The sequence below is a fragment of the Tsukamurella sputi genome, assembly GCF_007858445.1.
In the GTDB taxonomy this organism is placed as follows: domain Bacteria; phylum Actinomycetota; class Actinomycetes; order Mycobacteriales; family Mycobacteriaceae; genus Tsukamurella; species Tsukamurella sputi.
This window is the reverse complement of record NZ_VIGV01000004.1, coordinates 556,524-613,212: the sequence shown is the minus strand read 5'-3', so window position 1 is coordinate 613,212 and position 56,689 is coordinate 556,524. Positions and strand designations below refer to the sequence as shown.

The 56,689-nt window shown below is 71.0% G+C and carries 57 protein-coding genes (2 of these 57 only partly in view); 19 read left to right on the top strand and 38 right to left on the bottom strand.

The window, feature by feature from the left end; genetic code table 11:
* A protein-coding gene (locus tag FK268_RS15945) for an HAD-IC family P-type ATPase (protein WP_146435736.1) crosses the window boundary here: on the bottom strand, positions 1-949 show its 5' portion. The gene continues 1,511 nt to the left of window position 1, outside the view; the window shows 949 of its 2,460 coding nt (coding positions 1-949); its start codon is at positions 947-949; its stop codon lies off the left edge, out of view.
* A 128-nt stretch (positions 950-1,077) separates the two neighbouring features.
* Here FK268_RS15945 and FK268_RS15940 point away from each other — a divergent pair, with 128 nt between their 5' ends.
* Positions 1,078-1,554: an SRPBCC family protein gene (locus tag FK268_RS15940; RefSeq protein ID WP_146435734.1), complete on the top strand. Its 477-nt coding sequence runs from the start codon at positions 1,078-1,080 to the stop codon at positions 1,552-1,554.
* Between the two features lie 142 nt (positions 1,555-1,696).
* Entirely contained in the window at positions 1,697-3,220 is a 1,524-nt protein-coding gene (locus tag FK268_RS15935; protein ID WP_146435732.1) for an acyl-CoA synthetase, read from the top strand.
* Here FK268_RS15935 and FK268_RS15930 read toward each other — a convergent pair.
* From FK268_RS15930 to FK268_RS15905, 6 genes are all read right to left on the bottom strand, one after another.
* A complete protein-coding gene (locus tag FK268_RS15930) occupies positions 3,217-5,850 on the bottom strand; it encodes an AAA family ATPase (RefSeq protein WP_146435730.1) in 2,634 nt (877 codons plus the stop codon). The two genes, FK268_RS15935 and FK268_RS15930, sit on opposite strands and share 4 nt — an antisense overlap.
* Complete coding sequence (locus tag FK268_RS15925) at positions 5,847-6,983, bottom strand: metallophosphoesterase family protein (RefSeq protein ID WP_146435728.1); 1,137 nt, start codon at positions 6,981-6,983, stop codon at positions 5,847-5,849. The genes FK268_RS15930 and FK268_RS15925 overlap by 4 nt, the downstream gene beginning before the upstream one ends.
* A 112-nt stretch (positions 6,984-7,095) precedes the next feature.
* Entirely contained in the window at positions 7,096-7,878 is a 783-nt protein-coding gene (locus FK268_RS15920; RefSeq protein ID WP_146435727.1) for a hypothetical protein, read from the bottom strand.
* The gene (locus tag FK268_RS15915; RefSeq protein ID WP_146435725.1) at positions 7,879-10,761 is read right to left on the bottom strand and encodes a DEAD/DEAH box helicase; all 2,883 of its coding nucleotides are present in this window, start codon (positions 10,759-10,761) and stop codon (positions 7,879-7,881) included.
* Positions 10,762-10,773: 12 nt separating this feature from the next.
* Entirely contained in the window at positions 10,774-11,397 is a 624-nt protein-coding gene (locus tag FK268_RS15910) for a GNAT family N-acetyltransferase (protein WP_146435723.1), read from the bottom strand.
* 10 nt (positions 11,398-11,407) lie between these two features.
* Positions 11,408-11,857 (bottom strand): acyl-CoA thioesterase, encoded by a 450-nt coding sequence (locus tag FK268_RS15905; RefSeq protein ID WP_146435722.1) that lies wholly within the window; start codon positions 11,855-11,857, stop codon positions 11,408-11,410.
* A gap of 118 nt (positions 11,858-11,975) precedes the next feature.
* On the opposite strand from FK268_RS15905, the gene FK268_RS15900 reads away from it, so the two are divergent.
* Together FK268_RS15900 and FK268_RS15895 are read left to right on the top strand one after the other, a co-directional pair.
* Complete coding sequence (locus tag FK268_RS15900; RefSeq protein ID WP_146435720.1) at positions 11,976-12,755, top strand: hypothetical protein; 780 nt, start codon at positions 11,976-11,978, stop codon at positions 12,753-12,755.
* A gap of 137 nt (positions 12,756-12,892) precedes the next feature.
* Positions 12,893-16,642: a multifunctional oxoglutarate decarboxylase/oxoglutarate dehydrogenase thiamine pyrophosphate-binding subunit/dihydrolipoyllysine-residue succinyltransferase subunit gene (locus tag FK268_RS15895; RefSeq protein WP_146435718.1), complete on the top strand. Its 3,750-nt coding sequence runs from the start codon at positions 12,893-12,895 to the stop codon at positions 16,640-16,642.
* A 248-nt stretch (positions 16,643-16,890) separates the two neighbouring features.
* On the opposite strand, the gene FK268_RS15890 is transcribed toward FK268_RS15895, so the two are convergent.
* Entirely contained in the window at positions 16,891-17,544 is a 654-nt protein-coding gene (locus FK268_RS15890) for a TetR/AcrR family transcriptional regulator (RefSeq protein WP_146435716.1), read from the bottom strand.
* Positions 17,545-17,670: 126 nt separating this feature from the next.
* Between FK268_RS15890 and FK268_RS15885 the strand changes: the two genes are divergently transcribed.
* Positions 17,671-18,501, top strand: coding sequence for an SDR family NAD(P)-dependent oxidoreductase (locus FK268_RS15885; protein WP_146435714.1), 831 nt, complete (start codon positions 17,671-17,673; stop codon positions 18,499-18,501).
* Between the two features lie 71 nt (positions 18,502-18,572).
* Here the strand turns inward: FK268_RS15885 and FK268_RS15880 are convergent, their stop codons facing one another.
* Entirely contained in the window at positions 18,573-19,478 is a 906-nt protein-coding gene (locus FK268_RS15880; RefSeq protein ID WP_146435712.1) for a glycine betaine ABC transporter substrate-binding protein, read from the bottom strand.
* Positions 19,479-19,531: 53 nt separating this feature from the next.
* On the opposite strand from FK268_RS15880, the gene corA reads away from it, so the two are divergent.
* Positions 19,532-20,626 (top strand): magnesium/cobalt transporter CorA, encoded by a 1,095-nt coding sequence (corA, locus tag FK268_RS15875; protein WP_438695997.1) that lies wholly within the window; start codon positions 19,532-19,534, stop codon positions 20,624-20,626.
* Between the two features lie 10 nt (positions 20,627-20,636).
* On the opposite strand, the gene FK268_RS15870 is transcribed toward corA, so the two are convergent.
* The 12 genes from FK268_RS15870 to FK268_RS15815 all read right to left on the bottom strand — a co-directional run bounded on the left by FK268_RS15870 (position 20,637) and on the right by FK268_RS15815 (position 30,518).
* The gene (locus FK268_RS15870; protein WP_146435708.1) at positions 20,637-21,233 is read right to left on the bottom strand and encodes a suppressor of fused domain protein; all 597 of its coding nucleotides are present in this window, start codon (positions 21,231-21,233) and stop codon (positions 20,637-20,639) included.
* 25 nt (positions 21,234-21,258) lie between these two features.
* Positions 21,259-22,125, bottom strand: a complete 867-nt coding sequence (locus tag FK268_RS15865) for a chromosome partitioning protein ParB (RefSeq protein WP_146435707.1) — start codon at positions 22,123-22,125, stop codon at positions 21,259-21,261.
* Positions 22,115-22,789, bottom strand: coding sequence for a metallophosphoesterase family protein (locus FK268_RS15860; RefSeq protein ID WP_146435704.1), 675 nt, complete (start codon positions 22,787-22,789; stop codon positions 22,115-22,117). The genes FK268_RS15865 and FK268_RS15860 overlap by 11 nt, the downstream gene beginning before the upstream one ends.
* A 19-nt stretch (positions 22,790-22,808) precedes the next feature.
* Complete coding sequence (locus tag FK268_RS15855; RefSeq protein ID WP_146435702.1) at positions 22,809-23,990, bottom strand: ABC transporter ATP-binding protein; 1,182 nt, start codon at positions 23,988-23,990, stop codon at positions 22,809-22,811.
* 22 nt (positions 23,991-24,012) lie between these two features.
* On the bottom strand, positions 24,013-24,846 hold the full coding sequence (locus FK268_RS15850) for a carbohydrate ABC transporter permease (protein ID WP_146435700.1): 834 nt from the start codon (positions 24,844-24,846) through the stop codon (positions 24,013-24,015).
* 9 nt (positions 24,847-24,855) lie between these two features.
* Positions 24,856-25,791: a carbohydrate ABC transporter permease gene (locus tag FK268_RS15845; protein ID WP_146435697.1), complete on the bottom strand. Its 936-nt coding sequence runs from the start codon at positions 25,789-25,791 to the stop codon at positions 24,856-24,858.
* Positions 25,788-27,239 carry an extracellular solute-binding protein gene (locus tag FK268_RS15840; protein WP_231707103.1) on the bottom strand — a complete coding sequence of 484 codons (1,452 nt, stop codon included), beginning with the start codon at positions 27,237-27,239 and terminating at the stop codon, positions 25,788-25,790. Before FK268_RS15840 ends, FK268_RS15845 begins: the two co-directional genes overlap by 4 nt.
* 83 nt (positions 27,240-27,322) lie before the next feature.
* Positions 27,323-28,063, bottom strand: a complete 741-nt coding sequence (locus FK268_RS15835; RefSeq protein WP_146435695.1) for a TetR/AcrR family transcriptional regulator — start codon at positions 28,061-28,063, stop codon at positions 27,323-27,325.
* A gap of 46 nt (positions 28,064-28,109) precedes the next feature.
* Entirely contained in the window at positions 28,110-29,111 is a 1,002-nt protein-coding gene (locus FK268_RS15830) for an AurF N-oxygenase family protein (protein WP_146435693.1), read from the bottom strand.
* Between the two features lie 99 nt (positions 29,112-29,210).
* Complete coding sequence (locus FK268_RS15825; RefSeq protein ID WP_231707102.1) at positions 29,211-29,507, bottom strand: transcriptional regulator; 297 nt, start codon at positions 29,505-29,507, stop codon at positions 29,211-29,213.
* Positions 29,504-29,941 (bottom strand): hypothetical protein, encoded by a 438-nt coding sequence (locus FK268_RS15820; RefSeq protein WP_146435692.1) that lies wholly within the window; start codon positions 29,939-29,941, stop codon positions 29,504-29,506. The genes FK268_RS15825 and FK268_RS15820 overlap by 4 nt, the downstream gene beginning before the upstream one ends.
* Before the next feature lie 46 nt (positions 29,942-29,987).
* Positions 29,988-30,518: a YflT domain-containing protein gene (locus FK268_RS15815; RefSeq protein ID WP_193560292.1), complete on the bottom strand. Its 531-nt coding sequence runs from the start codon at positions 30,516-30,518 to the stop codon at positions 29,988-29,990.
* A gap of 52 nt (positions 30,519-30,570) precedes the next feature.
* Between FK268_RS15815 and FK268_RS15810 the strand changes: the two genes are divergently transcribed.
* From FK268_RS15810 to FK268_RS15800, 3 genes are read left to right on the top strand one after another with little or no spacing between them, the layout of a single operon-like run.
* On the top strand, positions 30,571-31,854 hold the full coding sequence (locus tag FK268_RS15810) for a magnesium transporter MgtE N-terminal domain-containing protein (protein WP_146435689.1): 1,284 nt from the start codon (positions 30,571-30,573) through the stop codon (positions 31,852-31,854).
* Entirely contained in the window at positions 31,851-32,387 is a 537-nt protein-coding gene (locus FK268_RS15805) for a DUF1003 domain-containing protein (protein ID WP_146435687.1), read from the top strand. Before FK268_RS15810 ends, FK268_RS15805 begins: the two co-directional genes overlap by 4 nt.
* Positions 32,374-33,117 carry an Rv0361 family membrane protein gene (locus tag FK268_RS15800; protein ID WP_146435685.1) on the top strand — a complete coding sequence of 248 codons (744 nt, stop codon included), beginning with the start codon at positions 32,374-32,376 and terminating at the stop codon, positions 33,115-33,117. Before FK268_RS15805 ends, FK268_RS15800 begins: the two co-directional genes overlap by 14 nt.
* Position 33,118: 1 nt before the next feature.
* On the opposite strand, the gene ahcY is transcribed toward FK268_RS15800, so the two are convergent.
* The 3 genes from ahcY to FK268_RS15785 form a co-directional block, all read right to left on the bottom strand.
* Positions 33,119-34,594, bottom strand: coding sequence for an adenosylhomocysteinase (gene ahcY, locus FK268_RS15795; RefSeq protein ID WP_166443494.1), 1,476 nt, complete (start codon positions 34,592-34,594; stop codon positions 33,119-33,121).
* Between the two features lie 129 nt (positions 34,595-34,723).
* Complete coding sequence (locus tag FK268_RS24820; RefSeq protein WP_231707101.1) at positions 34,724-35,875, bottom strand: SMI1/KNR4 family protein; 1,152 nt, start codon at positions 35,873-35,875, stop codon at positions 34,724-34,726.
* Positions 35,876-36,018: 143 nt separating this feature from the next.
* Positions 36,019-37,515, bottom strand: a complete 1,497-nt coding sequence (locus FK268_RS15785; RefSeq protein WP_146435683.1) for an amino acid permease — start codon at positions 37,513-37,515, stop codon at positions 36,019-36,021.
* 186 nt (positions 37,516-37,701) lie between these two features.
* Here FK268_RS15785 and FK268_RS15780 point away from each other — a divergent pair, with 186 nt between their 5' ends.
* Positions 37,702-37,905, top strand: coding sequence for a hypothetical protein (locus tag FK268_RS15780; RefSeq protein ID WP_068575145.1), 204 nt, complete (start codon positions 37,702-37,704; stop codon positions 37,903-37,905).
* Between the two features lie 15 nt (positions 37,906-37,920).
* Here the strand turns inward: FK268_RS15780 and manA are convergent, their stop codons facing one another.
* From manA to FK268_RS15760, 4 genes are all read right to left on the bottom strand, one after another.
* On the bottom strand, positions 37,921-39,159 hold the full coding sequence (gene manA / locus FK268_RS15775) for a mannose-6-phosphate isomerase, class I (RefSeq protein ID WP_146435905.1): 1,239 nt from the start codon (positions 39,157-39,159) through the stop codon (positions 37,921-37,923).
* On the bottom strand, positions 39,159-40,307 hold the full coding sequence (locus tag FK268_RS15770; protein WP_146435681.1) for a tobH protein: 1,149 nt from the start codon (positions 40,305-40,307) through the stop codon (positions 39,159-39,161). Before FK268_RS15770 ends, manA begins: the two co-directional genes overlap by 1 nt.
* A gap of 104 nt (positions 40,308-40,411) precedes the next feature.
* Complete coding sequence (locus tag FK268_RS15765; RefSeq protein ID WP_146435679.1) at positions 40,412-41,782, bottom strand: phosphomannomutase/phosphoglucomutase; 1,371 nt, start codon at positions 41,780-41,782, stop codon at positions 40,412-40,414.
* A gap of 130 nt (positions 41,783-41,912) precedes the next feature.
* Positions 41,913-42,398: a DUF3499 domain-containing protein gene (locus tag FK268_RS15760; protein ID WP_146435677.1), complete on the bottom strand. Its 486-nt coding sequence runs from the start codon at positions 42,396-42,398 to the stop codon at positions 41,913-41,915.
* Positions 42,399-42,499: 101 nt separating this feature from the next.
* Between FK268_RS15760 and FK268_RS15755 the strand changes: the two genes are divergently transcribed.
* Complete coding sequence (locus FK268_RS15755; RefSeq protein WP_146435676.1) at positions 42,500-43,000, top strand: metallopeptidase family protein; 501 nt, start codon at positions 42,500-42,502, stop codon at positions 42,998-43,000.
* Positions 43,001-43,067: 67 nt separating this feature from the next.
* Here the strand turns inward: FK268_RS15755 and FK268_RS15750 are convergent, their stop codons facing one another.
* On the bottom strand, positions 43,068-43,394 hold the full coding sequence (locus tag FK268_RS15750) for a WhiB family transcriptional regulator (protein WP_068524587.1): 327 nt from the start codon (positions 43,392-43,394) through the stop codon (positions 43,068-43,070).
* On the opposite strand from FK268_RS15750, the gene FK268_RS24685 reads away from it, so the two are divergent.
* From FK268_RS24685 to FK268_RS15735, 4 genes are all read left to right on the top strand, one after another.
* Positions 43,377-43,544 carry a hypothetical protein gene (locus FK268_RS24685; protein WP_166443485.1) on the top strand — a complete coding sequence of 56 codons (168 nt, stop codon included), beginning with the start codon at positions 43,377-43,379 and terminating at the stop codon, positions 43,542-43,544. The two genes, FK268_RS15750 and FK268_RS24685, sit on opposite strands and share 18 nt — an antisense overlap.
* A 220-nt stretch (positions 43,545-43,764) precedes the next feature.
* Positions 43,765-44,799, top strand: a complete 1,035-nt coding sequence (gene cofD, locus FK268_RS15745; RefSeq protein ID WP_146435674.1) for a 2-phospho-L-lactate transferase — start codon at positions 43,765-43,767, stop codon at positions 44,797-44,799.
* Positions 44,796-46,208 carry a coenzyme F420-0:L-glutamate ligase gene (locus FK268_RS15740; RefSeq protein ID WP_146435672.1) on the top strand — a complete coding sequence of 471 codons (1,413 nt, stop codon included), beginning with the start codon at positions 44,796-44,798 and terminating at the stop codon, positions 46,206-46,208. The genes cofD and FK268_RS15740 overlap by 4 nt, the downstream gene beginning before the upstream one ends.
* A gap of 7 nt (positions 46,209-46,215) precedes the next feature.
* Positions 46,216-46,773 (top strand): NUDIX hydrolase, encoded by a 558-nt coding sequence (locus tag FK268_RS15735; RefSeq protein ID WP_146435670.1) that lies wholly within the window; start codon positions 46,216-46,218, stop codon positions 46,771-46,773.
* A 12-nt stretch (positions 46,774-46,785) separates the two neighbouring features.
* Here the strand turns inward: FK268_RS15735 and FK268_RS15730 are convergent, their stop codons facing one another.
* Positions 46,786-47,658, bottom strand: a complete 873-nt coding sequence (locus FK268_RS15730) for an SDR family NAD(P)-dependent oxidoreductase (RefSeq protein ID WP_146435668.1) — start codon at positions 47,656-47,658, stop codon at positions 46,786-46,788.
* Positions 47,659-47,851: 193 nt separating this feature from the next.
* Between FK268_RS15730 and FK268_RS15725 the strand changes: the two genes are divergently transcribed.
* Positions 47,852-48,661 (top strand): alpha/beta fold hydrolase, encoded by an 810-nt coding sequence (locus FK268_RS15725; protein ID WP_146435666.1) that lies wholly within the window; start codon positions 47,852-47,854, stop codon positions 48,659-48,661.
* Positions 48,662-48,749: 88 nt separating this feature from the next.
* Positions 48,750-49,187 carry a hypothetical protein gene (locus tag FK268_RS15720; protein WP_146435664.1) on the top strand — a complete coding sequence of 146 codons (438 nt, stop codon included), beginning with the start codon at positions 48,750-48,752 and terminating at the stop codon, positions 49,185-49,187.
* 39 nt (positions 49,188-49,226) lie between these two features.
* Here the strand turns inward: FK268_RS15720 and FK268_RS15715 are convergent, their stop codons facing one another.
* The gene (locus tag FK268_RS15715; protein ID WP_146435662.1) at positions 49,227-49,988 is read right to left on the bottom strand and encodes a CPBP family intramembrane glutamic endopeptidase; all 762 of its coding nucleotides are present in this window, start codon (positions 49,986-49,988) and stop codon (positions 49,227-49,229) included.
* A 1-nt stretch (position 49,989) separates the two neighbouring features.
* Positions 49,990-51,207, bottom strand: a complete 1,218-nt coding sequence (glgC, locus tag FK268_RS15710; protein ID WP_146435660.1) for a glucose-1-phosphate adenylyltransferase — start codon at positions 51,205-51,207, stop codon at positions 49,990-49,992.
* A 168-nt stretch (positions 51,208-51,375) separates the two neighbouring features.
* Between glgC and glgA the strand changes: the two genes are divergently transcribed.
* A complete protein-coding gene (glgA, locus tag FK268_RS15705) occupies positions 51,376-52,557 on the top strand; it encodes a glycogen synthase (protein WP_146435658.1) in 1,182 nt (393 codons plus the stop codon).
* 14 nt (positions 52,558-52,571) lie between these two features.
* Here the strand turns inward: glgA and FK268_RS15700 are convergent, their stop codons facing one another.
* The 4 genes from FK268_RS15700 to FK268_RS15685 form a co-directional block, all read right to left on the bottom strand.
* Positions 52,572-53,435 carry a putative RNA methyltransferase gene (locus FK268_RS15700; RefSeq protein WP_146435656.1) on the bottom strand — a complete coding sequence of 288 codons (864 nt, stop codon included), beginning with the start codon at positions 53,433-53,435 and terminating at the stop codon, positions 52,572-52,574.
* Between the two features lie 74 nt (positions 53,436-53,509).
* Positions 53,510-53,677 (bottom strand): DUF3117 domain-containing protein, encoded by a 168-nt coding sequence (locus tag FK268_RS15695; protein ID WP_068532479.1) that lies wholly within the window; start codon positions 53,675-53,677, stop codon positions 53,510-53,512.
* A gap of 110 nt (positions 53,678-53,787) precedes the next feature.
* Entirely contained in the window at positions 53,788-54,108 is a 321-nt protein-coding gene (locus tag FK268_RS15690; protein WP_146435654.1) for a DivIVA domain-containing protein, read from the bottom strand.
* 7 nt (positions 54,109-54,115) lie between these two features.
* A complete protein-coding gene (locus tag FK268_RS15685) occupies positions 54,116-55,294 on the bottom strand; it encodes an erythromycin esterase family protein (RefSeq protein ID WP_158636130.1) in 1,179 nt (392 codons plus the stop codon).
* A gap of 57 nt (positions 55,295-55,351) precedes the next feature.
* Between FK268_RS15685 and FK268_RS15680 the strand changes: the two genes are divergently transcribed.
* Positions 55,352-56,089 carry a MerR family transcriptional regulator gene (locus tag FK268_RS15680; protein WP_146435650.1) on the top strand — a complete coding sequence of 246 codons (738 nt, stop codon included), beginning with the start codon at positions 55,352-55,354 and terminating at the stop codon, positions 56,087-56,089.
* 38 nt (positions 56,090-56,127) lie between these two features.
* Here the strand turns inward: FK268_RS15680 and FK268_RS15675 are convergent, their stop codons facing one another.
* Entirely contained in the window at positions 56,128-56,439 is a 312-nt protein-coding gene (locus FK268_RS15675) for a winged helix-turn-helix domain-containing protein (protein WP_146435648.1), read from the bottom strand.
* On the bottom strand, positions 56,436-56,689 hold the 3' portion of the coding sequence (locus FK268_RS15670) for a hypothetical protein (protein WP_146435646.1). Its footprint extends 220 nt past the window's final position; 254 of the gene's 474 nt are visible here — the last part of the coding sequence; its start codon lies beyond the right edge, outside the window — the gene reads right to left on this strand; it ends in the stop codon at positions 56,436-56,438. The genes FK268_RS15675 and FK268_RS15670 overlap by 4 nt, the downstream gene beginning before the upstream one ends.

The window sequence follows — 56,689 nt, the reverse complement described above, 5'->3', positions numbered from 1 at the left end:
GCATGCCGTTCTCGGTGAGCGTGCCGGTCTTGTCCGCGCACACCACGTTCACTCGGGCCAGGCCTTCGATGGCGGGCAGCTCCTGCACGAGGCACTTGCGCCGTCCCAGCCGCACGACGCCGACCGCGAAGGCGATGGAGGTCATGAGCACGAGCCCCTCGGGCACCATCGGTACGAGCGCCGCGACCATACCGAGAATGGCCTGGTTGAGCTCCTGCTTCGAGATCACCAGCTGGTTGAACACCGTGAGGATGCCGGCGGGGACCAGCAGCCAGGTGATCACTTTGAGGATCTTGTCGATGCCGGAGCGGAGCTCGGAGTCGACGAGGGTGAACTTGCTGGCCTCATCGGCGAGCTGCGCGGCGTAGGCGTCGGCGCCGACCTTGGTGGCGCGGTAGGCACCCGAGCCGGAGACGACGAAGCTGCCGGAGAAGATCTCGTCGCCCAGCTGCTTGTCGACGGGGTCCGCCTCACCGGTGAGCAGCGACTCGTCGACTTCGAGGGCCTCGAACTCGATCGTCTCGCCGTCGACCACGATCTGGTCGCCGGGACCGATCTCGATCACGTCGTCGAGAACCACGTCGGACTGCGAGACCTCCGTGGCGACGCCGTCGCGCCGCACCACGGGATGGGCCTGCCCGACGATCGCCAGCGAGTCCAGGGTCTTCTTGGCGCGCAGCTCCTGGATGATGCCGATGCCGGAGTTGAACACGATGAGCAGCCCGAACAAGCCGTTGATCAGCGAGCCCGTGAACAGCACCAGCAGGAAGAGCACGCCCAGCATCGCGTTGATGCGGGTGAAGACGTTGGCGCGGATGATGTCCCACGTGCTCCGGCCCGACCGGTTGGGCAGCGCGTTCACCCGGCCGTCCCGCACCCGCTCCGCGACCTGCGCGGCGGTGAGGCCCGACGCGGGGAGGCCGGATGTCGTGTCGGGTGCAGCAGTCATGCACGCGAGTGTAATGAGGCGAACCGGGCACGGGCGGCGCAGTGAGCCGGACGACACGCTCGCGATCGTCGCTCAGTCCGGCACTGCTCGCCGCGCTGCGCCTGCGATAGCGCCGTACTCTTGCCCGCATGACCGCCTTCACCGTCACCCGGTCCACCGAGATCGCGGCGCCCGCAGACACCGTCTTCGGGCTCATCGCCGACTTCCACGAATGGCGGCACTGGTCGCCCTGGGAGGGCCTCGACCCGCAGCTGCACCGCGAGTACTCCGGCCCGTCCAGCGGGCCGGGCGCCGGCTACGCCTGGCGCGGCAACCGCAAGGCGGGCGCAGGCCGGATGACGATCTCCGCGGTCGAGCCGGACCGCTCCGTCGACGTGGACCTCGAATTCCTCAAGCCGATGTCGTCGCACCACCACGTGCGTTTCGACATCGTGCCCGCGGGCGACTCCGTGACGGTCACCTGGACGATGACCGGCGAGACCAGTGGCCTGTTCTCCCTGATCGGCCGGATCCTGCCGATGGACAAGTTCGTGGGCAAGGATTTCGAGAAGGGGCTCGCCGCCCTCAAGGCACGCAGCGAGAACACCGGCACCGACCGGTCCTGAGAGCGCCGGGGGCGCGACGTCCGCGCCCACTACGGCGGGCAGGCACCGTCGGACCTGAGAATCCGGCGAATCACCTCCGGACGCGGCCCCGCGACGGCGAGGATGCACGCAATCGCTCGCACCGCGCCCGCAAGGAGTCACCATGCCCGCACGCCCCGCCGTCGACCTCGGATCCTGGATAGCCCGCCGCGCCGCCGTCAGCGGCGACCGCCCCGCCATCACCTACGGCGAGACGACGTGGAGCTACCGGGAGTTCGCCGACCGGGTCGACCGCCTCGCGGCGGAGCTGGCGGCCGGCGGCGTCGGCACGGGCGACCGGGTGGGTTACGTGGGCTTCAACCACCCCGACTTCCTCACCACGATGTTCGCCGCCTCCCGCGCGGGCGCGGTCTTCGTGCCGCTGAACTTCCGCCTGACCTCGGCGGAGCTCGAGTACATCCTCACCGACGCCGGGGTGCACACCCTCGTCGCCGACGCCGATCGCGCTGCCGTGGTCGAGCCGGTGCGCGCCGCGTCGGGACTCACCCGGGCCATCTCCCTCGAGCCGGTGAACGGCTGGGAGCATCTGGACGGGCTCCTCGCCGGCCGTGCCCCGATCGCGGAGCCGCAGTCGCCGGCGGAGGACGACCTCGCGCTGATCATGTACACCTCGGGCACCACGGGCCGTCCCAAGGGCGCGATGCTCACGCACGGGAACATGTTCTGGAACAACATGAACGCGCTGCTCAGCCTCGACACCGTGTCCACGGACATCAGCCTCGTGGCGGCGCCGCTCTTCCACATCGGCGGCCTCAACGTGACCACCCTCATCACGTTGCAGAAGGGCGGGCAGCTGGTGATCCTGCCCGCCTTCGACCCCACCGCGGCGCTCGCCCTCATCGAGAAGCACCGCGTCACCAGTATGTTCGGCGTTCCCGCGATGTTCCTGTTCATGAGCCAGGTGCCGAGCTTCGAGACGACCGACCTCAGCTCCGTCCGCCAGTTCATCTGCGGCGGCGCGCCCGTCCCCGAGCCGCTCATCGCGCTCTACAACGGCCGGAGCATCCCGTTCTGCCAGGGCTACGGGCTCACCGAGACCGCGCCGCTCGCCCTCGTCATGGACGTCTACGACACCGCCCGCAAGATCGGCGCCGCAGGCCACCACATCCTGCCGCTCTCCGAGGTCGCGCTCCTCGGGCCCGACGGTGCGCCCGTCCCCGCCGGGGAGCGCGGCGAGGTCTGCGTGCGCGGCCCCCAGGTGACGCCCGGTTACTGGCAGAACCCGGACGCCACCGGTGCCGCGATCGACGCCGACGGGTGGTTCCACACCGGCGACGTGGGCGAGCAGGACGTCGACGGCTACGTCACGGTCGTGGATCGCGTGAAGGACATGGTGATCTCCGGCGGCGAGAACGTCTACCCCGCCGAGGTCGAGTCGGTCCTGTACCGGCACCCGTCGATCGCGGAGGTCGCGATCATCGGTACGCCGCACGAGAAGTGGGGCGAGGCCGTGACGGCGATCGTCGCGCTCAAGCCCGAGGCCTCGCTCACGCTGGAGGAGGTCCGCGAGTTCGCGAAGGGCTCACTGGCGCCGTACAAGCTGCCGCTGGCCCTGCACGTCGTGGACGCACTGCCCCGCAACCCCGCGGGCAAGGTGCTCAAGTTCAAGCTGCGCGAGCAGGTCTAACCGAGCGCGACCTCGGTCACGCCGTCGCGGCCGCGGAGGGCGTCGAAACGGCCCGGGACGCAGCTGAAGACGATCACCTGCGCGCTGCGGCCGGCCTCAACGAGGGCATCGGCCATCGCGCCGAGGCGCGCGGGGTCACTGTGGCCGAGGGCGTCGTCGAAGATGACGGGGGCGCCGTCGGCACCGTCGACCAGGCGGGCGCACGCGAGCCGGCTGAGGACGCCCAGCTGCTCCTGCGCGCCACCGGACAGCGACTCGAAGGGCACCGTCACCCCGTCGACGGTGCGAGAGGCGATCGTCAGATCGTCGCCGACGGTGATGGTGAGCGGATCTCCGAAGACGGTGCGTCCCAGCTCCTCCAGCGCCCGCTGGTAGGGCGCCTGCACCCGGGCGCGGCGAGCGTCCCGGTGCGCGGTGAGCGTCTCGTGCAGCAGCGCCGCCGCGCGGGCACGCTCCTCCACGGACGTGAGAGCGCGCTCCGCATGGACGTGCTCGGCTTCCGCGGCATCGAGCCGGTCCCGGCGCCCGTCCGCCTGGAACAGCTGCAGCTGCCCCGCCAGGCCGGCCAAGTCCTCGCGGGCCGCGGCCTCCGCCGCGCGTGCCCGCTCCGCCGTCCTGCGCGCGGCGGCGTACCGTGCCGCGAAGCCCGCGACGTCGGCCTCGCGGGCGGCCCGCTCGTGTTCCGCCAGTTCGACGGCGGCGGCCTCCCGTGCTGCCGCGGCCTCGTCTGCGGCGATGGCGAGAGCGTCGTCGGAGGCTTCGGCACGGGCTCGCTCGAGCTCCGCCGAGAGCTCCGTGGCGCGGTTGTCGAAGTGTTGCAGCCGATCCGCGGCGACTTGGGCATCGGTGCTCGCGCGATGAAGTTCCTGGTGCTTCTGCCCGAGCTGCTCGCGGGTCTGCTTCTCCTCCGCGCGGGAGGCCACCTCGGCCTGCGTGGCCTCCATGAGGTTCGCCTTCGCCCGCTCGGGGTCCACCGCCAGCAACTCGGCGTCCACCGCCGCCTCGAGCGCGACGATCCGCTCGGCCGATTCGTCCGCCGACGCGCGCAACTCGGCAAGAGTGTGCTCGCCGAGCGCGTGAGCGAGCGCGATCCGCGCCTCCTGCAGCTCGATCTCGACGGCCTCGCGCTGCTCGTGCAGTTCGCGGGCCTCCGCCACATCCGCTGCGCCCGCATCGCGGCACGCGGCGAGCAGCGCCGTGTGCGAGGCCTTCACCTCGGCCGCCGCATCGGCGCTCTCCCCGCGCTGCATGACCTCGATCCGGACGGCGCCCGGCACCTCGATCACCATGCCGTTGCCCGCGACCACCTCGACCGGCTCCTCGCCGATGTTGCTGCCGTCCACGAGCACGTCCGAGAAGCCGAGACGTTCCAGCTTGAGCGTGGCGGCCAGAGCGGAGAACCGGGCCTGCGCCTTTTCGTACCGTTGCTCCGCGACAGCGATCGTCTGCAGGGCCCGGCGATCGATGGGGTTCCCGGCCAGCCGGTTCCGCGCGTCCTCCACGTCCTTGCCGAGCAGTTGCGCCTGCTCGATCCGCTTCACCAGCCGCTGGTACCCGACCGACTCCCGGGCGTAGTCGACGGCATACTGCGCCTGCGACTTCCGCTCCCGCCGGTCCGCGGAGACCGCGGACAGCTCGTGCACGGTGGTCTCCAGCCACGACGCCTCGGCGGCCAGCACCTCGCGATCCGCCAGCGCCCGGTCCCGCAGCACGCGGACCTGTGCGGTGCGCTCCACCGCGAGAGCCTGCTGTTCGACGAGGCGACGGCGCCGGTTCGCCGCCTCGCCCGCGTGCTGCTCACGCAGCGTCGCGGATTCGAGCGCCGCGCGCGACTGCGCGAGCCGCGCCTGCAGCGCGGAGACGCGTTCCTGGTCAGCGCCGAGCGCCTCGAAAGCCGCCACGGCGGCGGACCGCCGATCGACGAGGGCCGCCAGGCGCGCGGAGGCGAGCGCGTGCTGCTCCGCCACCTGATCCACCTCACGCAGCGCGGCCTCGGCCGCCTCCAGCGCGGCGCGGGCAGCGGCCTCCCGAGCGCGGGCCGCGGCCAACTCACCCGTGGGTCGCCCCGTGGGCGTGAAGTACCGGGCCCGCTCAGCGGCGACGGCCTCGGCGAGGCGTTCCGCGCCCGGCTCGTCCTCCCCTGCGCCACCCGACGCCGCATCGAGCGCCTTCGCGAAGGCCGCGCTGTCGCGCAGCGAGGGTTGACCCGGGCCGGGCCCCTGCAGGACGGTGAGCGCGGACAGCAGGTCACCGTCGACATAGGTGCGCATCTGCTCCGCGACCCACGACTCCGCGCTGCCACCCGTGAGCTGCTGGGGCGCGGGCTCGAGCACCGTGAGCACCGTGCCGGGGCGGCGGTGGTACTGCTTGGCGTAGACGAACCGGTACGGGCCCACGGTCAGCTCCGCCTCGACGTACGGCCCCGCATCGCGGTGCGCGGGGCAGACGGCCTCCACGCGCTGCGATTTCGACGTGGCCTTCACGTCCAGCAGGAGCTGCAGCGCCTCCACCATCGACGACTTGCCGGCCTCGTTCGGGCCGTGCAGCAGCGTGACGCCGGTGTCGGCGAAGGCCAGCTCCCGCTCCTCGACGCCGCGGAAATCCTTCACCGCCAGGCGATGCAGCCTCATGCACCCACCTCCTGGCGGGTGAGCCGGTACAGCAGAGCGAGCGCACCGGACGCATCGGCGGACCGCTCACCACCGCTGCGGGCGACGCCCAACAGTTCCTGCGCGGCGTCGGCGGCCGGGCCGGTGAGTTCCAGCGATTCCAGCTCGGCCTCGCCCGGCAGCACCGCCAAGTCCGTCTTGCGTTCCCAGAGCTCGACGGCCGCGAACCGCGCCCGCAGGGCCTCGATCTCACGATCCAGCTCGGCCTTCGCCGCCAGCCCGACGGTGCCCGTGAACCCCACCTTGACCACGGTGCGGTCCTTGTCGGGGAGCGCGGACAGCGCGCCGACGGCCGCAGCCACGTCGCGCTCGGAGGACAGCGGGAACTCCCGCGACGCGAAGCGCCACGTACCGACCCGCACCGCGGTCACCGTCGACGGTCCCTCCTCGGGGACGTCGACGACGAGGACCGAGCCGGAGCCCGTCTCCTTGTGGTCGAAGTTCGTGACCTCGGGGGCACCGGAGTACCAGATTCCCTGCGCCACTTCGGTGACCGAGTGCCGGTCCCCGAGCGCGACGTATCGCAGTGCGCCCGCGGTGATCCGCTCCGACAGCGCCGTCACGTCGATGAGCCGCTGATCCTGCGCACCGACCGGCAGGGTGCCTCCGTGCCCGACCGCGATGCGGATCACGCCCGCGGCGGGCGGGGCGGCCGCGGCGGCGGCCTCGGTGAGGGGATCCCCGGTGGGGTGCTTCGAGAACCACGGGGCCGCCAGCAGTTCGACACCCGGGCGCACCTCGTGGACGCCGGGCGCATCCAGCACGATCACATTGGCCGGCCGGTGCCGGGCGAAGACCTCGGAGGTGTAGATCGACGCCGCATCGAGCGGGTCGTGATTGCCGGGGAGCAGGTACACGGGGCAGCCGATCGCGGCGATCCGGTCGAGGCTGCGGGCGACCACCGCGGGGGCGAGACGGTTGTCCTCGAAGACGTCGCCGCAGACGACCACGAACTCCGCCTCCTGCTCCGCCGCGACGGCGCCGAGCCGCGAGATCGCATCGAGCCGGGCGTCGGTGAACCGCGCCTGCGCGTCCGCGTCGAGGAAGTGCCGCGTCATGCCCAGCTGCCAGTCCGCCGTGTGTACGAAACGCATGCCCTTCACCCCCTCGTAGGTCGCCCCCTCAGGGTAGTGATCCCCACCGACAGGTTCCGTCACCGACGCGGTGCCGCGTCGATCACTCCGCCGCCGGCCCGCGGACCGCACCTCACCGCGGGTCCCGGAGGCGGTCGTAGAGCTCCGCGAGCTCGTCGGTCGCCTCGGCGACGTCGGCGGGTTTCGTGCCCGAACGGCGCAGCGCCATGCGCAGGAGCGCCGGGTCGAGCAGCGTCATCGCATCGATCGGCGACGGTTCGGGCAGCGGCGGCAGGTCATGGCCCTCGCCGTAGAACGCCGCCGCGCCCGCGTCCCAGGCGTCCGGATCCCAGTCGTCTCCCGCGGCTCGCTCCGACGGTGCCGGGGCGGCACCGTCGGCCCCGGGCGAGGTGACCCGGGCGAGGAGGCCCGCCAGGGGCACGCCGGCGAAATCGAGAACGAGCGACGGGTCCGCGTCGGCGGCGGCGCAGAACTCGTAGGTGACGGCGAGCGCGTGCACGCAGGCGCCCGAGTCGTCGGGGCAGGCGCAGTCGACGATCACGTCGGACGCGGTCTCGGGCAGGACCAGTTCCCCCAGAGCCCGTCCCAGCTCCCCGCGCGTCACCCCGAGCAGTTCCGCCGTCGCGCCCTGCGCCGCCAGGAGGGAGACCACCGCAGCCGCATCACCCGGCATCCGCGACAGTGCGACCGCGAACGGGTCGAGCTGGCTGCCCTGCACCGTCGCCGTGACCGACGCCGGCACCACGGACAGCGCGTACACCTGATGCTCCTGGTACAGGCGGCGCGCGTACTGGATCTTGCGCCGCTCGGTGACGTCCTCGCGCTGTTGGATGAGGCGGCGGCTGAACCAGGTTCCGCCCATCGTCCGCGCGGTGTCACGCGCCTTCCGCGCCACCTAGACCACCGCCTCGTCGCGCAGGGCCACCAACTCGTAGAGCTCGTCGTTGTTCAGTTCCGTCAGCCAGGCCTCGCCCGTCCGCACGGTCATCGAGGAGAGCTCCTTCTTGGCCGCGATCACCCCGTCGATGCGCTCCTCGAGCGTGCCCGCGCAGACGAACTTGCGGACCTGCACGGCCCGCGTCTGCCCGATGCGGAAGGCGCGGTCGGTGGCCTGGTTCTCGACCGCCGGGTTCCACCACCGGTCCACGTGGATCACGTGATTCGCGGCGGTCAGATTGAGCCCGGTGCCACCCGACTGCACCGTCGCGACCAGGGCGGGCGCGCCGCCGCCGGACTGGAACCGCGCGACCATCGCGTCGCGCTCCGTGCGGGGCACGGCACCGTCGAGCACCGGGACCTCCGCGCCGAGCAGGCCCGTGAGCCAGGGCTGCAGCATGCGCGCGAACTCCGCGTACTGGGTGAAGACGAGTGCGCGCTCGCCGTCGGCGGCGACCGTCTCCAGCACGTCCGCGAGCAACTCGAGCTTGCCGGAGCGGTGCTGCCCGCGACGCAACAGCGGCGATCCGTCGCCCAGGTAGTGCGCGGGGTGGTTGCAGATCTGCTTGAGCCTGGTCAGCGAGGCCAGCACGAGCCCCCGGCGCCCCATGCCCTGCGATTCGCGTAACTCCTGCACCAGCCGGTTGAGCACGGCCTGGTACAGCCCCGCCTGCTCCGGCGTGAGGGAGGCGCGCACCGTGAACTCGGCCTTCTCGGGCAGCTCCGGGGCGACGGCAGGGTCGGTCTTCTCGCGGCGCAGGAGGAACGGCGAGGTCAACGTGTTCAGCCGGCGTACCGCCGCCTGGTCCTGCTCGCGCTCGATGGGCAGCGCGAAGCGGTTGCGGAAGGTGCGGGCCGAGCCGAGCAGACCCGGATTGACCAGGTCGATCACGGCACGCAAGTCCTCCAGGCGGTTCTCCACCGGCGTGCCGGTGAGCGCGACGCGGTGGGCGGCGGGGATCGACCGCAGCGCCTTCGCCGCGGCCGTGTTGACGTTCTTCACGTGTTGCGCCTCGTCCACCACGAGCCGCCCCCAGTGATGCCCGGACAACAGCTCGCGGTCCCGGGACGCGAGCGCGAAGGTCGTGACCACCACGTCTGAGGCGGTGGCGATCCTCCCGAACTCCTCGCCCGTGGGCCGGTCGATGCCGTGGTGCACGTGCAGCCGCAGGCCGGGCGCGAAGCGCTGCGCCTCCGCGACCCAGTTGCCCACGACCGACATCGGGCAGACCAGCAGCGTCGGACGCACCGGCTCGTCCGGCGCGCGCTCGCGCTCATGACACAGCAGAGCGAGCACCTGGATGGTCTTGCCGAGCCCCATGTCGTCGGCGAGCACCGCGCCGATACCGCTGCGCCACAACGTGACCAGCCACTCGAGTCCGCGCAACTGGTAGTCGCGCAACTGCGCCTTCAGGGTCGACGGGGCCTCCACGACCGCGGGGGTGATGGTGCCGCCGCGGTAGACGGAGTCGAGCCAGCCGAGCCCGTCGACCGCGACCAGCGGCGCCGGCAGCGCGGCGGGATCGGCGATCATCCCGAGCAGCTCGCTCACGTCGGTGCCGGACTCGGCGGCGGAGCGCTGTTCGGCGACGAACCGGGCCGCGGTGGCGAGCGTCCGCCGGTCCGCGCGGACCCACTTGCCGCGCACCTCCACCAGGCCCGACGCGGAGTTCGCCAGGGTCGCCAGCTCGCTCGCCGTCAGCACCGTGTCGCCGACGGCGAGCTGCCATGCGAAGTCCTTGATCTCGGCGAGCCCGGCCTGCACCGTCAGCGCCGTCCGCCCCGGCTGCTCCCGCCCGACGAGCCGCAGCGCCGGGCGCACCGTCGCGATCGACGCCGGCAGCAGCACCTCGTACCCGGCCTTCGTCAGCCCGGGCGCGCCCTCGAGGAAGAGCGCCTCCGCCTCCTCGGTGGTGAGCAGGAAATCCAGCGAGGACTCGTCCTGCGCGACCCGCTTGAGCGGCGGGTACACCGCCAGGGCACGGGCCAGTTCGCCCGCCAGGTCGTCCAGGTCGACGGGGCTCATCCGCGCCGGTTCCGCGCGCACCGGGGCGGCCCCCGGAACGCGCCGGCAGACCTCGAGCCGCCACGGGGCGTCGGTCGGCGTTGTCCGCGGGGCCAGCGGGTTCTCCCCCGGGCTGCGGCCGTCGGGCTCGACGAGGCGCAGTACCAGCAGCGTCTCTGCGGAGCGGACGCTGCCGGCCCACTCCGTCCACGCAGCGGCGGCGCCCGCATCGGCGACCGCCTTCGGCGGGAGGGGCTCGCCGTCGACCAGGGCGCGCAGAGCGGGCGCCGCCACCCAGGACCACGGGCCGTCGCCGAGCCGCTGCCGCGCGTACCGGTCCGCGAGCTCGGTCGCCATGTCGAGGACCGCGGCCAGCTCGCCCGTGCGGCGCAGCACCGGGGGCATCGCGGCGGCCGCGGACTGCACCCAGGTGCGCCACTGCAACGATTCGACGGGCGCCCAGCGGACGATCCACTCACCGTCGTCGTGGCGCAGCACCGGCGTCACCGCGCCCGCGGCGACGAAGCGCTCGATCGACTGCGCGACCCAGCGCAGGTAGCGCAGGTCACCGGCACCGTCGGACGGGGTGAGCGCGTCGAGGAGCGCGGCGGCACGTTCCGGGCCCAGGGTGAGCGCGGGCGCGACGATCCTGCCGTCCGGCCCCGCGAGGGAGACGGACCGGCGGGGTCGGCGGTCGGCGAGCACCTCGGCGACCGGCGCGGGCAGGCCCGCGGGGTCGGGATCGGCGGTCGGCTCGCCCGCCTCGTCGGTGAACCAGAGCGCCAGGCCGAGGCCCGGGCGCCACAGCCCGTGGGCCGTCGGTTGCGGTCGGGGCATGGGGAACCGGGCCTACTCCGGAACGGCGCGGTAGGCCTCGTGCCGGTGGCGCAGACGGTGCCGCAGGTGCGCGTTCACGGTGGGCCACTCGTGCCGGAGGATCGAGAACAGCACCGCGTCCTGCAGGGCGCCGTTGCGGTAGCGCTTGTAGCTGCGGAGCACGCCGTCCTGCTTCGCGCCGAGCCGGGCGATGGCCTCCCGGGACTGGGTGTTGACCCACTGGGTGCGCAGGCCGATGCACTCGCAGCCGAGCACGTCGAAGGCGTGCTGGAGCAGCAGCAGTTTCGACTCCGCGTTGGTACCCGTGCCGTGCGCGGAGGCGCGGTTCCAGGTGTAGCCGATCTCCATCCGCGGCACCGCCGGATCGATGTCGTAGTAGGTGGTCATGCCCAGTACGCGACCGGCGGCGTCGATCGCCGTGAAGGGGATCATCTCGCCCTTCTCCTGCAGTGCGAGGCGACGGTCGATCTCGGCGCGCAGACCCGACGGCGAGGGCACGGAGGTGTACCAGCGATCCCACAGCTGACCGTCCTCGAGCGCCTCGACGAGGCCGTCGTACTGATCGTGCGACAACGGCGCGAGCGTGACCAGGTGCCCGGTCAGGGTGACGGGTTCCAGCGGGGTGAGGAAAGCCATGCTGCGGAGGTTACGCGGCCCCACTGACGAGAAGCCGCTCCAGCGCGGCGCGAATGCCGTCCGGGACCGCCGTGGGCCGCCGGGTCTCCCTGTCGACGAAGACGTGCACGAACCATCCCTCCGCGGCGAGCCGCGGCTCCGACCCGGCGGCGGGGTCCGCCCCACCGAACAGAGTGACCGCGTAGCGCACGCTGGAGCGGCCCAGCTTCGTGACGGCGAGCCCGGCCGTGACGTGCTCGGGGAAGGCCAGGGGGGCGTCGTAGCGGCAGTGAGATTCCACACACAGGCCGATCGTCGCGCCCTCGTGGATGTCCAGCCCTCCCTCGCCGATCAGGTAGGTGTTGATCACCGTGTCGAAGTAGCTGTAATAGACGACGTTGTTGACGTGCCCGTACACGTCGTTGTCGTTCCAGCGGGTGGGGATCACCAGGGTGTACGGCTGCTCGTCGATGGTCGGCACAGGGGCCGACGGTACGCCGCACGCGGTCGCCGCGGCACGCGGGCGGGAACTTTCCGTCGGTCCTCAGGGGTTAGATGGAGTGAAAGGTTCCATTGGATCGCGCCCCACGGAGGTCACCATGGCGAACAAGCCCGCCCGCATCCAGTCCGACCAGCCCGCTCTGCCCGCCGTCCAGCACGACGGTGGCGGCGCGCTGGGCTCCGTCATCGACCGCGCGGCCCGGCTGCAGGCCCCCGCGGTGGCGAAGTACGTCGCGAGCCTGCGCGCGGACCACCCCGATGAGACGCCCGCGCAGATCATCGAGCGGCTGGAGAAGCGCTACCTGCTGACCGTAACCGGCACCGGCGGCGCCGCGGGCGCGACCGCGGCCGTCCCCGGCGTCGGGACCATCGCGGCGATCGGCGCCGTCGGCGCGGAGACCGTGGTCTTCATGGAGGCCTCCGCGCTCTACGCGCTGGCGGTGGCCGAGGTCTACGGCATCTCCCCCGAGGACCGCGAGCTGCGCAAGGCGCTCGTGCTGACCGCCGTGCTCGGCGACGCCGGGCTCGGCGCGCTGCGCGCCACTTTCGGGGCCAAGAACGCCTCGCTGCTGAGCCTGAAGAAGAACCCCCGCCAGATCCCCGGCCTGGGCAACCTGAACAAGCAGCTCATGAAGATGTTCTCCCGGCGCTTCTTCATCAAGAAGGCGCCGCTGCTCATGGGCAAGCTGCTGCCCGCCGGCATCGGCGCCGTCGTCGGCGCGGGCGGCAACCGGGCACTGGGCAAGAACGTCGTGAACAACACCCGGCAGGCGTTCGGCCCCGTCCCCGCCGCGTGGCCCACCACCCACCTGCGGGTGGTCGACGGATCCGCGACCGACGGTTCCGCCCCCGGTCTCCCGGAGGCGGGCACGCAGTGACCACGACCGCGTAACCGGAGTAAGCCGACACACATTTTCCGTGGTGGACTACCCTGGACCGAGCGGACTTGCGCCGTCTGCGATCCAGTGCGGCGCGCGCCAAAGACGACGATGATGAATCGAGGCGAGGACCTGCCGTGAGCAGCAGTTCTGTATCGGATTTCGGCCAAAACGAGTGGCTGGTCGAGGAGATGTACGAGCGGTTCAAGGCCGACCCGAATTCGGTCGACCCGAGCTGGCACGAATTCCTCTCGAAGTACACGCCGGGGGTTGCACAGGGTAGCGATGCGGCGAGCAACGGCGCGGCACCCGCTGCCGCACCCGCCGCCACGGCGCCCGCGGCGCAGCCCGCCGCGGCGTCCGCCGCCCCCGCGTCGGCACCGGCCGCCCAGGCTCCCAAGACCGCGGAGACCACGCTGACGCCCGCGCCGTCCGCACCGGTGACCCCGGCGCCGTCGTCGCCCGCGAAGCCCGCGCCCGCACCGAAGGCGCCCGCCGCCGCCTCGTTCCCCGCAGAGGAGGAGCGCACCGTGCTCCGCGGCGCGGCGAACGCCGTCGTCAAGAACATGAACGCCAGCCGCGAGGTGCCGACCGCGACGTCGGTCCGCTCGATGCCGGTCAAGGTCATGTTCGACAACCGCGTGGTCATCAACAACCACCTCGCACGCACCCGCGGCGGCAAGATCAGCTTCACCCACATCCTGGGCTACGCCCTGGTGCAGGGCGTGAAGGCCTTCCCGAACATGAACCGGCACTTCGCCGAGGTCGACGGCAAGCCGAACGCGGTGACCCCGCCGCACGTGAACCTCGGCATCGCGATCGACCTCGTGGGCAAGAACGGCAGCCGCAGCCTGGTGGTCGCGGCCGTCAAGGAAGCCGAGACGATGGACTTCGGCCAGTTCGTGGCCGCCTACGAGGACATCGTGCGCCGCGCCCGGCAGGGCAAGCTCGGCGCCGAGGACTTCGCCGGTGTCACGATCTCGCTGACCAACCCGGGCGGCATCGGCACGGTGCACTCGGTGCCCCGCCTCATGGTCGGGCAGGGCGCGATCATCGGCGTCGGCGCCATGGAGTACCCCGCCGAGTTCCAGGGCGCGAGCGACGAGAAGATCGCGGAGCTCGCCGTCGGCAAGCTCACCACGCTGACGTCCACCTACGACCACCGCATCATCCAGGGCGCCGAGTCGGGCGACTTCCTGCGGTACGTCCACGAGCTCACGCTGAGCGACGACTTCTGGGACGACATCTTCCGCACGATGCACGTGCCCTACGAGCCGATCCGCTGGCGGCAGGACATCCCCGCCCACGGCATCGACAAGGACGCCCGCGTCCTCGAGCTCATCGCGGCGTACCGGGCCCGCGGCCACCTCATGGCCGACGTCGACCCGCTGCGCTACAACAACGAGAGCCTCGAGTCGCACCCCGACCTGAACGTGCTCACCTACGAGCTCACGCTGTGGGACCTCGACCGCACGTTCAACGTGGGCGGCTTCCACGGCGCCGAGCGGCTCAAGCTGCGCAAGGTGCTCTCGGTGCTGCGCGACGCCTACTGCCGCCACGTCGGTATCGAGTACACGCACATCCTCGAGCCCGAGCAGCAGAAGTGGCTGCAGGAGCGCGTGGAGACGAAGGACATCAAGCCCACCGTCGCCGAGCAGAAGTACATCCTCAGCAAGCTCAACGCCGCCGAGGCCTTCGAGACCTTCCTGCAGACCAAGTACGTCGGCCAGAAGCGCTTCTCGCTCGAGGGCGCCGAGTCGGTCATCCCGATGATGGACGCCGTCCTGGACCAGGCCGCCGAGCACGAGCTCGACGAGGTCGTCATCGGCATGCCGCACCGCGGCCGCCTCAACGTGCTCGCGAACATCGTCGGCAAGCCGTACAGCAAGATCTTCACCGAGTTCGAGGGCAACCTGAACCCGGCGCAGGCGCACGGCTCGGGCGACGTGAAGTACCACCTCGGCGCCGAGGGCAAGTACTACCAGATGTTCGGCGAGAACGAGATCACCGTCTCGCTGGTCGCGAACCCCTCGCACCTCGAGGCCGTCGACCCGGTGCTCGAGGGCATCGTCCACGCCAAGCAGGACATGAAGAACCCGCCCGAGGGCGTCCACCCGGTCATGCCGCTCATGCTCCACGGCGATGCGGCCTTCGCCGGCCAGGGCGTCGTGGCGGAGACGCTGAACATGGCGAACCTGCCCGGCTTCTCCAACGGCGGCACCATCCACATCGTGGTGAACAACCAGGTGGGCTTCACCACCTCGCCGGAGCACTCGCGCAGCTCGCAGTACTGCACGGACGTCGCGAAGATGATCGGCGCGCCGATCTTCCACGTCAACGGCGACGACCCCGAGGCCTGCGTCTGGGTGGCCAAGCTGGCCGTCGACTTCCGCGAGAAGTTCGACAAGGACGTCGTCATCGACCTCGTCTGCTACCGCCGTCGCGGCCACAACGAGGGCGACGACCCGTCGATGACCCAGCCCGGCATGTACGACGTGATCGACACCAAGCGCGGTGTCCGCAAGTCCTACACCGAGGCCCTCATCGGTCGTGGCGACATCTCGACCAAGGAGGCCGAGGACGCGCTGCGCGACTACCAGGGTCAGCTGGAGCGGGTCTTCAACGAGGTCAAGGAGCTCGAGAAGTTCCAGGCCGAGCCCGCACCGTCGATCATCGCCGACCAGCCGCTGCCGAGCTCGCTCGTCACCGCGGTGCCGCTGGAGCAGATCCAGCGTGTGGGCGACGCCTACGCCAACGTCCCCGACGGCTTCACCGTGCACCCGCGCGTGGCCCCCGTTGTCAAGCGCCGCTTCGAGATGTCGCGCGAGGGCGGCATCGACTGGGCCTTCGGCGAGCTGCTCGCCTTCGGCACCCTGCTCGAGGAGGGCCGCACGGTCCGCCTGGCCGGCCAGGACAGCCGCCGCGGCACGTTCACGCAGCGCCACGCGGTCCTCATCGACCGGCAGACCGGCGCCGAGTACACCCCGCTCGACCACCTCGGTCCCGACGGCACCGCCTCGCCCGGCAAGTTCATGGTCTACGACTCGGCACTCACCGAGTACGCGGGCCTGGGCTTCGAGTACGGCTACTCGGTGGCCGACGAGTCGGCGCTGGTGTGCTGGGAGGCGCAGTTCGGTGACTTCGTCAACGGCGCGCAGTCGATCATCGACGAGTTCATCAGCTCGGGTGAGGCCAAGTGGGGCCAGACCTCCGGCGTCACGCTGCTGCTCCCCCACGGCCACGAGGGCCAGGGACCGGACCACACGTCGGCCCGCATCGAGCGCTTCCTGCAGCTGTGCGCCGAGGGCTCGATGACGGTCGCCATGCCGTCGACGCCCGCGTCGTACTTCCACCTCCTGCGTCGCCACGCCCTCGACGGTGTGCGTCGCCCGATGGTGGTCGCGACCCCGAAGTCGATGCTGCGCAACAAGGCCGCGGTGAGCCCCGTCGAGGACTTCACCACGGGCAAGTTCCGCTCGGTGATCGACGATCCGGCCTTCGAGGTCGAGGGCGGCGACCGCAGCAAGGTCACCAAGCTGCTCATGGTCTCCGGCAAGCTCTACTGGGAGCTCGAGGCGCGCCGCAAGAAGGACAAGCGCGAGGACGTCGCGATCATCCGCATGGAGCAGCTGTACCCGCTCCCGTCGCGGCGCCTGCCGGCCACGCTGGACAAGTACCCGAACGCCACCGACGTCCGCTGGGTCCAGGAGGAGCCGGCGAACCAGGGCGCATGGCCGTTCTTCGGCCTCGAGCTCCCCGAGCTCGACGAGCGCCTGCGCGGCATCAAGCGCGTCTCGCGCCGCGCGATGTCGGCCCCGTGCTCGGGATCGTCGAAGGTGCACGCCGTCGAGCAGGCCCAGATCATCGACGAGGCCTTCGCCCTCTGATCGGCTGATCCACGACAGGGCCGGTCCTCCCTCGGGAGGGCCGGCCCTTCTGCATGTTCGACGGTGCGCGCTGAGAGTGTTCGGCCGCTTCCCGCGCACGAGGCACGTGCGCAGACGGCGGACTACCGGAAGAGGGGCGGGTGGGGGCGACGCCGTCGAGCGCATCGGACGAGCCGAGCCGTTAGGCGAGGAGAGGAGGTCTAAGCGAGCGGCGTCGCCCCCATCCGGCCCGGCGCACCGGGCCCGGCTTACGCGGACGTGAGATCCAGGCCCACCGCACCGGCCATACCGATGAACATGGTGGCGAGGTGATCGACGACCTCGTCGCGGGTCATCGCGGCGAAGCCGGCGTTCTCGTCGAGCCACTGCACGAGGGTCTCCTCGACGACGGCGATCCAGCCGTGGATGGCCAGGGCGAACCGCGGCGAGCGCTCGACGCCGATGGCGTCGGCCTGGCGCATGAACTGGTTCACGATCTGCTCGCGCACGGACTTCACGGCGGTGCGGATCCGCGGCTCGGACCAGCTGACACCGGCCAGCATCGGCAGCAGGGACTGCCGGTTCTCCATGATGTGGTCGACGTAGGTGCCCAGCGTCGCGCTGAGGATCGGCATCACCTCGGCGAGGTCCTCGGGGTCGCGCTCGGGTGTGGCGACCTCCCCCACGATGCGCGCCTGCTCCTCGACGAGCGCGACCTGGAAGTCGAGCTTCGAGTCGAAGTAGTGGAACAGCAGGCCGGCGGAGACGCCCGCCTGGCTGGCGATGTCCTCGATGGACACCTGCTCGAGCGCCTGGTGCTTGAGGCTGAGCAGGCCCAGGTCGATGAACTGTTGGCGCCGGGCTTGGGGACTGAGCCGGGTGCGCTTGCGCCCCACCGCTGCGGCGACGGACTTTCTGGTCACCTACTGAATCATACTCAATAGGTCGTTGACAGACGTCGTATGCCAACCCTACTGTCGAGTAAGTACGCCGAGCGGCAGCCCGAATCCCGCCGTCCGGCACGGACCAGTGTGAGGAATTGTCAGAGCATGAAGAGTTTCCGCGGCAAGGTCGCCGTCATCACCGGCGCCGCCTCCGGCATGGGGCGCGAGCTGGCACTGCAGCTCGCCGACGAGGGCGCCAAGCTCTCGCTGTGCGACTACGACCCGACCGGCCTCGAGCAGACCGCCGAGCTCGCCCGCGCCCGCGGCGCCGAGGTGCACACCAAGGTCGTCAACGTGGGCGAGCGCGAGCAGCTGCTGGCCTACGCCGACGAGGTCGTCGAGCACTACGGCACCGTCAACCTGCTGTTCAACAACGCCGGCATCGCGCACCACGAGCCCGTCGAGACCACGTCCTTCAAGGACTACGACCGGGTCATGGACATCGACTTCTGGGGCGTCGTCAACGGCACCAAGGCCTTCCTGCCCGCGCTGATCGCCTCCGGCGACGCGCACATCGTCAACACCAGCTCGCTGTTCGGCCTGCTGTCCGTCGGCGGCCAGAGCGCCTACAACGCCGCCAAGTTCGGCGTCCGCGGCTTCACCGAGGCGCTGCGCATCGAGATGCTCTCCAGCGATCACAACGTCGGCGTGACCTGCGTGCACCCGGGCGGCATCAAGACCGCCATCGCCCGCAACGCCACCGTCGCCGAGGGTAAGGACCAGTCCGCCACGGCCGAGCTCTTCGACAAGTACCTCGCCCGCACCGAGGCCGACGACGCGGCGCGCACCATCCTCAACGGGGTGAAGAAGAACCGCGGCCGCGTGCTCATCGGCGCGGACGCGAAGATCATCGACGTCCTCGTCCGCCTGGGCGGTTCGGCCTACGAGCGCGTCAACGCCCTCGTCGACCAGCAGCTCAACAAGCGCCTCAAGTAGTCCCACAGCGCCCAGCCGCCCCGCTCTCGCCCGCCGAGAGCGGGGCGGAGCGCGTTGTCGCCGCGGTCAGGTCACTTCAAGGGGTGCTCGGCGACCCAGTCGTCCGTCGCCTCCTCGGGCGTGCGCTTCCCGGACTCGACCTTGACGACCATGGCCGCCAGGTCCGCGGTGGTCAGCTCGCCGGCGATCGCGGAGAGGCGCTTGGTCTGGGCCACCGTCAGGCCGTCGCGCCGGACCAGCGGGACGACGGCGCGCGAGGGCACGACACCGTCGGGATCGGCGACCTGGACGAGATCGGCGGCGGACGCGGAGAGCGTGCCGAGCTGCGCGAGCGCTGCCCGCCCGTCGGCGACGGCCCGCGCGGCGGCCGCCTCGTCGGCGACGGTGACGACCGGCCCCGTCGCGCAGCCGTAGCGCGCCGACACGTCCTTCGGCGACCCGTCCGGGACCGCGACGGCGCCGGACAGACCCTCGCAGCCGCGGAGCGTCGCGGCCGGGGCCGCCTTGGGCGCGAAGAGCATCGGCTGATCCAGCGCGAGCGTCGGATCGCCCAGCCCCAGCCCCTCGGGGAGCACCGCGCTGAGTGCGACGAACTGCGCGTCCCACTGCGCCCGCGGGTTCTCCGACTCCGTCTCCTTCGCCTTCGTGGGCTGCGCGGCACCGGGGCGGTACCGCTCCCACAGCGCGCCGGTCAGCGCGGGCGCGACCGTCAGATCACCCCGTTCGACGGCGGCCACCGCCGCATCCTCCCCCGGACCGAGGCCCAGCTTCGTCTCCACCGGCGTGCCCGCGGTACGCAGCGCCTTGGCGTAGATCAGGGCCTCGATCCGAGAGGCCGCGCTCGACGAGGAGCCGACGGTGACGGTGCCGGGCGCGGTCCTCGGGCCCAGGTCGGCGGCGTCGCCGACGTCCGAACAGCCCGCGAGCGCCGCCACGGCCAGCGCGGCCGCGACGAGGCGGGGCGTACGAGTTCTCACGCCTACTTTCTACCCGGCTCCGCCGCGGACGCCCCGTCTGGCCCGCGACTACTATCTCGTCCATGCCCTCCATCCCCTCCATGCCCCGGCCCGGCGCGGGACGCCGCGAGGTCCGCGAGGCCGATGTACCGCGGGTCCCGGTCCCGGTCGCCCGCGCCGTCGTCGACTGCGGCGTCTACGTCGACGGCGTGCGCCTACCCGGCCGGTTCGGCTACGTGGAGGCGATCGAGGAGGTCCGCCGCCGCGGCGAGGGCTATGTGTGGGTCGGCCTGCTCGATCCCGATCAGCATCAGATGGACGAGGTCTCCCGGGTCTTCGGACTGCACCCGCTGACGGTCGAGGACACGCTGGTCACGCACACCCGCCCCAAGGTCGACCGGTTCGACGACACGCTCTTCCTCATCCTCAAGACCGTGAACTACGTGGGACACAACCGCACCGACCCGATGGCGCGCATCGTCGAGACGGGCGAGGTGATGGTCCTCGTCGGCCCGGACCACGTGATCACCGTCCGGCACGGCGACCACGGCAGCCTGCGCCGCGTGCGGCGCAACCTCGAGGCGAATCCCGAACTGCTCAAACTGGGACCGTCGGCGGTGATGCACGCCGTCGCCGACCACGTCGTGGACACCTACGTGGCCGTCTCCGACCTGCTGGAGGACGACATCGACCGGGTGGAGGAGGACGTCTTCCGCGCGGGCGCCCGCACCCAGGTCGACGAGATCTACCAGCTCAAGCGCGACATCGTGGAACTGCGCCGCGGCATCCATCCGCTCTCCCACGCACTCAAGCGCCTGACCTGCGACTTCTCCGACATCATCCCGCACGAGATCCAGCGCTACTTCTCCGACGTGCTCGACCACCAGGCGATGGTCGCCGACCACGTGGAGACCTACAACGACGTGCTGAGCTCCCTGATCGACGCGGCCGTCGCGAAGATCGGGATGCAGCAGAACGAGGACATGCGCAAGATGTCCGCGATCATCGGCCTCGTCGCGGTGCCCACCATGATCGCCGGCATCTACGGCATGAACTTCGACAACATGCCCGAGCTGCATTGGACCTACGGCTACTTCATCGTGCTCGCGGTCATGGCCGCCGCCTGTCTGGGCCTGTACATCGTCTTCCGCAGGATCAAGTGGCTCTAGCGCTCCCGCACTAGACCTCGCGTGCGGCGGGGCGACCGGGGTCGGCGGGATCGATGCCCGCCTCCGCCCACGCCTCGCGCAGCGCCGCGGCGCCCTTGAGGCGCACCCAGGCGGCCTCGTTCGCCGTGATCGGGTCGGCCCGCAGGAACCGCACGGGCTCGCCGTCCGCGCGCGGCAGATCCGGCACCGTCGACTCCCCCAGCAGCACCGCGGTGAAGGGCGCCGCCGCCCACAGCGGTGCCCCCAGGTCGACGAGCGCGTCGGGCGCCAGGATCAGCCCCTCGACGGCGGGCGTCGCGGCGAGGATCGCGAGCGAGCGGTGCACCCCGTCGAGCGCCGCGCCCGGGCCGGCGGTGGCGGGCCGCAGCTCCAGCACGACCTCCGCCCGCGGCCCGTCGTCGACGGTGACGATCGCGTTCGGGTCCGTCATCGGGTGCCGGGAGCAGCCGACGCTGGCGAACGCGACCATCCGGTCACCCACCCAGCGCTGCACCGTCATCGGCTCCAGCCCGAGGAAGGTGACCGACGCCGAGGCGGGCGGCGCGAAACCGCGGCCCGCATAGTGCTCGGCGAGGTGCGCACGGACGGCATCGACGACGGAAGTCACGAGCACCGATCCTACGGACCTACCGTCAGAAGAACCGGCCCGGCTGCCAGGGCCGGTTCTGCGCCGACACCTCCGAGATGATCTCCGGTGTCCAGACGTGCTTGCGCACCAAGCGGTACCGCTCGCAGGCGACGAACAGGTACACCTCCGCGTCGGTGGAGGACTCCATGATCCCGGCGGCGCGGGCCATCTCGATGACCGGCGCGAACTCCTCGTCGAACCACCGGCGGGCGACGACGGTGCGCGGGAGGTACTCCCCCGCCTCCTGGATCAACCGGAAGCCCCAGGCCTCCACCGATTCCGCGAGCACCGAATAGTCCCAGGCGTTGGTGAACCGGATCCGCTCCCGCTCCGCACCCTGCAGCGGTACCCGCTCCAGGAAAAGCCTCCGGTGGTCCTTGAGCAGCAGATCGGAGCGGACGGCGATGCCTCCCGAGCCGATGCGCGTCACGACCTCGGTGACGTCGGCGTCGATGGTGGTGAAGCCGCGCGCGAAGGCGATCGACACGCGGTGGTGCCCGTCGACCACGAAGTACATCTCGCCGACCTTCTTCAGCTCGACCGGGGGCATCGCCTCGCCCCGTCGCTGCGCCGCGGCCAGCCGCTGCCAGCGCGCGCGCAACGCGGGCGAGCGCGGCCGGAAGTACCTGTCGAAGTCGCGGGTGCGGTCGACGCTGCCCACGATCTGCGCGACCGGCACCACCTGCAGGCCCAGCCTCCGCTCGGTCACCAGTCCCAGCGCGGAGACCACCTCGTCGTAGGGCAGCACCTCGTTGACGTCGCCCGGCTGGCCGCGGACCCACGCAGCGAGGCGGGCGATGTTCGCGCGCCGCCGCGACCGCTCGAAGTCGCTGCGGGCGTCCTCGTCGGGGAATCCGGTGTCACGCGCCACGTCGCCTCTCCCTCACGCGATAGGTCCCCGGGCTCCCGGGGTCGATGTCGAAGTAGGTGTATCCGACGGTGTTCAGCACGGGGACGCCGTCGATCTCGCGGTCCGGGCCCGGCCGCCCGAAGGGGTGCACGTGCCCGTGCACGAAGACCTGCGGCCGGAGCTTCGCGACCAGCCGCCCGAGTGCGGCCAGTCCCTCGTGCGGGCCGTCGTCGCCGTCGCCGACACCGCGCGCCGGCGAGTGCGCGAGCACCACGTCGACGGTCCGCCGCCGGGCCGCGAACCGCACCCGCCAGGCCCGGCGCGCCGCCTGCGACTGCGTCCACTGGTTCGGCCCGCCGCGGTAGCGGACGGACCCGCCGAGACCCGCCACCGTCAGGCCGCCGACGGTGACGACGCGACCGTCGGCGTTGACCCCGCCGCGCGGACCGGGCGGCTCGCACGGCAGTCCCCCGCGCACGAATCCGCCGCGGGTGCGGCGATAGCCGCTGTGGTCCGGATCGTGGTTGCCGGGGACGAAGACGCAGGGCACGCCGTAGCGATCGACGAGCGACTCCAGGTACCCGCCGGACAGGTCCCCGGCCCCGAGGATCAGGTCGGGGCGCAGCGTCGACGAGGCCAGGGCCAGGCCCGGTACCTCCTCATCGCTGACGGCGAGCACCCGCACGGCGCGCCCTCCCCAGCCCCTACAGGGCCAGGTTCAGCCCGGACGCGGCGTCGAAGACGGCGATCTTGGTCGGGTCGTAGTACAGGTCCACCTCGGCACCACGAGCGGCCGTCGAATCCGCGGACAGGCGCGCCACGATCTCGTCGACGCCGGCGGGCGGGGGCAGCTGCTGTCCCGCGTTGAGATCGCCGAGGACGTCCGTGCGGGCGTCGTCGGCCGCGACGGCGAAGTGCACGAACTTGTCCGAGCCCATGGACTCGAGGACGTCGACGCGCGCGCGGAAGGTGAGGCCGCCGACGCGCTGGTTCGGATCCAGCAGACGGGCGTCCTCGAAGTGCTCCGGGCGGATGCCGACCACCACGTCGCCGTTGCGGTTGCCCGCCGCCGCGGCCTTCTCGGCAAGCTGCGGCGCGTCCAGCAGCAGGATCTCGCCGAGCGCGGTGTCGATACCTACCGAGGTGAGGCGGCCGGGCACGAAGTTCATCGCGGGCGAGCCGATGAAGCCGGCCACGAACAGGTTGTTCGGGCGGTCGTAGAGCTCCTGCGGGGCGCCGATCTGCTGCACGTCGCCGCTCTTGAGCACCACCACGCGGTCGCCGAGGGTCATGGCCTCTGTCTGGTCGTGGGTCACGTAGACCATGGTGGTGCCGAGCCGCTTCTGCAGGCGGCTGACCTCCGTGCGCATCTGCACGCGCAGCTTCGCGTCGAGGTTCGACAGCGGCTCGTCCATGAGGAAGGCCTTGGGGCTGCGCACGATCGCGCGACCCATCGCGACGCGCTGCCGCTGGCCGCCCGAGAGCTGCGACGGCCGTCGGTCGAGGTGCTGCGTGAGATCCAGCGTGCGGGCGGCGTCCTCGACCTTGGCGTTGATCTCCTCCTTCGGCAGCTTCGCCAGCTTGAGCGGGAAGGCGATGTTCTCGCGCACGGTCATGTGCGGGTACAGCGCGTAGGACTGGAAGACCATCGCGATGTCGCGGTCCTTGGGTGCCCGCTCGTTGACGCGCTCGCCGCCGATCCGCAGCTCGCCGTCGGAGATGTCCTCGAGGCCCGCGATCATGTTCAGCGTGGTGGACTTGCCGCAGCCCGACGGCCCGACCAGGATGACGAACTCGCCGTCGGCGATCTCCAGGTTGATGTCGCTGACGGCGGTGGAGCCGTCGGGGTAGGTCTTGCGCACGTGGTCCAGGACGATGTCGGCCATGTGAATTGCTCCTTCGAGTGTTTCAGCCCTTGACCGCACCGGACGTCAGTCCGGCCACGATCCGTCGCTGGAAGATCAGCACGAACACGATGATGGGGATGGTGACGATCACGGCGGCGGCCGCGATCGACCCGGTGGGCTCCTCGAACTCGGAGCTGCCGGTGAAGTTGGTGATGGCGACGGGCGCCGTGGTGGAGGCGTCCGTCGCGGTCAGCGTGAGCGCGAAGAGCAGGTCGTTCCAGCAGAAGATGAAGACCAGGATCGCGGCGGTCACCACGCCGGGAGCCGCGAGCGGCGCGATCACGCGACGGAAGGCCTGCGCCGGGGTGGCGCCGTCCATCTTGGCGGCCTTCTCCAGCTCCCAGGGGATCTCGCGGAAGAAGGCCGAGAGCGTGTACACCGTGAGCGGCAGCGCGAACGTGATGTACGGCAGGATCAGGCCGGGCCAGGTGTCGAACAGGCCCACCTTGCGCTCGATGTTGAACAGCGGCGTGATGAGCGAGACCTGCGGGAACATCGCGATCAGCAGAGCCGCGCCCACGAAGAGCTTCTTGCCCGGGAAGTCGAGCCGCGCCACGGCGTAGGCGGCGAACATGCCGATCAGCACCGCGATCACGGTGGAGATCAACGCGATGCCGATCGAGTTGATCAGCGGGCGGATGAAGCCGTTGCCCTCGAAGATCGCCGTGTAGTTCTCCCCGGTGATCTTCTTGGGGATGAAGCTGCCGTCGGCGATGGACGACGTGGGCTTGAGCGAGAGCGAGATGATCCACAGGACCGGGATCAGGGCGTAGAGGATCACCAGGAGATCGATGACGCTCCAGCCGAGCTTCTTACCGACGGAACCTTGAGCCATGTCCTACCCCTACCGTCGATCGCCCGAATCGGAGCCCGGCACGGAGGTGCCGAACGCCTTGACGAAGATGAACGCGATGATCGCGACGCAGATGAAGATCAGCACCGAGATCGCCGACCCCACCCCCAGGTTGAACGCCTTGAACAGGTTGTCGTACCCGAGGATCGAGACCGAGCCGGTGCCGTTGCTGCCCTTCGTCAGGATGTAGATGTTGTCGAAGATGCGGAAGGCGTCCAGCGTGCGGAACAGCAGTGCCACCAGGATCGCCGGCTTCATCAGCGGGATCGTGATCTTCCGCAGGCGGGTCCACGGGCCGGCGCCGTCGAGGGCCGCAGCCTTGAGCAGGTCGTCGGGAACCAGGGCGAGGCCCGAGAGCAGCAGCAGCGCCATGAACGGCGTCGTCTTCCACACCTCGGCCAGGATGATGATCGCGACCGACGGCCACTGCTCGGTGAGCGGCGCGCTCCCGTCGGGCAGCAGGCCCGCGAGGTAGCCGGTCCCCGGGGTCCAGGCGTAGTACCAGGAGAACGCCGCGACGACGGTGACGATGCCGTACGGGATCAGCACGACGGTGCGCACCAGGCCGCGCCCGACGAGTGTGCGGTGCATGACCAGTGCGATCGCGAGGCCCAGCACGAACTCGATGACCACCGAGACCACGGTGATGAGCGAGGTCATGCCCAGCGCCTGCCACCAGTAGCCGTCCTGCAGCACGGTGGCGTAGTTGCCGAGGCCGATGAACTCGTCCTGTCCCGGATACGCCAGCGATGACTTGTGCAGGCTCAGCCAGAAGGCGTAGATGATCGGGTACGCGGTGACCAGGAACATCACCAGCGCGGCGGGGGCGATGAGCAGCAGGCCCAGCTTGCGCTCGGCGCGGCGCCCCTCGCTCTCGGGGGCGGGGCCCGTCGGGTCGTTCGACGGTGCCTCGGTCACGGCGGTCACGGCACGAGCCCCTTTCCGTCCATCGCCTTCTGCGCGGCGGCGGTCAGTTCATCGGCCAGCGTCTCGGGGTCCCAGGAACCGACGGGGGCCAGCTTGGCCTGCAGCAGGGTCGACATCGCCTGGTACTGCGGCGTGATCGGCCGCACCGCGGTGGTGTTCTCCTGCAATTGGTCGCGGATGAGCGAGGCCATCGGGTAGTCCTTGCGGAACTCCGTGTCGTCGTAGAGCTTCGCGAGGATCGGCGGGGTGCCGCCCTTGATCGCGTACTTCCGCTCGGCGGCCTCGTTGGTGAGGCACTCCAGCGCGGCGAAGGCCTGCTTCTCGTACCGGGTCGTCTTGGCCACGGCGAAGTTGATGCCGCCGACGGTGGTCTTGGCGGGCTTGCCCGCGATCACCGAGGGGTACGGCGCGAAGTCGAACTTCTGTCGGGTCAACGTGTTGATCTCGTTGAGTTGGGCCGCCGTCGGCGACGGCGGGTTCTTCGCGTCCTTCGGCGGGTTGAGCAGTTCGTTGAACTTCGTGAGGTCCGTGAGGTACGGGACCTCGCCCGCCGCGCCGTTCTGCTGCGCGCTGGCGTAGACGAAGGGCCAGTTGACCTGGAAGATCGCCTTGCCGGTCTCCATGCCGAGGCGGGACTTGCCCTCGTCGAGCTGGGTGAACGACGGGTCGCGGCCGGGCGCCGTGGCGACGGCCTTCATGATCGACAACGCCTTGACGGTGGCGGCGCGGTGCTCCGGGGTGTCGGTGAGCGTCACCGTCTTGCCGTCCTCGGCCACCATCGCGCCGCCGGCGCTCTCGAGCAGCGAGTTGAACCACACGACCACGCCCTCGTACTGCGCGGCCTGCGCCTCGATCTGCGTCGGACCGCCGAGCTCGCCGGACTTGGTCGCGTACTGCACCACCTGATCCCACGTCAGCTTCGGCGGCTGGTTGCCGATCTTGCGGCCCAGGACCTTCTCCAGCGCGTCCTTGCGGTACCAGAGCAGCTGCGTGTTGGTCCACGCCGGCGCCGCGTACTGCTTGTCCTGCCACATCGCGGTCTTGAGCGGGCCCGCGAGCACCGTCTTCTTGGAGGCGGCCGCGAGGTCGTCCGGGAAGGGCAGGACCCACCCGGCCTCGGCGAACTCCGCGGTCCAGTTCACGTCCAGGCCGACGATGTCCATCGTCCGGTCGTTGCCGTTGGCGCGGCGGGCGATCTGCAGTCGCTGGTCATCGGCCTGCTTGGGCAGCGCGTGCCCGACCACCGTGTAGTCGCTCGTGGAGCAGTCCCCCGCCACCTCCTTGACCGTCTTCGCGCCGTCCGCCGGCGCGTAGACGTTCAGGGTGATGCCGCTGTCCTCGGTGCCGCACCCCGCGAGCAGGGTCACGGCCATCGTCGCCGTGAGTCCCACCGCTGCAGCGCGCGTGCGCCGCCGAGTACCGAGCCGCGATCTCCGTCGTATCGTCACGCCGCCTCCTATGCCGCCCTCGACCGGGTGGCGTCCGCTCGAAAGCTAGCCGACGCGGCCGGTGAGGTGAACCACATTCGGCATTATCGTGCCAGACCGGGAGCCAGGTCGTTCATCACCTGGCTGAACTCGGCGTCCGGGTCCACGTGGATCCCCAGGGTGCGCGCGGCACCGTCGAGCACGAACCACGTGACGTCGGTGAGAGATTCGACCACTTCCTCGCGTGACCGGCCGCGCACCGCGGCCTCGTCGCGCACCCAGCTGGTGAGCGTGCCCTCGACCATCGTGAACACCGTGAAGGGCACGCCGGCGAAGGCTCCGGGGTCGAGTCCGGTGAGGGCGGCGAGGCCGGCGATGGTCTGGTCCGCGCGCGCCACGACGCGGTGCTTGAGCTCGCCGACGGCATCGGGCGCCACGGCGAGACCGTCCGCGCCCGCCGCGGCATCCGAGGGGCCGGCCCGCAGCAGTTCGACGAGGCGCGGATTGTCCTGCATCCACGACGCCGCACTGGCGATGGAGCGCCGCACGATCGCGCGCAGCGAGCCGCTCGAGACGTCGAGGTCCGCCTCGAGTTCGGCGGCGAACCGCTCCACCACGAACCCCCGGAGCCCGCGCACCAGATCGTCCTTGCTCTTGAACTGCCGGTACACCACGGATTTCACCAGTCCGGCCCGCTCGGCGATGCTCCGCACGGAGATCGCCGCGCCGGGCTCGGACTCCTCGACCAGTTCAGCCGCGGCACGCAGGATCGTCTCGCGCCGCTGCGAATTGTGGGCGCGCCAGCGCAACTCGTAGCCGCTCTCGGCCTCGCCCGCGGTCGCCATACCGCGTGATGCTACGCCCGTGCGGCAACCCCGGACGCGAACCGCCTCAGGCGGCGATCTGCGCGGGCCGGGTGGGCTCCCCGCGGTAGCGGGCCTTGTGCCCGTCGATCCGCAGGAGCTTCCACATCAGCTTGCCGACGGGGGTCATGAGACCGAGATCGTCGGCGAGGGCACGCATCTCGGCGAAGTAGTCGTTCAGCAGCGCTCGGGCCGTGGGGCCGCGCCAGAACGCCTCGCGCTTGACCTCACGCGGAACGTCGAAGCGCTCGAAGAACTCCTTCGGCGGGGTGAAGATCTCGCCGACCAGCCAGCGCATCGCCAGCGGGAAGGCGACGGCGCAGATCCGCTTCTGCCGCTTCGTCATCCCCTGCAGGTGGGCGTGCAGGAACTCGTGCGCGAAGGAGATGTGCCGCGCCTCCTCGGCGACGTGGATCTCCATGGTGCGCAGCACCAGCGGCGGGACCTGGCCCCCGTGCCGCATGATCGCCTTCTGGTAGTGGTCGATCGGCTCCTCGCCGCCGAGGATGCCCATGAACAGGATCACGTGGGCGTGACCGCCCAGCGGGCCGATGATCGGCGATGCCCGGCGGAACCACTTCCGCATGCCGGGAACGTCGACGTCGATGCGGTTGACCAGCTCCTGGAACATCTGGATGTGGTTGCACTCCTCCGTCATCTCGTGGAGGCAGTAGCGGAACTCCGCCGACTTGTTCGGCAGCTTCATGATGTACTGCATCATTCCGCGGATCAGGATGGATTCGAAGGCCGCGCCCACCTTGATGGTGTTGGCCATGCGCCACTTCCCGATCTCGATCCGCTTCTCCAGCGGCAGGTCGCGGTACCACTGCGTCGCGCCCAGGGAGTCCAGTGTGGGCGGAAGCACCCAGCGCGGATCGTTCGGGTCCAGCGCCAGCTCGGGCGAGTCCCAGTCGATGTCGAGGTAGGGATCGAACCGGCGGTGCACGGAACCGTCGGACAGATCCTCCAGCACGTCGACGTAGCCCTGCTCGAGATCGCGTCGGCTCACACGTCCCAGGATGTCCGCCATGAGAGTCCTCCTTGTGATCGCTATCACTTTCCCTGAATTTAGCAGGACATGGCGTCCCGGTAAACAGGTTCGGCGGACTCGTCGCGTCGCATGACAGGCTCAGTCGGTGAGCGCGCGCAACGCCGCGACATGTCGCGCGAAGGCGGACCTCCCAGTGGGTGTGAGCTCGACCCACTGTCGACGCGAGTCCGCGGAGTCGCGTCGCAGCGCGACGTAGTGCGCCTCCTCCAGCTTCGCGAGGTGCTTGCTCAGCACGGAGGCGCTCATGTTCAGGGCCTTCGCGAGCAGGTCGAACCGCAGCTCCTGGGCCTGGCCGAGCGCGGCACAGATCATGAGCCGCTGCCGCGGGTGGATGAGGTCGTCGAACGCGGGCGGCCCGTAGTCCGGGCCGCTCACGCGGCCTGCCGCACGGCGAGTCGCTCCGCCGCCACCCGACAGCCGCCGTACACGACCATCACGACGAGGAAGACCGCCACATAGGCCTGCGGACGCCCCACCTCGAGGAAGTTCGACATCGTCATCGCGGCGAACATCGCGCCGAAGAAGCCCACCCAGGACACGACCGACGCGCGCGAGCCCGGCGCGAACTCGCCCACGCGACCCCGCCGCTTCGCGATCACCACCAGGACCACGACCGGCACCGCGAAGACCGCGAACGCGAGCAGGATGTTCGCCCACGTCTGCGGGCCGCCGTAGACCATCGACCACATCCCGGCGACGAAGAGGACCTCGAGCGCGAGTAGCCACCACGGCAGCGCCGCCCGCCGCCCGGCCACTCCCGCGGCCTCGACATCGGCGAGCGTGCCGCCGTCCTCCGGGTTCGTTTCCATACCGGAAACGATATCGGATCGTTTCCGGTGCGGCAACTATCTCGGGCTACTGGATGTTCAGGCGCGCCAGCATGTCGCGGGCCTGCTCGGCGACCTGCGGGTCGCAGAGCACGTCGTACCGTCCGGCGACGAGCTGCATCGTAGACGAGAAGTCGCGGGTGCCGCGCGAGGCCCAGTACGGCACCGCGGCGCTGATCAGGCCGAAGACGATGCCGCCGATGACGCCGGCGATCACCGTCGCGGGCAGCGACGACCCGCCACCCACGAAGAGCCCCACCAGCAGGCCGAGGAAGAGGCCGAGCCAGGCTCCGGAGGCGGCGCCGGCGCTGAGCACACGGCCCCACGTCAACCGGCCCGTGATCCGCTCGACCTGCATCAGGTCGACGCCCACGATGGTGACGTTCTGGACCGGGAACTCCTGGTCCGACAGGTAGTCGACGGCGCGCTGAGCCTCGGCGTAGGTGCTGTACGAGCCGATCGGCCAGCCCTTCGGCGGCGTCGGCAGGCCTCGGAACGGCTGCCCCGCGGGGCCTCCCGACTGGTTCGGCGAGCCGGGTCCGGACAACGGCTGCGACATTTCGGCGCCCTCCTTCACGTGCGATCGTTGGAACGAAACTACCCTGAAGTACATGTCGGCTGTCTCCAGAGTATTCGTCGCGCGACTGTCCGGCCTCCCCGTCGTCGGTCCGGACGGCGAATCCGTCGGCCGCGTCCGGGACGCGGTCATCGGCCTGCGGGCCGATCGCAAGGCACCGCGGGTCCTCGGACTCGCGGTGGAACTGGCGAACCGCCGCCGCATCTTCGTGCCGATGCTGCGCGTGACCAGCATCGAACCCGCCGCCGTCACCCTCAACACGGGCTCGGTGAGCCTGCGCCGGCTGCACATCCGGCCGGGCGAGGCGCTCGCCCTCGGCCAGCTCCTGGGCACCAAGGTCCGCATCGAGGAGCCCGGGGAACCGTACGACGGTGCCGACGCCTCCGTCGCCGACGTCGGGATCGAGCAGACCCGCACGCGGGACTGGGTGGTGCACCGTCTCGCGGTGAAGATCCGCGCGACCGGCTGGAGCCGGCGCGGAGGCGTCCAGGTGGTGGACCTCCCCCACGTCTCGGGCTTCACGACCACCGCGCTCACGGGCGCCGATCACGACATCGCCGAGGCCCTGACCGTCTTCGAGGACATGCGCGCCACCGACGTCGCGCAGGCCCTGCGGGAGCTGCCGACGCAGCGCAGGCTCTCGATCGCCGCCGCCTTCGACGACGAGCGGCTCGCCGATGTGCTGCAGGAGCTCGGCGACGACGACCAGGCCGAGGTGATCGCCTACCTGTCGAAGGCCCGTGCCGCCGACGTCCTCGAGGCGATGGACCCCGACGACGCCGCCGACCTCCTGGGAGAGCTGCCCGACACCCAGCGCGAGGAGCTGCTGTCGGTGATGGACCCCGAGGACTCGGGCACCGTCCGCCGCCTGCTCACCTTCTCGCCGTACACCGCCGGCGGCATGATGACGCCCGAGCCGATCGTCGTCACCCCGTCGACCACGGTGGCGGAGGCCCTCGCCCGGGCCCGCAACCCCGACATCACGCCGGCACTGGCCAGCATGGTCTTCGTGGTGCGGCCGCCCACGGCCACACCGACGGGCCGCTATCTCGGCGCGGTACACCTGCAGCAGCTGCTCCGTGAGCCCCCGGCGGACCTGGTGGGCGGCATCGTCGACACCGACCTGCCGCGCCTGGGCCCGGACGATCCGCTGGGCGCGGTGACCCGCTACTTCGCGGCGTACAACCTGGTCAGCGGGCCGGTCATCGACACCGAGAACCATCTGCTGGGGGCCGTGTCCGTCGACGACGTGCTCGACCACCTGCTGCCCGAGGACTGGCGTGACGAGGACGAGCACACCGAGGAGGTGACCGGATGAAGGAGCGCTCGCGCCTCGACACCCCCCGGTTGAGCCACAGCTTCAACCTGAACCTGGGCGACGACATGATCGGCCAGGGCGCCGAGCGGGTCGCACGCTTCCTCGGCACCGGCCGCTACCTCGCGATCCAGACGATCATCGTGGTGGTCTGGGTGCTGATCAACGTCAGCTGGGTGGCGTTCCGATTCGACCCGTACCCGTTCATCCTGCTCAACCTGGCCTTCTCGACGCAGGCCGCGTACGCCGCGCCGCTGATCCTGCTCGCGCAGAACCGGCAGGAGAGCCGCGACCGGGTCTCGCTCGACGAGGACCGGGCCCGCGCCGCACAGACCAAGGCCGACACCGAGTTCCTCGCCCGCGAGCTGGCCTCGGTGCGCCTGGCCGTGGGCGAGGCGGCGAGCCGCGACTACATGCGCCGCGAGCTCGACGAGGTCCACGAGAAGCTGGACGCGCTCACCGCGCTGCTGCAGTCGCTCGAACATCGCAGCCACGTGCCCGCGACGCCGGAGGACCGCGGCGATGCGCCCCACTGACCCGCGCGAGCTGCTGCACCCCGTCCTCCCGGCGGAGACGTACCAACGGCTCGGGATCGCGCCGCCCCGTCCGCCGCAGCAGTACGGCACGGGCGGGCCGGTCTCCTCGGCGGGCACTCCCTACCTGACGGGGCGTGCCGTGACGGGGGCTCCCGCACCGTCGGTGCCCGTGGCAGCGCCGGCCGACGCCCTGGCCGCGCCCCACGCCCCGGCCGCACCGCCGTACGTCCCCGCCGGGCCGGCGTACGTCCCCGCGCCGACGGGGCCGCCGCCCCCGCGGGATCGGTCCCTCGCCATCGTGGTGGGGACGGCACTGATCATCATCGCGATCATCGTCGGCACCACCTGGTACATCCTCGCCCATCGCGGACCCGACGACGACCAGCAGATCCGCGACGTCATCGCCGCGGAGACGAAGGCGCTCAACGACCGCGACCTGTCGGCGCTGGTCGGGGTGCGCTGCGCCGCGGACGTGCAGATGCTGCGCAGTCAATTCACCGCGCAGACCTTCGCCGCGGAGGTCGACATGCTGCTCGGAGCCGGAGGGCGCTGGGACGTGACCGTCGGCGCGATCCGGATCGACGCCGGCGCCGGGACCGCCGACGCCCAGGTGACCTCGACGCCGGTGGGCTCCACCGTGATCGTCTCGAAGTCCGTCACGGACACGTCCACCCTCCGGAAGGAATCCGGAGGGTGGAAGGTGTGCGTGAGTTCGTCGCGGGTGCGGTGACTCAGTAGCGGTAGTGCTCGGGCTTGTACGGGCCCTCGACATCGACGCCGATGTACTCCGCCTGCTCCTTGGTGAGCTTGGTCAGGGTGCCACCCAGGGCCTCGACGTGGATCCGCGCGACCTTCTCGTCGAGGTGCTTCGGCAGGCGGTAGACCTCGTTGTCGTACTCGTCGGGCTTGGTCCACAGCTCGATCTGCGCGATCACCTGGTTGCTGAAGCTGTTGGACATCACGAACGACGGGTGCCCCGTCGCGTTGCCCAGGTTCAGCAGGCGGCCCTCGGAGAGCACCACGATGGACTTGCCGGTGTCGCCGAAGGTCCACTGGTCGACCTGCGGCTTGATGTTCAGGCGCACTGCACCCGACTTCTCGAGGCCGGCCATGTCGATCTCGTTGTCGAAGTGGCCGATGTTGCCGAGGATCGCGTGATCCTTCATCGCCTTCATGTGCTCGAGCAGGATGATGTCCTTGTTGCCCGTCGAGGTGATGACGATGTCGGCATCGCCGATCGCCTGCTCGACAGTGACCACGTCGAAGCCGTCCATCAGCGCCTGCAGCGCGTTGATCGGGTCGATCTCGGTGACCTGGACGCGCGCGCCCTGGCCGGCCAGCGACTCGGCGCAGCCCTTGCCCACGTCGCCGTAGCCGGTGATGAGCACCTTCTTGCCGCCGATCAGCACGTCGGTGCCGCGGTTGATGCCGTCGATCAGCGAGTGGCGGGTGCCGTACTTGTTGTCGAACTTGCTCTTGGTGACCGAGTCGTTGACGTTGATCGCCGGGAAGGCCAGCTCCCCCGCCGCCGCGAACTGGTACAGGCGCAGCACACCGGTCGTGGTCTCCTCGGTGACGCCCTTGACGCTCTTGGCGATGGTGGTCCACTTGGTGGCGTCCTTGGCCAGCGACTCGCGCAGCAGGGCCAGGAAGACCTGGTACTCGGCGCTGTCGGCGTCCTCATCGGTGGGCGGGACGACGCCCGCGGCCTCGAACTGCGCGCCGCGCAGCACGAGCATGGTGGCGTCGCCACCGTCGTCGAGGATCATGTTCGCGGGCTCACCCGGCCAGGTGAGCATCTGCTCGGCCGCCCACCAGTACTCCTCGAGGGTCTCGCCCTTCCACGCGAACACCGGCACGCCCTCCGGCGCCTCGACGGTGCCGTGCGGCCCCACGACGACGGCCGCGGCCGCCTCGTCCTGGGTGGAGAAGATGTTGCAGGAGGCCCAGCGGACCTCGGCGCCCAGGTCGACCAGGGTCTCGATGAGCACGGCGGTCTGCACCGTCATGTGCAGCGAGCCCGAGATCCGCGCGCCCTTGAGGGGCTTGACGTCGGCGTACTCGCGGCGCAGTGCCATCAGGCCGGGCATCTCGTGCTCGGCCAGGCTCAGCTGCTTGCGGCCCGCCTCCGCGAGGGAGAGGTCGGCGACCTTGAAGTCGATTCCGTTCGCCGTATCGGCGGTCAGCGTAGAAGTCACGCGGTCCAGGCTATCGCTCCTGGTGCCTGGATGCCCCGCCGCCCGTTGCGGTTGCGTTCCGAACGTCGGGTTGTTCGACGGTCCGCGGCCGAAAACGGGCTCGAAGCCCCGCAGAACCCGAGTTTCGGACGAGGCGGATCACGGGGTCCGCCGCTCCACCGCGCTGTAGCTCTCGATCCGGCTCTGCAACCGGTCGATCTCCGTCAGAAGGTACTCGCGGACGGTACCCACGGACCGCGTCGTCGACTCGCCCGGCGCTTCCTCGTACTTCGCGTCGTCCGGGATCCAGCGGACGGATCCGTCGTCGACGTCGACACCGAGAGCACAGGCCGACCACGCACCGAAGGGAACGACGTCGATCGCGGCGGCCCGGATCGACGCCGCCGGCCGATCGTCGTCCGGGATCGGGATGCCCGCGTGGGCGAACGCCGCGTTGCGCTGGCGCCGATGATCCGCGTCGAACCGGTCCTTCTCCTGGAGTGCAGTGCGCCACCGCTCACCGTCGATGATCTCGGCCGTGCTGAGGATGTACGGGATTCCCGGCCACCCGTTCATGAGGAGGAGCAGCCCCCTGTGCTCCGGATGCAGGGATCGACCGATCGCACGCTCCACCTCGTCCACCTGTTCCGGGGTCGCAGGCGACCCGGGTGGCACGAATGCCTCGACGCGGCGCTCGAGCATCGCGACATCGAGGTGGGCGTCGACCAGACGCCGGAGGATCTCCCCGAGACCGGGTTCGGCGTCGCGCAGATCGCGTCCCCACGCGGCGCCGTGAGGTCCGAGCGCCTCCCGGTCCGCCCACGCGGTGAGATCGGCCAGGTGCTCCGTGACGTACTCCTCGAACGTCCCGTAGATCGTGTCGCCGTACACCGGGCGCAGGACGCTCCCCGCGGGGTGCCCCTGGCTATCGCGGTGGAGCATCATCGTGACGGGGTCGTCCTCGATGCGGACCCAGTCCGCGTCGGTGGCCCATTCGAGGACGGTGTTGTCCACCAGGCGGATCGACACCTCGAAACCGGACGCACCGGCCATGCTCTCGCAGCCGAGAAGCCGGCCCGAGATGCCTCCCCAGCCGTTCCATCCGTTCGCCACCGTGAGGAACTCGCGGTACTGCTCAGGTAGCCGGTGCCCGAGCCGCCGCTCCGCGGCGAGCAATTGCTCCTCCGTCGCGCCCGGATTCGGCGCCGACGTCTCGTACAGTTCGGGGTCCGCACGGACGAGCCGCGCCTTCTGGACGACGACGGCGTCGATCAGCTCCCGCCAGCGTGCTACCCCCACGTCGGTGTTCACGATTCTGAATATATCGCACATTCGCGCTGCAGCGTACGGAATCCGCGAGCGCACCCGGCCACCGCCGCCGGACGGGCAGGAGACGGAGAACCGCGGCCGGAGACGGTGCTCCGGCCGCGGTTCTCAGCGGATCGACGGGCCGATCAGTCGGCGAGCGACTCGATGACCTCGCCGCGCTCGCGCCTGCCGAGCACCGAGTGGTTCTTCGAGTACAGGAAGTAGACGACCACGCCCAGCACCATCCAGATGAGGAACCGCGACCAGGTCTCCAGCGACAGGTTCAGCATGAGCCAGCCGCACGCGATCACGGAGAGGATCGGCACCAGCGGCACGAACGGCGCGCGGAATCCGCGTTTGAGATCCGGCCGCTGCTTGCGCAGCACGACGACGCCGACCGAGACGAGGACGAAGGCGAACAGGGTGCCGATGTTGATCAGCTCGGCGAGCTCGCTGAGCGGGACGAGGCCGGCGAAGATCGCGACCACGACGCCGACGCCGACCGAGATGCGCACCGGCACGCCGCGATCCGAGGTCTTCGCGAGCTTGCGGGGCAGCAGGCCGTCGCGGGCCATGGCGAAGAGCACGCGGTTCTGCCCCATGAGCAGCACCATGACCACCGTGGTCAGGCCGGCGAGCGCGCCGATCGAGATGATCGTGGCCGCCCAGTCGACCCCGTTCAGGGAGAAGGCGTACGCGAGATTCTTGCCGGAGCCGTCACCGGCCTTGGTCGCGAGGTCCTTGTAGCTCGCCATACCGGTGACCACGACGGTGACCGCGATGTAGAGCACGGTGACGATCGCGAGCGAGCCCATGATGCCGCGCGGCACGTCGCGCTGCGGGTTCACGGTCTCCTCCGCGGAGGTCGCCACGATGTCGAAACCGATGAAGGCGAAGAAGACGATGCCCGCGCCGGCGAGGACGCCGTACCAGCCGTACGACGAGCTGCTGCCGGCGATCGCCTGGAACAGGGTGGACTTCCAGCTCACGCCCTCACTCGCACCCGGCACGGAGTCCGGAACGAACGGGGTGTAGTTCGAGGCCTTGATGTAGAAGGCGCCGACGGCGATCACCAGGATCACGACCGCGACCTTGATCGCGGTGATCACGGCCGACACCCGCGAGGAGACCTTCGCACCGAAGGTCAGCAGGACCGTGAGCACTCCGACGATGAGCATGGCACCCCAGTCGACCGTGTGGCCTCCGACCTGGAACGCCGCCGGCCCGGTGCCGAAGACGGTGCCGAGGTAGCTCGACCACCCGCTCGCGACGGCAGCGGCGGCGATGGAGAACTCCAGCACCAGGTCCCAACCGATGATCCAGGCGACGAACTCGCCGAAGGTCGCATAGGAGAAGGTGTACGCCGAACCGGCGACGGGCACCGTCGACGCGAACTCCGCGTAGCAGAGCGCGGCCAGGCCGCACGCGATCGCGGCGATGACGAAGGAGACGGTGACCGCGGGGCCCGAGTAGTCGCCGGCCGTCGAGGCGCCGATGGTGAAGATGCCCGCGCCGACGACGACCGCGACGCCGAAGATCGTGAGATCCCACGCCGTCAGCTGCTTCATCAGCCGGGTACCGACCACCTCGGTATCGGCGATCGACTGCTCCACCGATTTGGTACGCAGCAGTGGGTTGGCCATGCGTGCTCCTGTGTCTATGGGTGTGTGACGACTCATCAAACACCACCGTCGCACGCCCGCGCGGCATTTCACGCACAGCGGACACCGTCGGGGGCGTCCGGGACGCACCGAAGTTACCCGCCGGTGTTACCCTTCGGTACACGAAAACTGTTGGCGTACCGCCGAGTAACACTTACCGTCGGGCCTATGACCAAGACTTTCGCGCACACCACCGACCAGACCGTCGCCCAGCTCCTCAGCATCGTCGAGGGCGGCGACGACGTGCTGCTCACGCGCGACGGCAAGCCGCTCGCCGTGCTCAGCAAGGCACAGCCCGAGGCCGTCGCCGTGTCGAACATGCAGACCTTCGACATCCCCGAGACCTTCTACGAGAACCTCGGCGGCGTCTAGCCCCTCACGGCGGCGCTAGTGCCCGCCCACCAGCGTCCGGAAGAACTCCGCCGCCGGTGAGTGGGCGCTGACCACCACGCCCGGGTCCGACGCGGCCATCCACAGGCCGCTGCCCGCCGGGACGTCGATCGACCGGCCCGCACTGCGCACCGTCACCGTTCCCTCGGTGACCACCAGCAGCTGCGGGCCGCGTGCGTCCAGCTCCACCGACGCAGCGCGCTTGAGCGCGGTCCCGTCGAGCCGCACCCGCGAGACCCGGAACTCGGGCGCGGGAGTCGAGAAGATCACCTCGGGGCCCACCGTCGAGGTGCGGGGCGCCAGGTCCGACGGTGCGCGGGGCGTGAAGTCCAGCACCCGCAGCAGCTCCGGCACGTCGACGTGCTTGGGCGTGAGCCCACCGCGCAGGACGTTGTCGGAGTTCGCCATGACCTCGACGGCCGCCCCGTTGATGTACGCGTGCAGGTTGCCTGCGGCGAGGTAGAGCGCCTGCCCCGGTTCGAGCACGATCCGGTTGAGCAGCAGCGCCGCGAGCACGCCCGCATCGTCCGGGTAGCGCTCCCCCAGCGTCAGCGCGAGCTGCGCCTCGCCCTTGAACCGCTCCGCGCCGCTTTCCAGGTACCGCACGCAGCCCCCGAGCACGGCCGGCACCAGCACCGCGAGAGCGGGCTGTGGCAGCGTGATCCAGGTGGTGACCAGGGCGCGCAGGCCCATCGAGTCCGGCTGCCCGGCGAGCAGGCCGAGGTAGCTGTCCAGCTCCGGCACCGCTAGGACGCGCAGCAGTTCGACGGTGACCGCCGGGTCGCGGAAGCCCGCGAGCGCCTCGAACCGGCTCAGCGCGATCACGACCTCCGGCTTGTGCGCGGCGTCGCGGTAGTTCCGCTCGGGGGCGTCGAGCGGGATGCCCGCCGCGTTCTCGCGGGCGAAGCCCTCCTCGGCCTGCTCCCGCGAGGGGTGTGCCTGCAGCGAGAGCGGCTCTTCGGCGGCGAGCACCTTGACCAGGTACGGGAGGCGGTCGCCGAACTCACCGCGGCAGGCGGGACCGAGCTGGCCGTCGAGGTCGGTGCCGATCGCGGCCAACAGATCACCGTCGGTCGCCCCCGATGCGTCGTAGAGCTTCGCGGGATCGGCCGGGTGCGCGCCGAACCACAGCTCGGCCTCGGGGTGGTTCGACGGCACGGTGCGGCCCTGCATCGTCGCCAGCACCGTGCGCGAGCCCCAGGCGTACGGCCGGATGACCCCCTCGATCCGTTCCATCACGCCTCTCCCGTCAGGCGCCGGTAGACCGACGCGAGATCGAACCGTACCGCGAGCGCCAGAAGATCCAGCGCGTCGGCGCGCGGCCCGGTGGCCGCCACCGAGCGCACCGCTCCCTCGTCGACGGGCAGTGCCTCGACGTCGGGCAGCGCGCGCAGGCGGGCCTCCACGAGCGGCGCGCGCTCCTCGTTGGTCAGGATGAGGACCCGGAGCGGGGTCTGCGCCGCGGGACCGTCGAGGAACGGATCGTGGAAGAGCGGATCGACCGCGGCCCCGGACCGCGTCTCGAGCGCGCCGCCGGCGGGCGTGGACGCGAGTTCGGGGGTCGCCAGTTCCACGTCGGCGAAGCCGACCGCGGCCACCACCTGTCCGCCGAGCGTGAGCGCCTGTGAGGCGGCGTGTTCGGCGACGGCGAGGCCCGCGGCGGTGTCCGCGGTGAGCGCGACCCGGCGGCCGGCCGTGCGGGCGGCGAGCCGCTTGGCGGGATTGGATTCGACGTCCCGGTCGGGCGCACCGCGCACGGCCTCGTCGTCGAGGGTCTCGGCGAGCGTGTGCAGGAAGCCCGTGCCCGGCTCGTCCCCGCGGTCCGTGCCCGCGAGGCGCCCGAGTACCGCGAGCAGCGCGGCGGCGACCCCGACGAAGCCGAACCGCTCGGGCACCCGCAGGCGCGGCGAGAGGTCGACGGTGCGCCCCGCGGCGGCCTCCGCGACGGGGCCCTCCATCGGGACCGCGACGACGACGGTGGCGCCGCGCCGTGCGGCGGTCGCGATGGCGCGGGCGAGCACGAGATCACCGGCGTCGAAACCGCACACGACGACCACGTCGAGCGCGCCCACCCACGGGGGAAGTTCGGTGGAGCGGACCAGCGGAACGTCGAACCGGCCGGCGGTGAGGGCCTCGACGAAGCCGGCGGCCGCCGCAGCAGGCCCGGCGCCGCAGACCACGACCACGGCGCGCGGGGCGAGCCCGTCGAGGTCGGCCAGGGCGCCCTCGTCGACGGCGGTGGCGACGGCGCGTGCCTGCGCGCCCGCGAGTGCGGCGGCACGCAGGTGCCCGCCCAGATCGGCCGCGATCAGCCCCGCCGAATCGTCGAGATCGATGACCTGCGACCCGTTCGGTCCGCTCCCGGCGCCGTTGACCTCGCTCACGGCTTCCTCCCGTCCCGTCGGCGCCCGGTCAGCACGGGTTCGCCGCTGTCGATCGCCGTGCTCCCGCCGGCTCCGTCCTCACCGGCGCGGGACGCACTGCGCGATCAGGCACGTACGATCGCCAGGATCCGCTCGGTCAGCGCGCGCACCTCGTCCGGTGTCGCGGCTTCGACGTTCAGCCGGAGCAGCGGCTCCGTATTGGAAGCGCGCAGGTTGAACCAGGCGCCCGAAACCAACTGTACCGTCACGCCGTCCAGTTCATCGGTGCTCTGGACTTCGTCTGCGAAAGCATCGAGTACGGCGCCCGTGCGCTCCGCCTGGTCCGCGACCGTCGAGTTGATCTCGCCCGACGCGGCGTACCGGTCGTAGCCGCCCATCAGCTCCGACAGCGGGGCGTCCTGCTCGCCGAGTGCGGCCAGCACGTGCATCGCCGCGAGCATGCCGGAGTCCGCGCCCCAGAACTCGCGGAAGTAGTAGTGCGCCGAGTGCTCACCGCCGAAGACCGCCCCGGTCTCCGCCATCTGCGCCTTGATGAAGGAGTGGCCCACGCGGGTGCGCACGGCGGTGCCGCCGTTCTCCGCGATGATCTCGGGCACGGCCTTGGACGTGATGAGGTTGTGGATCACGGTGGCGCCGGGGTTCTTCGCGAGCTCGCGCTCGGCGACCAGCGCCGTGACGGCCGACGGGGAGACGGGCTCACCCTTCTCGTCCACCACGAAGCAGCGGTCCGCGTCGCCGTCGAAGGCCAGGCCGATGTCGGCCCCCTGCTCGACGACGAACTTCTGCAGGTCGACGAGGTTCTTCGGGTCCAGCGGGTTCGCCTCGTGGTTGGGGAAGTTGCCGTCGAGCTCGAAGTACAGGGCGCGCACGTCCAGGGCCTCGACGGGACCGAGCACCGAGGGGACGGTGAAGCCGCCCATGCCGTTGCCGGCGTCCACGGCGACGCGCAGGGGGCGCGAGCCCGACAGGTCGACGAGCCCCCGCAGGTACTCGCCGTACTCCTCGAGCACGTCCCGCTCCGACACCCGGCCGGGGGCGCCGTCGTACGACGGGACGCCCGCGGCCACCTGCTCGGTGATCGTCCGCAGGCCGGTCTCCTGCCCGACGGGCTTGGCGCCGGCGCGGCAGAGCTTGATGCCGTTGTAGGCAGCGGGGTTGTGCGACGCCGTGAACATGGCGCCGGGGCGGTCCAGGAGGCCGGACGCGAAGTACAGCTCGTCGGTCGACGCGAGGCCGATGAGGGTGACGTTCACGCCCTGCGCGGTGACCCCCTCGGCGAAGGCCGCGGACAGCGACGGCGAGGAGTCACGCATGTCGTGCCCCACGACGGCGTCTGTGGCGCCCTCGCCGCGGATCAGTGCGCCGAAGGCGGCGCCCACGTCGCGGACGAAGTCCTCGTCGATCTGCTCCCCGACGAGGCCGCGCACGTCGTACGCCTTGATGACAGCCTGTACCGACTCCAGCGCTCGAACCACGCTCGACGACCTTCCTCTTCAGCGGCGTGCGGGAACCCTGCGGGCCCCGTTACGGACGCCTCACCCTATCGGCATCCGAGACGCGGACGGGCATCCGACGCGAGCAACGTGACGGCTTCGCGGGAGACTCTCAGTCGACCGGGTCCGGCAGGACGCGCAGATGTCCGCGCCGTCCCGACGGTGCCGCGTGCTTGGGCCCTGCTCCGGCGGGCTTGGCCGAGGGAGTGACCCGGGGGCCGCCGAGACCGTCGTGCACGGGACGCATGGCTCCGATCGGCGGCAGGGATCGCAGCGGCGCCTCGGCGGGCTCCGGCGTGGGCCGGCTCTGCTCGCGCGCGGCGCGCTCGTGGACCGTGTCGGCCAGCGCCGTCAGATCGTCGTCGAGGGCGGCATTGCCGACGGACGCCGCGCTGTACGCGGGGAGGTTGCGCAGCATCTCCCAGCCGCGCGGCGCAGTCGTCCGGCCCGCGTGGAACTCGCACAGGTCCCAGGCGTGGGGTTCGCTCGTGGTTCCCAGCGGGCCCAACACGGCGATCGACTGGCGGTAGTCGAACGTCAGCGTCGCCACGGCGTGGTTCCTGCAACCGGGGCGGCAGCACTGACGGACGGAGTTCACACCAAGAAGGTTAACCCGTGGCCGCGACGCCGTGCTCCCGACACACCGTTCGGCCGTGCGCGGCGGCCGTCCGCGCCCCTTCCACCTAGACTGAGAACATCATGAGAAGTAGGAGAGGAACGCTCGGAGACGGCGCGCGGCTCCGTCGCCGCGTGGCGCGCGACCGTCGCGGCCACGGCCTGCGTGGCCCGCTCGTCCCGCGCGACCTGCCGGCGCACCGGACCCGGGCACAGGACTTCGACGAGGTGGTTCTGGACGCCTTCGCCGAGATCGACTCGCTGTGGCACGACCGGCTCACCGACCTCGACATCGCGGTGGACGACGTACCGGGGATCCTGCCGCACGATCCGGACTCGGTGTCCTGGCCCCACGAGGTGGAGGCCGACGGCCCGATTCCTTTGGCGCGCATGGTTCCGGTGGGGATCGATCGGCGGGGCAACCGCACGAGGGCCCGGCTGATCCTGTTCCGGCGCCCCCTGCAACGTCGCGCGAAGACCGACGCGGATCTCCTGGATGAGATCCTTGCGATCCTGGTGCACCAGATCAGCGACTACTTGGGAGTGACGGAGGAGACGCTGCTCGCCGGCCCGGACTCGCTCTGAGCGCCGCGCGGTCGGCACGGCGCGAGCGGGTCGACGGACCCGGCGGGATTCGCCGCGGACGGACGAATCAGATGATGCCGCGCTTGAGCTTGCGGCGCTCACGCTCGGACAGACCGCCCCAGATGCCGAAGCGCTCGTCCTTCTGCAGGGCGTACTCGAGGCACTCGTTGCGCACCTCGCAGCCCAGGCAGATCCGCTTGGCCTCGCGGGTGGAGCCGCCCTTCTCGGGGAAGAACGCCTCGGGATCCGTCTGCGAGCACAGTGCGCGGTCCTGCCACTGATCCTCGACGGCCTCGTAGAGTTCCTCGAAACCCGCAGGCACAACACTCAAGTGCGCGCGGCTGGACCCACCGGAGAAGCTTCCGAACGGTTCACGATGAGCGTCGATCGTCATCGGCCCGCCTCCCTCGTTGCTTTCGTGGTGTTCGATGGTCTTTCGGTCTACATGCCCCGCGCCGGCGAACATCACGCCGCACTGAATGACACGGTTGTGATTACACACGTGCAAAGCCGCCACGTCAAGCTGAACCGGGAAATTAGCTAATACCACCTGGACGGCCGGATGCCAGGCCTCGACACGTGGTTGAGATGTGATCCGCGTCATATTTCACGGCGGCTCGCCGACGCGCCACCGAGGCGCGTCGCACCGTCGATCATGCCAGGCCGACGGGCCTTCGCGCGACCTTCCGGGCGGCCGAGATCCGTCACGGGAAGCCGACACCCGTCGCGGGGAGCGGGGCCCGCCGACCATTACGCTTTCAGACGTGAAGGTCACGGTGCTGGTGGGCGGTGTCGGCGGTGCGCGGTTCCTCGAGGGCGCGCGGGAACGCTTCGGGGTGACGCCGTTCCCGGAGCGGGACGGCGCGGGCTCCCCGGCACCGTCGGAGCACTCCGTGACGGCGGTGGTCAACGTCGGCGACGACGCCTGGATGCACGGCGTGCGGATCTGCCCGGACCTCGACACCTGCATGTACACCCTCGGCGGCGGCATCGACACCGAGCGCGGCTGGGGTCACCGCAACGAGACCTGGAACGCCAAGGAGGAGCTCGCGAAGTACGGTGCCGATCCGGACTGGTTCGGCCTCGGCGACCGCGACCTCGCGACCCACCTGATCCGCACCCAGATGCTGAGCTCGGGTTATCCGCTCACCGACGTCACCGCCGCGCTGTGCAACCGCTGGCAGCCGGGCGTGCGCCTGCTGCCCGCGACGGACGGGCGGCACGAGACGCACGTCGTGGTCGCGGACCCCGATTCGACCGACGGTGCGAAGAGGGCCATCCACTTCCAGGAGTGGTGGGTGCGCTACCGCGCCGACATCGAGACCTTCGGTTTCGCTCAGGTGGGCGGGGCGGACGGCTCCGGCTCCGGCGGGAAGAACAGAGCGCAGGCCACCGCTGCATCCCTCGCCGCGATCGAGGAGGCGGACGTGGTCTTCCTCGCCCCGTCGAACCCGATCGTCTCGATCGGCGCGATCCTCTCCGTGGGCGGCATCCGCGCCGCGCTGCGCACCACGTCCGCCAAGGTCGTGGGCGTCTCCCCCGTGATCGGCGGCGCACCGCTGCGCGGCATGGCCGACCGGTGCCTCGAGGTGCTCGGCATCGAGACCAGCGCGCAGGCGATCGGCGAGCACTTCGGCGCCCGCAGCGGTAACGGGATCCTCGACGGCTGGCTCGTCTCGGAGGAGGATTCCGGCACTGCGATCGACGGCCTGCCCGTCGCGGCGGTACCGCTGTTGATGAGTTCGCCGCAGGCCACCGCGGCCATGATCGATGCCGGCCTCGAGCTGGTGGGCCTGTGACCGGACCCGCCGCCGGAGCCCCGCGGCCGGGCCGTGACCCCGGCACACCGTCGCGTCCCGATCGCGACCACGGCGCATCGTCGCTCGAGATCCTGCCGGTCTTCGGCGTGCCCGAGGTGACCGAGGGCGACGACGTGGGCGCGCTTCTCGCCGACGCCGCGCCGTGGATCGCGGACGGCGACGTCGTGGTCATCACGTCGAAGGTCTTCTCCAAGGCCGAGGGCCGGGTGCTTCCGGCCCCGTCGGACCCCGAGGAGCGCGACGCCTTCCGCCGGCGCCTCATCGCCGAGGAGTCGGTGCGGGTGCTCGCGACGAAGGGCCGCACCTGGATCACCGAGAACAAGCTCGGGATCGTGCAGGCCGCGTCGGGGGTGGACGCCTCCAACGTGGCATCGGACACCGTCGCACTGCTCCCCGAGGACCCGGACGGCAGCGCGGCGGCGGTCCGCGCCAGGCTGCACGAACGCCTCGGCGTCGACGTCGCGGTGCTGGTCACCGACACCATGGGCCGGGCCTGGCGCACGGGCCAGACGGACGCCGCGATCGGCGCCGCCGGCATGGAGGTGCTGCACGGCTACGCCGGCGCCGTGGACGCCTACGGCAACGACCTGGTGGTCACCGAGATCGCCGTCGCCGACGAGCTGGCCGCCGCCGCGGACCTGGTGAAGGGCAAGCTGGGCGGCGTCCCCGTCGCCGTCGTCCGGGGCTTCGGCGTCCGCACGCCCGAGGCCGGCTCGCCGCTCGCGACGGCACGCGGCCTCGTCCGGCCCGGCGAGGACGACCTCTTCCACACCGGCGTCGAACTCGCCCGCCGGCAGGCGCTCCTGGTGCGCCGCTCGGTGCGCGCCTTCTCCGACGAACCCGTCCCCGAGGCGGACGTGCGGGACGCCGTCGCGGAGGCCCTGACGGCCCCTGCGCCGCACCACACGCACCCGGTGCGGTTCGTCTGGGTGCGGGACGCCGCGCGCCGCACGGCGCTGCTGGACGCCATGAAGGACCAGTGGGCCGCGGATCTCACGGGCGACGGGCGCACGCCCGAATCCGTCGCGAAGCGGGTGCGCCGCGGGCAACTGCTCTACGACGCGCCGGAGCTGATCCTCCCGTTCATGGTTCCCGACGGTGCCCACGCCTACGCCGACGCCCGCCGCACCGCCGCCGAGGAGACGATGTTCACCGTCGCCGTCGGCGCCGCCGTCCAGTCACTGCTGGTCGCGCTCGCCGTGCGCGGCATCGGCAGCTGCTGGGTGGGATCGACGATCTTCGCCGCCGAGACCGTGCGGACGATCCTGGACCTGCCGGACGACTACCGGCCGGCGGGCGCGATCGCCGTCGGCTTCCCGGCGGATCCGTCCGTGCTGTCCGCGCCCCGTCCGCCGCTCCCGCCCGGCGACATGCTCCTCGAAAGGTAGGCCGCCCGTGACCTTCGCCTCCCTGCACTCCTCCGCCGTCGACGTCCTCGCGCGGTTCGACGCCCGCACGGACGGCGACGACGCCCTGCGCCACACCGTGCTCGCCTTCCTCGACGCCCAGCCGAACGCGTGCGCCCGCGCCAACGTGCCCGGCCACATCACGGCGTCGGTGGTGATCCTCAACGAGGCGCGCACGCACGTCGTACTGACCCATCACCCGCGCGTCGGCGAGTGGCTGCAGTTGGGCGGTCACTGCGAGGACTCCGATTCGACGGTGCCCGCCGCCGCGCTCCGCGAGGGGCACGAGGAGTCCGGCCTCGCCGACCTCGTCCTCGACGCGGACCTGCTGACGCTGCACACGCACCCGATCCGATGCTCGCTCGGCGTCCCGACGCGCCACCTCGATCTGCGGTTCCGGGCCTTCGCCGTCGGCCCGGGCACGCCCGACCTCGCGATCAGCGAGGAGTCGAACGACCTGCGCTGGTGGGCCGTCGACGCCCTCCCCGAGTCCGCCGAGCACACCACCGTCGCCCACCAGGTCCGCGCCGCCCTCGCCCGGGATTGACGGGACCGCGGCTCAGGCCGTCGGGATGGGCCTCGACGACGCGGCAGCGTCCGGGAAGTCGGCGGAGCGCGCCACGTCGGTCCACTGCCGCACACCGTCGAGCCCGGCGGTGTACGCCGCGGTCAGGCGCTCGACGGCCTCGGCGCCGAGCGGGAGGCGGAGCGGCACGTCCGCCGACCGGGCCACGTCGCCGATGATCCGCGCGGCGCGCGCCGGGTCGCCCTCCTGCGCACCGTCGGAGCCCGTCAGGTCGCGCTGCACAACCCCGACGGTCCGCCCGTACACCTCCGACGGCGCGGTCACCGCCAGGGAATGCGGGGTGTTGAAGCCGGTGCGGAACCGCGAGGGCTCCACGATGAGCACCCGCACCCCGAATTCCGCGACCTCTGCGGCGAGCGCCTCGGACCAGCCCTCGAGCGCGAACTTGCTGGCCGAGTAGGCCCCGGCGGCCGGGAAGGACAGCCGTCCACCCTGGCTGCTCATCTGCACGATCGTCCCCGCGCGGCGCTCCCGCATGCCCGGCAGCGCCGCCCGGGTCAGCGCGGCCGCGGCGAAGAAGTTCAGCTCCAGCTGCTCCCGCAACAGCTCCATCGACAGCTCCTCCGCGGCACCGGCGATCGCGCGCCCGGCGTTGTTGACGAGCACGTCGATCGGCGACTCCGCGGTCACCGCGGCCACCCGTTCCACCGCCGCCCGGTCACGCAGGTCCGCCTCGATCACGCTCAGGCGACCCGGATGGGCGTCGACGAGCGCTTGGACGGAGGCTCGGTCGCGGACGACCGCCGTGACGCTGTCGCCGCGCTCGAGCGCGTCCTCGACGAGACACCGCCCGAAGCCTTGCGAAGCCCCGGTGACCAGCAATTTCAGTTCCTTGTTCGCATCCATGGCCGCCACGCTAGGCCTTCGAGCGCGCTCGAACGCAAGCCCGGAAAGCCGATGACAGCGAACCCATCATCGACGACTTTTCTGAGAGTCATTGCGCTTGTTCCTATCAGTCCGTACGCTCCGAACAACCGTCCGGCGCACCGTCGGACCCCCGCGGGCCCCGCCCGCCCGGACCACGACGAGGTGGCACGAGATGTTGGCGTACGAACGATTCGGCTCGGGTGAGCCGCTGGTGCTGGTCCACGGGATCGCACACCGCCGTCAGGCCTGGTACCCGGTGGCGGAGCGGCTCGCGGAGCACCGCGAGGTCATCTTGTTCGACCTCCCCGGCCACGGCGAGTCCCCCGCGCTGGAACTCGCGGGCCGCACGGTCCAGGAGGCCCTGCAGCAGCACCTGGAGGACCTGTTCGACGAGCTGGACCTGGTCCGGCCGCACATCGCCGGCAACTCGCTGGGCGGGCGCATCGCGCTCGAGGCCGCGGCCAGCGGCATCGTCAGCAGCGCGACGGGGCTCTCTCCCGCCGGCTTCTGGCGCGACGACACCGACTTCCTCCTGATCCGTGCGCACTTCCTCGCGCTGATCACCGCCGGTCGACTCGCAGCGCCGCTGGCTCCACTCCTCACCCGCAACGGGATCGGCCGCAAGCTGATGCTCGCCTCGCTGATGACGCACGGTGAGCGCCTGGCCGCCGACCGCGTGCTCGGCGACCTGACGAACATGGTCGACTCACGGCACACCCTCCGCGACATCATCGGCGGCGCCTTCCCGTTCGAGGCCGAGATCGCCGCGGACATCCCCGTGACCGTCGCCTGGGGCACACAGGACCGCGTTCTGCTCCCCTACCAGGGCCGGCGCGCCCGCCACCTGCTCCCCGCGGCCGAGCACATCTGGCTCCCCGGCAGCGGTCACGTCCCCATGTCCGACGATGCCGACGCCGTCGTCGAGATCCTCCTCCGCGGTTCCTCGGGCGGCCTCCTCGCCCGCGCCGACGACGCCGCCTGACAGGCCCGATCCGATCCAGCGATCCCGATCCAGATCTACTGAATCAGTCATGTTTGTTGATCAACCAGCCCAATGCTAATCTTTGTTAATGATCATTTGGCGGGGTTGGGGTATTCTGGGTGTTCTTTTCGTCCCTCTCGGGATCTTCCTCGGGTTCGGCTTGGGCAGAACGAATTTCAGCATCGCCGGCGGGCTGCTGCTCGGGGCGCTCGGGTGCGCGGCACTGGGATACTGGCTCAACGTCGTTCGGCCACGGGCACGTGCGGCGGCGTTCGCCGAGGGGCGCACCTCGGAACTTGCGAGCTACATCGCCTCGGGCCACTACCAGCCGACGCCCGGTTACCAGCCCGGTTCGGTGGAGGAAGCGCGCGAACTGGCCGGCCGTCAGGTCGTCGCTGAGCAGGCGGACGTGGAGCGCGCGCTACGCAATCAGAACACGGTGTTCTGGATTCCGATGCAGTTCTTGGCGATCGGCATCGCCCTCCTGGCGTTCGCGGAGTTGTTCGGCCTGATCCACATCCACTAGCCCGCAGCGGGGTGCAGCCGCGCGATGTGACCGTCGAGTTCATCGCGGTGTCCTGATCCCGGAAGGCCCCGCCCTCGCGCGGCGGACCAGGACACCGCCCCAGGCCACGTGGAAGACCACGACCACGCACTGGAACCAGAAGGGGGCGGCACCGGGCGAGTTGAGCTGGAAGAAGTCGTTGGCCGCGTGCAGCAGTACTCCGGGCAGCAGGGATCCGGTGACCAGCCGCGTCCCGGCCCAGAGGAAACCCGCGGCGCCGGCGACGACGACCTGCCACGCGGTCTCCGCAGCCGACTGGCCGAAGAACAGCCCGTTACCCACGTGCCACAGCCCGAAGACGACGGAGGTCGCGGCGCAGGCCAACACGGGCCCGTCGACGCGCAGCAGCGCCGTCAACGCCGGTCCGCGCGCCCCGAACTCCTCGGACAGCCCGATGGCGAGCATCCCCACGGCGGACGAGAGCAGGAGTCCCGCGGAACCGGAGATCCCCGGTACGCCGTCCCGCCCGACCAGGGCGTAGGAGCACGCCACGACCAGGGGCGGCACGAGCCAGACGTACTCCCGCACGGCATCCGGGCGGAGCAGGGCACCGGGACTGAGCAGCGCACCGTCGAACAGGCCCAGCCGCCACGCGAGCACCGCGACCGCACCGAGGCTCAGCGCGTCAGTGACCACCACGCCGAGGTGCGGGAACCACGCGGGCTGCAGCCAGGGCAGGTGCAGCGAGCCGAAACCGTAGGTGACGCACCACCACAGCAGCATCAGTCCCAGCGCACATCCCCACGCGCGACGCCGGGTCACGTCAGCCGATCCGAATGCCCTTACCGACGGTGACCACACCGCCCGCGGAGACGTTGAAGCGCTCCCGTTCCCGCTCGAGATTGACGCCGAGGATCTCACCGCGGCCGACCACGACGTTCTTGTCCAGGATCGCGCGCCGCACCACGGCGCCGGGTTCGATCCTCACGCCGGGCATGAGCACGGACCCCTCCACGGTGGCGCCGTCGCCGATGGTGACGTTCGCGCCGATGACGGAGTTGCGCACCGTCGCGCCGGAGATGATGCTGCCCGCCCCGACCATCGACTCCTGGGCGAGTCCGCCGCGGGCGAACTTCGCAGGCGGAAGGTTGTCGTTCTCGCAACGGATGGGCCACTGGCGGTTGTAGAGGTTGAAGATCGGGTACACCGAGACGAGGTCCATGTGAGCCTCGTAGAAGGCGTCGATGGTGCCCACGTCGCGCCAGTAGCCGGCGTCGCGCTCGGTGGCGCCGGGCACCTTGTTGTCACTGAAGTCGTACACCGCGGCCTCGCCACGGGCCACGAACGCGGGGATGATGTCGCCACCCATGTCGTGGTCGGAATCCGGGTTCTCGGCGTCCGCGATGATCGCCTCGACGAGGGCCTGACGGCTGAAGACGTAGTTGCCCATCGACGCGAAGGTGACCTCCGGATCGTCCGGGGTGCCGGGCGGATCCGCGGGCTTCTCCAGGAACTGGGTGATGCGCCCGGAGTCGTCGGACTCGATGCAGCCGAAGGCCTTCGCCTCGGCACGGGGGACGCGGATGCCCGCGACGGTGACGCCCGCGCCGGACTCGATGTGCGCCAGTACCATCTGCGCCGGGTCCATCCGGTACACGTGGTCCGCGCCGAAGACCACGATGTAGTCCGGGTCGTCATCGGTGATGAGGTTCATCGACTGGAAGATCGCATCCGCGCTGCCGGTGAACCAGCGCTTCCCCACGCGCTGCTGCGCGGGAACCGGGGTGATGTACTCCCCGCGGAAGCCGAACATGCGCCAGGTCTGGCTGATGTGCCGATCGAGCGAATGCGACTTGTACTGCGTCAGCACGCACAGGCGCTGGTACCCGGCGTTGACCAGGTTCGACAGTACGAAGTCGATGAGGCGGTACGAGCCGCCGAAGGGCACAGCGGGCTTCGCGCGGTCCGCGGTCAGCGGATACAGGCGCTTGCCCTCGCCACCGGCGAGGACGATTCCCAGAACACGAGGCTGGTTGCTCACGGGGTCCACGCTAACCCCAATCCGCGCACGCGTGCAGTGTTCTGCGACAGTGCATCCGGTTCCACTGCTAAGCACAGGCGTCCGGGCGGACAACCACAGGTGAACGACACGGTTCGGGCTCCGGCGAACCGCCTGCGTCCGGCCACGCCACGCTCTAGCGTGGTGGACATGCGCGTAGCGATGATGACGAGGGAGTACCCGCCGGAGGTCTACGGCGGGGCGGGCGTGCACGTGACCGAGCTCGTCGCACGGCTGCGCAGCCTCTGCGAGGTGGACGTGCACTGCATGGGTGCACCCCGCCCCGATGCGGACGGTGTTACCGTCTCCGGCCCGGACCCCGAGCTGGCCGGCGCCAACACCGCCCTCGAGATGTTCTCCACGGACCTGCGGATGGCGAACCTCGCCGCCGACGCGGACGTGGTGCACAGCCACACCTGGTACACCGGCCTCGCCGGGCACGTCGCCGGGCAGCTCTACGGCGTCCCGCACATCCTCACCGCGCACTCGCTCGAACCGCGGCGTCCGTGGAAGGCCGAGCAGTTGGGCGGTGGCTACCGCCTCTCCAGCTGGGCCGAGCGCAACGCGGTCGAGTACGCCGACGCGGTGATCGCCGTCAGCCGCGGCATGGCCGACGACGTGCTGGACGCCTACCCGCGGCTCGACGCCGGCCGGGTCCACGTCGTGCGCAACGGGATCGACACCGAGGTCTGGTATCCGGCGCCCACCTTCGGCGAGGATTCACCGCTGGTCGAGCGCGGTATCGACCCCGGCCGGCCGATCGTCGCCTTCGTCGGCCGCATCACCCGGCAGAAGGGCGTGAAGCATCTGGTCGCAGCGGCGCACCGCTTCTCCCCCGACGTGCAGCTCGTCCTCTGCGCGGGTGCCCCCGACACCCCCGAGATCGCCGCGGAGACCGCGGACGCCGTGGCCGCGCTCGCCGAATCCCGCGACGGGGTGCACTGGGTGCAGGACATGCTCCCCACGCCGAAGGTCCGTGAGATCCTCAGCGCCGCCACGGTCTTCGTGTGCCCATCGGTGTACGAGCCGCTGGGCATCGTCAACCTCGAGGCCATGGCGTGCGGTACCGCCGTCGTCGCCTCCGACGTGGGCGGCATCCCCGAGGTCGTGAACGACGGCGAGACGGGCACGCTCGTCCACTACGACGAGGCCGACACCGCGGCCTTCGAGGCCGATCTCGCCGCCGCGGTCAACGCGCTCTGCGCGGATCCGGCCCGCGCCGCGGCGTACGGCACAGCCGGGCGGGCCCGCGCGATCGCCGAGTTCAGTTGGGAATCCATCGCCGCGCAGACGCTGGAGGTCTATCGGCACGCGCTCGGCGCCGGCACGTAGCCGGCTGCCGAGTACTACTGCAGCGCGTACACACTGACGGTGCCCGACGCCGTCACGGCGGCCGTGCCGCCGGCGGTGAGCCGCTCGATCGCCGCGGCCCGCGCCTGCGGCGAGCCGTGGTGCGCGCTGGGCCCCATCGCCACGAGGTCCGTGGCCGCGGAGGCGGTGAGATCCATGATCCACTCGTGCTTCTCGCGGGACACCAGCGAGAAGTCGTGCAGCGCACCGTCGAGCCGCGCGACCTTGCCCGCCTCGACGGAGATCATCCCGAGCGGTTCGACGAGCTCCCGCAGGTGCCGCGGCCCGGGCGTGAGCACCACCAGCAGGCCGCCGGGCGCGAGCACGCGCGCGAACTCGGCGGCGTTGCGGGGCGCGAAGACCGACAGCACGGCGGCGACGGCACCGTCGGCGACGGGCAGTCGCGCCCAGCCGTTCGCGACGACCGCGCCGATCGACGGTCCGCGACGAGCGGTGCGCCGTGCGGCGGGCTTCGACAGATCCAGTCCGATGCCCGCACCGCCGAGTCCCGCCGCGGACCGGGCGGCGCAGGCGCGCGCGAGGTACTCACCCTCACCCGCACCGCAGTCGAGGATGATCCCGGCGGGCGCTCCCGTCGCGGCCTCCGCGACCGCGGCGTGGAAGCTCGCGTAGTGGTCGGTCGCGAAGAAGCGCTCGCGGGCGGCGATCATGTCCGCGTCGTCGGCGATGAGCCCGCTCGCGTCGCCCGCGAGCAGCGAGACGTAGCCCTGGCGGGCGACGTCGAAGGAGTGCCCGCGCGGGCACGACAGGGTGCCGTCCTCGGCATCGAGCGCACCGGTGCAGTGCGGGCACGCCAGTGCGGGCAGCACCGCGGCCAGGCCGGGCGGGACTTGCGCCATGGGACACCCCCGGAAACGAGGAGATCCCGCACGGTGGCACCGCGCGGGATCTCCAGTGACAGCAGTTCTAGCGGCTACGACGTGACGCCGCGCAGCTCCTCGCCGAGCGCAGCGGCCTCATCGGGCGTGAGCTCCACCACGAGACGTCCACCACCCTCCAGGGGTACGCGCATCACGATCCCGCGCCCCTCCTTGGTCGCTTCCAAGGGGCCGTCCCCCGTACGTGGCTTCATAGCCGCCATCCGTTGCTCCCTTCAGATCCTTCACCCGCCCGAGCACGCCCGACGCGGGTCCGCTCCATATTCTAGCCTGTGCGCTGCAGTGATCGGCGCGGACTACTGGCAAAGCGGACCTAATCGACCTCGTCGGCGGGATCGGTCGCGGACGCCACGGGCTCCTGTTCGGCGGTCAGGCGGGCACGCAGGACGTCGATCTCCCGTGCCAGTCGTTCGAGGGCCCAGTCCACCTCGGCGGGCTTGTACCCGCGTACCACCTGCTGGAATCGCAGCGCACGCACGTCGGCGCCGGCCACGTCCTCCGCGGGCAGCACCGTGGGCGTCGCCCCCGTTTCGAGCGGCGGGGTGTCGTCGCCGCGCCCGAAGACCAGGGCGGCCACGCCGTACAGCACGGCCGCGACGGCCAGCAGTCCCAGGGCGTACAACACGATCACCATGGGGCCATCATGCCCGAACCTCGCGGAGGAAGAGGACACCGTCGGTCTCCGACAGGCGCGCGGCGTCGAGCGGGAAGTAGGCCCCAAGCGCGTCCCGGTCCGCGCGCGAGCACGCATCACCCAGTCGTGCGGCGAGTTCCGGCCCCGCGTACAAGCGGGCGGGGGCGGTCTGCGTGCGATACAGCTCCCCCTCGACGGTGCCGGGCTCGGGCTCGGCCAGTCCGTGCGCCGGAGCGGCGCCGATACCCACCGCCACGAACCGGTACCCGTCGCGCAGCCGCGCGGCCGCCTGGGCGCCGCCGCTGAACCACCGCACCGTGTGCGGACCCATCCGCATGTCACTCACGCCGCGCTGCAGGTGCAGGTTGTGCGCGAAGGCGACGGTGCCGCCCCGCCCCGCCTCGCGGTCGAGTATCGCCAGCAGGTTGCGGCCCATCATCGCGTCCCGGTGCGCGCTGAGCCGGCCCAGCCGGTCGGGGGTATCGGTCGCCATGATCGCGTGGTAGCGCAGTAGCCCGACGGCGGTGGCCGCATCGGCCCGCAGCCGCCACCACGCCTCCGCGGATTCTGCGAGCTCGGGGGCGCGCGCCTGCAGGACCGCGCACAGGTCGTCGGTCAGCAGGCGCAGCCGCTCGGCGTCGACGGTGCGTCCGACGCCCCGGTCCGCCTCGTACATCGCGCGCTCCTCGGTCCACCGCGCTTCGTCGCCGAGGAGATCCTCGATCTCCTGCTCACCGACGATGTGCTCGTCGACCGCCGCGAGCGCGGCACGCAGCCGCAGGAGGTGGGCGCGGGGGCTCGGTGCGGCGGCCATCTCCATCGGGGCGTCGAAGCCGTAGAACCGGACGGGCGTCTCCAGCGTCCGGTTCAGCTCGCGCAGCCGCTCCAGGAGTTCGCCGGTGGCGGCGAGCCGGTGCAGGTAGGGATGGCTGAAGCCCTCGTCGAGGACCCGCTGCAGGTCGATATCGGCCCCGGCCAGGTAGTCGTTCGCCAGCGGCGCGCGATGGAAGTCGGACTCCACCGCGATCGAGCGGTATCCGCCGCGCAGCACGAGATCGACGATCACGGCGTTGCGGGCGCGGAGGATCTCCTCGGAACCGTGCATCGGTTCACCGAAGCCGAGGAGGCGCGTGGGTGTGGGCTGGGCGGCGAGGAAGGAGACGAGGTCTGCCTGATCGAGATTCATTCCCTTCACGATATCGTTGAACGACCAGTTGACACTTCTGCGAGAGGACGAGGGAGAATGCCCGAGAACTCTCAAACCCACCTGCGCCCCGTCGACCTGGCGCGACCGCATGGCATCTCGTCCCAGGCTGTGCGCAACTACGAGGAGCAGGGCATCCTGCCGCCGGCCGGGCGCACCCCGTCGGGCTACCGGGTCTTCACCCCACGCCATCGCCTGGCACTCGACGCCTTCCTCGCGCTGATCCCGGGATGCGGGCACGCGCGCGCCGGGGAGATCCTGCGCGCCGTCCACCGCGACGACCTCGACGGCGCCTTCGCGCTGCTGGACGCGGCCCACGAGGAGCTGGCCGAGGACCGCGGCACCTTCCGGCGGGTGTGCGCCGCGCTCGACGACCTGGACGACCCCGCCGACGACGCGGGGCACACACTGTTCGTCGGCGATGTGGCGCATCTGCTCGGGGTCGTGCCCGCCACCCTGCGCGCCTGGGAAAGCGCGGGAATCGTCCGGCCGCGGCGTGACCGCGCCACCGGCTATCGGGTGTACGCGCCCGCCGATGTCCGCGACGCCCGCATGGCGGAGCAGCTCCGACGGGGCGGCTTCGGCCTCGCGCGGATAGCGGAACTCGCCGAACACGTGCGCTCCGCAGGCGGGGTCGAGCCCCTGCGCGGCACGCTGGACGGCTGGCGGGCCTCCCTGACCCGACGGGGCCGCGCCCTGGTCTCCGGTGCCGCCGCTCTGGACGCAGTCCTGCGCTCCCGAGGAGATTCCGCGGATATCGGGCCGGCGATCGACTGAGGCAGATGCCGGCCGGAAACCGGCCGATCCTCCGCGGGTCAGCCCTCAGCGATCGCGCGCAGTGCGTCGAGATGGGATTCGAAGGCCCTGCGTCCCTGCGCCGTCAGCGACAGCCATGTGCGCGGACGTTTGCCCACGTAGCCCTTCTTGATCGTGACGTAGCCGACCGCCTCCAGTTGCGAGGCCTGCTTGGAGAGGACGGAGTCCGAGAGCTCCACCGCGTCGCGCACCGCGGCGAACTCCGCGTTCTCGACCTTCGCCAGCGCGGCGACGATGGAGAAGCGGACCGGCGCGTGGATCACGTCGTCGAGCCGGTGCCGGGCGTGCGCACCGCTGCCGGCATTCGTCATCGGAGCGCCAGCTTCGAGATCGACCGCGCGGCGAGGAGGGCGGGAGTCATCGTCAGGATGGCACCGAGAATCACCCACTGCCAGTCCATCCCGGTGTCGACCGTGCCGGCCTGCAGGACGATGTACGCGGTGTACAGGAGGAAGGTCAGCGCGATCCCCACGGTGTAGCGACTGGAGAAGCCCCGCGGCACCGCCTTCGCCCTCCGCATGGTCACCACCGAAACGACGATCACCGCGAAGTAGACGACCA

Excerpts from the sequence above, each read along its gene's own strand:
- FK268_RS15855 (WP_146435702.1), bottom strand. The coding sequence starts at position 23,990 with ATGGCCGACATCGTCCTGGACCACGTGCGCAAGACCTACCCCGACGGC.
- FK268_RS15675 (WP_146435648.1), bottom strand. The coding sequence starts at position 56,439 with ATGACGAATGCCGGCAGCGGTGCGCACGCCCGGCACCGGCTCGACGAC.
- FK268_RS15830 (WP_146435693.1), bottom strand. The coding sequence starts at position 29,111 with ATGGCGGACATCCTGGGACGTGTGAGCCGACGCGATCTCGAGCAGGGC.
- FK268_RS15680 (WP_146435650.1), top strand. The coding sequence starts at position 55,352 with ATGCCCGAGAACTCTCAAACCCACCTGCGCCCCGTCGACCTGGCGCGA.
- FK268_RS15850 (WP_146435700.1), bottom strand. The coding sequence starts at position 24,846 with ATGGCTCAAGGTTCCGTCGGTAAGAAGCTCGGCTGGAGCGTCATCGAT.
- manA (WP_146435905.1), bottom strand. The coding sequence starts at position 39,159 with ATGGAACGGATCGAGGGGGTCATCCGGCCGTACGCCTGGGGCTCGCGC.
- FK268_RS15935 (WP_146435732.1), top strand. The coding sequence starts at position 1,697 with ATGCCCGCACGCCCCGCCGTCGACCTCGGATCCTGGATAGCCCGCCGC.
- glgA (WP_146435658.1), top strand. The coding sequence starts at position 51,376 with ATGCGCGTAGCGATGATGACGAGGGAGTACCCGCCGGAGGTCTACGGC.
- FK268_RS15725 (WP_146435666.1), top strand. The coding sequence starts at position 47,852 with ATGTTGGCGTACGAACGATTCGGCTCGGGTGAGCCGCTGGTGCTGGTC.
- FK268_RS15720 (WP_146435664.1), top strand. The coding sequence starts at position 48,750 with ATGATCATTTGGCGGGGTTGGGGTATTCTGGGTGTTCTTTTCGTCCCT.
- FK268_RS15755 (WP_146435676.1), top strand. The coding sequence starts at position 42,500 with ATGAGAAGTAGGAGAGGAACGCTCGGAGACGGCGCGCGGCTCCGTCGC.
- FK268_RS15750 (WP_068524587.1), bottom strand. The coding sequence starts at position 43,394 with ATGACGATCGACGCTCATCGTGAACCGTTCGGAAGCTTCTCCGGTGGG.
- FK268_RS15820 (WP_146435692.1), bottom strand. The coding sequence starts at position 29,941 with ATGGAAACGAACCCGGAGGACGGCGGCACGCTCGCCGATGTCGAGGCC.
- FK268_RS15915 (WP_146435725.1), bottom strand. The coding sequence starts at position 10,761 with ATGCCCCGACCGCAACCGACGGCCCACGGGCTGTGGCGCCCGGGCCTC.
- FK268_RS15730 (WP_146435668.1), bottom strand. The coding sequence starts at position 47,658 with ATGGATGCGAACAAGGAACTGAAATTGCTGGTCACCGGGGCTTCGCAA.
- FK268_RS15925 (WP_146435728.1), bottom strand. The coding sequence starts at position 6,983 with ATGCGTTTCGTACACACGGCGGACTGGCAGCTGGGCATGACGCGGCAC.
- FK268_RS15690 (WP_146435654.1), bottom strand. The coding sequence starts at position 54,108 with ATGGTGATCGTGTTGTACGCCCTGGGACTGCTGGCCGTCGCGGCCGTG.
- FK268_RS15885 (WP_146435714.1), top strand. The coding sequence starts at position 17,671 with ATGAAGAGTTTCCGCGGCAAGGTCGCCGTCATCACCGGCGCCGCCTCC.
- FK268_RS15695 (WP_068532479.1), bottom strand. The coding sequence starts at position 53,677 with ATGGCGGCTATGAAGCCACGTACGGGGGACGGCCCCTTGGAAGCGACC.
- FK268_RS15685 (WP_158636130.1), bottom strand. The coding sequence starts at position 55,294 with ATGAATCTCGATCAGGCAGACCTCGTCTCCTTCCTCGCCGCCCAGCCC.
- FK268_RS15805 (WP_146435687.1), top strand. The coding sequence starts at position 31,851 with ATGAAGGAGCGCTCGCGCCTCGACACCCCCCGGTTGAGCCACAGCTTC.
- FK268_RS15785 (WP_146435683.1), bottom strand. The coding sequence starts at position 37,515 with ATGGCCAACCCACTGCTGCGTACCAAATCGGTGGAGCAGTCGATCGCC.
- FK268_RS15700 (WP_146435656.1), bottom strand. The coding sequence starts at position 53,435 with ATGGCGCAAGTCCCGCCCGGCCTGGCCGCGGTGCTGCCCGCACTGGCG.
- FK268_RS15780 (WP_068575145.1), top strand. The coding sequence starts at position 37,702 with ATGACCAAGACTTTCGCGCACACCACCGACCAGACCGTCGCCCAGCTC.
- FK268_RS15900 (WP_146435720.1), top strand. The coding sequence starts at position 11,976 with ATGGCGAACAAGCCCGCCCGCATCCAGTCCGACCAGCCCGCTCTGCCC.
- FK268_RS24685 (WP_166443485.1), top strand. The coding sequence starts at position 43,377 with ATGAGCGTCGATCGTCATCGGCCCGCCTCCCTCGTTGCTTTCGTGGTG.
- FK268_RS15930 (WP_146435730.1), bottom strand. The coding sequence starts at position 5,850 with ATGAGGCTGCATCGCCTGGCGGTGAAGGATTTCCGCGGCGTCGAGGAG.
- FK268_RS15815 (WP_193560292.1), bottom strand. The coding sequence starts at position 30,518 with ATGTCGCAGCCGTTGTCCGGACCCGGCTCGCCGAACCAGTCGGGAGGC.
- FK268_RS15800 (WP_146435685.1), top strand. The coding sequence starts at position 32,374 with ATGCGCCCCACTGACCCGCGCGAGCTGCTGCACCCCGTCCTCCCGGCG.
- FK268_RS15810 (WP_146435689.1), top strand. The coding sequence starts at position 30,571 with ATGTCGGCTGTCTCCAGAGTATTCGTCGCGCGACTGTCCGGCCTCCCC.
- FK268_RS15940 (WP_146435734.1), top strand. The coding sequence starts at position 1,078 with ATGACCGCCTTCACCGTCACCCGGTCCACCGAGATCGCGGCGCCCGCA.
- FK268_RS15835 (WP_146435695.1), bottom strand. The coding sequence starts at position 28,063 with ATGGCGACCGCGGGCGAGGCCGAGAGCGGCTACGAGTTGCGCTGGCGC.
- FK268_RS15910 (WP_146435723.1), bottom strand. The coding sequence starts at position 11,397 with ATGGCTTTCCTCACCCCGCTGGAACCCGTCACCCTGACCGGGCACCTG.